This window comes from Spirochaetota bacterium (genome assembly GCA_025061835.1).
GTDB lineage: Bacteria > Spirochaetota > Brevinematia > DTOW01 > DTOW01 > SKYB106.
The window spans coordinates 1-57671 of sequence record JANXAC010000006.1; the positions used below are offsets into that span (position 1 = coordinate 1).

48 protein-coding genes and 1 tRNA gene (1 of these 49 running past the window's edge) are annotated in these 57671 nt (G+C 36.1%); 23 read left to right on the forward strand and 26 right to left on the reverse strand.

What is annotated here, in order from left to right:
- The 3 genes from NZ579_03490 to NZ579_03500 all read right to left on the reverse strand — a co-directional run.
- Positions 1 to 669, reverse strand: a 669-nt coding sequence (locus NZ579_03490) for a hypothetical protein (GenBank protein MCS7299013.1), incomplete at its 3' end; no start/stop codon positions are given.
- Positions 670 to 696: 27 nt separating this feature from the next.
- Positions 697 to 1404, reverse strand: a complete 708-nt coding sequence (locus tag NZ579_03495; GenBank protein MCS7299014.1) for a hypothetical protein — start codon at positions 1402 to 1404, stop codon at positions 697 to 699.
- A 124-nt stretch (positions 1405 to 1528) separates the two neighbouring features.
- On the reverse strand, positions 1529 to 1939 hold the full coding sequence (locus NZ579_03500; GenBank protein MCS7299015.1) for a hypothetical protein: 411 nt from the start codon (positions 1937 to 1939) through the stop codon (positions 1529 to 1531).
- Positions 1940 to 2015: 76 nt separating this feature from the next.
- Here NZ579_03500 and NZ579_03505 point away from each other — a divergent pair, with 76 nt between their 5' ends.
- Together NZ579_03505 and NZ579_03510 are read left to right on the forward strand one after the other, a co-directional pair.
- Positions 2016 to 3764 (forward strand): AMP-binding protein, encoded by a 1749-nt coding sequence (locus tag NZ579_03505; protein MCS7299016.1) that lies wholly within the window; start codon positions 2016 to 2018, stop codon positions 3762 to 3764.
- A gap of 11 nt (positions 3765 to 3775) precedes the next feature.
- The gene (locus NZ579_03510; GenBank protein ID MCS7299017.1) at positions 3776 to 5059 is read left to right on the forward strand and encodes an alpha/beta hydrolase-fold protein; all 1284 of its coding nucleotides are present in this window, start codon (positions 3776 to 3778) and stop codon (positions 5057 to 5059) included.
- 54 nt (positions 5060 to 5113) lie between these two features.
- Here NZ579_03510 and NZ579_03515 read toward each other — a convergent pair whose 3' ends face one another.
- Both NZ579_03515 and NZ579_03520 read right to left on the reverse strand, forming a co-directional pair.
- A complete protein-coding gene (locus tag NZ579_03515; GenBank protein ID MCS7299018.1) occupies positions 5114 to 6037 on the reverse strand; it encodes an AEC family transporter in 924 nt (307 codons plus the stop codon).
- 12 nt (positions 6038 to 6049) lie between these two features.
- Positions 6050 to 6940 (reverse strand): ABC transporter ATP-binding protein, encoded by an 891-nt coding sequence (locus NZ579_03520; protein MCS7299019.1) that lies wholly within the window; start codon positions 6938 to 6940, stop codon positions 6050 to 6052.
- A 117-nt stretch (positions 6941 to 7057) separates the two neighbouring features.
- On the opposite strand from NZ579_03520, the gene glyS reads away from it, so the two are divergent.
- Both glyS and NZ579_03530 read left to right on the forward strand, forming a co-directional pair.
- A complete protein-coding gene (gene glyS, locus NZ579_03525) occupies positions 7058 to 9124 on the forward strand; it encodes a glycine--tRNA ligase subunit beta (GenBank protein ID MCS7299020.1) in 2067 nt (688 codons plus the stop codon).
- A 225-nt stretch (positions 9125 to 9349) separates the two neighbouring features.
- Positions 9350 to 10543, forward strand: coding sequence for an acetate kinase (locus NZ579_03530; GenBank protein ID MCS7299021.1), 1194 nt, complete (start codon positions 9350 to 9352; stop codon positions 10541 to 10543).
- A 7-nt stretch (positions 10544 to 10550) separates the two neighbouring features.
- Here the strand turns inward: NZ579_03530 and ilvC are convergent, their stop codons facing one another.
- Entirely contained in the window at positions 10551 to 11558 is a 1008-nt protein-coding gene (ilvC, locus tag NZ579_03535) for a ketol-acid reductoisomerase (GenBank protein ID MCS7299022.1), read from the reverse strand.
- Positions 11559 to 11844: 286 nt separating this feature from the next.
- On the opposite strand from ilvC, the gene leuC reads away from it, so the two are divergent.
- Positions 11845 to 13155 (forward strand): 3-isopropylmalate dehydratase large subunit, encoded by a 1311-nt coding sequence (gene leuC / locus NZ579_03540; GenBank protein MCS7299023.1) that lies wholly within the window; start codon positions 11845 to 11847, stop codon positions 13153 to 13155.
- 441 nt (positions 13156 to 13596) lie between these two features.
- On the opposite strand, the gene NZ579_03545 is transcribed toward leuC, so the two are convergent.
- The 3 genes from NZ579_03545 to ppdK form a co-directional block, all read right to left on the reverse strand.
- Positions 13597 to 15045: an HD domain-containing protein gene (locus NZ579_03545; GenBank protein ID MCS7299024.1), complete on the reverse strand. Its 1449-nt coding sequence runs from the start codon at positions 15043 to 15045 to the stop codon at positions 13597 to 13599.
- 184 nt (positions 15046 to 15229) lie between these two features.
- A complete protein-coding gene (locus tag NZ579_03550; protein MCS7299025.1) occupies positions 15230 to 17692 on the reverse strand; it encodes a hypothetical protein in 2463 nt (820 codons plus the stop codon).
- A 355-nt stretch (positions 17693 to 18047) separates the two neighbouring features.
- The gene (ppdK, locus tag NZ579_03555; GenBank protein ID MCS7299026.1) at positions 18048 to 20714 is read right to left on the reverse strand and encodes a pyruvate, phosphate dikinase; all 2667 of its coding nucleotides are present in this window, start codon (positions 20712 to 20714) and stop codon (positions 18048 to 18050) included.
- A gap of 461 nt (positions 20715 to 21175) precedes the next feature.
- Here ppdK and NZ579_03560 point away from each other — a divergent pair, with 461 nt between their 5' ends.
- The 4 genes from NZ579_03560 (at position 21176) to NZ579_03575 (ending at position 25620) form a co-directional block, all read left to right on the forward strand.
- Entirely contained in the window at positions 21176 to 22168 is a 993-nt protein-coding gene (locus NZ579_03560; GenBank protein ID MCS7299027.1) for a sigma-54 dependent transcriptional regulator, read from the forward strand.
- Between the two features lie 32 nt (positions 22169 to 22200).
- Positions 22201 to 22890, forward strand: a complete 690-nt coding sequence (nth, locus tag NZ579_03565; protein ID MCS7299028.1) for an endonuclease III — start codon at positions 22201 to 22203, stop codon at positions 22888 to 22890.
- A 148-nt stretch (positions 22891 to 23038) separates the two neighbouring features.
- Positions 23039 to 24355, forward strand: a complete 1317-nt coding sequence (gene argH / locus NZ579_03570; GenBank protein MCS7299029.1) for an argininosuccinate lyase — start codon at positions 23039 to 23041, stop codon at positions 24353 to 24355.
- Positions 24356 to 24609: 254 nt separating this feature from the next.
- Entirely contained in the window at positions 24610 to 25620 is a 1011-nt protein-coding gene (locus NZ579_03575) for an N-acetylneuraminate synthase family protein (GenBank protein ID MCS7299030.1), read from the forward strand.
- Between the two features lie 209 nt (positions 25621 to 25829).
- On the opposite strand, the gene NZ579_03580 is transcribed toward NZ579_03575, so the two are convergent.
- Positions 25830 to 26471 carry a cob(I)yrinic acid a,c-diamide adenosyltransferase gene (locus NZ579_03580; GenBank protein MCS7299031.1) on the reverse strand — a complete coding sequence of 214 codons (642 nt, stop codon included), beginning with the start codon at positions 26469 to 26471 and terminating at the stop codon, positions 25830 to 25832.
- Between the two features lie 5 nt (positions 26472 to 26476).
- Entirely contained in the window at positions 26477 to 27538 is a 1062-nt protein-coding gene (locus tag NZ579_03585; protein ID MCS7299032.1) for a 3-isopropylmalate dehydrogenase, read from the reverse strand.
- 119 nt (positions 27539 to 27657) lie between these two features.
- Here NZ579_03585 and NZ579_03590 point away from each other — a divergent pair, with 119 nt between their 5' ends.
- On the forward strand, positions 27658 to 28215 hold the full coding sequence (locus tag NZ579_03590) for a DnaJ domain-containing protein (protein MCS7299033.1): 558 nt from the start codon (positions 27658 to 27660) through the stop codon (positions 28213 to 28215).
- Positions 28216 to 28244: 29 nt separating this feature from the next.
- On the opposite strand, the gene NZ579_03595 is transcribed toward NZ579_03590, so the two are convergent.
- Both NZ579_03595 and NZ579_03600 read right to left on the reverse strand, forming a co-directional pair.
- Positions 28245 to 29087 (reverse strand): flagellin, encoded by an 843-nt coding sequence (locus NZ579_03595; protein MCS7299034.1) that lies wholly within the window; start codon positions 29085 to 29087, stop codon positions 28245 to 28247.
- A gap of 206 nt (positions 29088 to 29293) precedes the next feature.
- The gene (locus NZ579_03600; GenBank protein ID MCS7299035.1) at positions 29294 to 30154 is read right to left on the reverse strand and encodes a flagellin; all 861 of its coding nucleotides are present in this window, start codon (positions 30152 to 30154) and stop codon (positions 29294 to 29296) included.
- 305 nt (positions 30155 to 30459) lie between these two features.
- On the opposite strand from NZ579_03600, the gene NZ579_03605 reads away from it, so the two are divergent.
- The gene (locus NZ579_03605) at positions 30460 to 31182 is read left to right on the forward strand and encodes a HEAT repeat domain-containing protein (GenBank protein MCS7299036.1); all 723 of its coding nucleotides are present in this window, start codon (positions 30460 to 30462) and stop codon (positions 31180 to 31182) included.
- 76 nt (positions 31183 to 31258) lie between these two features.
- Here NZ579_03605 and NZ579_03610 read toward each other — a convergent pair whose 3' ends face one another.
- The 4 genes from NZ579_03610 to NZ579_03625 are packed head-to-tail and all read right to left on the reverse strand — an operon-like array spanning position 31259 to position 34085.
- On the reverse strand, positions 31259 to 32422 hold the full coding sequence (locus tag NZ579_03610) for an exonuclease SbcCD subunit D (GenBank protein ID MCS7299037.1): 1164 nt from the start codon (positions 32420 to 32422) through the stop codon (positions 31259 to 31261).
- Between the two features lie 2 nt (positions 32423 to 32424).
- Positions 32425 to 33150 (reverse strand): polyprenol monophosphomannose synthase, encoded by a 726-nt coding sequence (locus NZ579_03615; protein MCS7299038.1) that lies wholly within the window; start codon positions 33148 to 33150, stop codon positions 32425 to 32427.
- A complete protein-coding gene (locus NZ579_03620; protein MCS7299039.1) occupies positions 33147 to 33746 on the reverse strand; it encodes a V-type ATP synthase subunit E in 600 nt (199 codons plus the stop codon). Before NZ579_03620 ends, NZ579_03615 begins: the two co-directional genes overlap by 4 nt.
- Positions 33747 to 33755: 9 nt before the next feature.
- Positions 33756 to 34085 (reverse strand): hypothetical protein, encoded by a 330-nt coding sequence (locus NZ579_03625; GenBank protein ID MCS7299040.1) that lies wholly within the window; start codon positions 34083 to 34085, stop codon positions 33756 to 33758.
- 107 nt (positions 34086 to 34192) lie between these two features.
- On the opposite strand from NZ579_03625, the gene NZ579_03630 reads away from it, so the two are divergent.
- Positions 34193 to 34345 (forward strand): hypothetical protein, encoded by a 153-nt coding sequence (locus NZ579_03630; GenBank protein MCS7299041.1) that lies wholly within the window; start codon positions 34193 to 34195, stop codon positions 34343 to 34345.
- Positions 34346 to 34434: 89 nt separating this feature from the next.
- Positions 34435 to 35145 carry a hypothetical protein gene (locus tag NZ579_03635; protein ID MCS7299042.1) on the forward strand — a complete coding sequence of 237 codons (711 nt, stop codon included), beginning with the start codon at positions 34435 to 34437 and terminating at the stop codon, positions 35143 to 35145.
- On the opposite strand, the gene NZ579_03640 is transcribed toward NZ579_03635, so the two are convergent.
- Positions 35128 to 36198, reverse strand: coding sequence for a hypothetical protein (locus NZ579_03640; GenBank protein MCS7299043.1), 1071 nt, complete (start codon positions 36196 to 36198; stop codon positions 35128 to 35130). The genes NZ579_03635 and NZ579_03640 overlap by 18 nt on opposite strands.
- A gap of 115 nt (positions 36199 to 36313) precedes the next feature.
- Between NZ579_03640 and NZ579_03645 the strand changes: the two genes are divergently transcribed.
- A tRNA-Asp gene (locus NZ579_03645) sits at positions 36314 to 36388 on the forward strand.
- A 42-nt stretch (positions 36389 to 36430) separates the two neighbouring features.
- A complete protein-coding gene (gene argF, locus NZ579_03650) occupies positions 36431 to 37351 on the forward strand; it encodes an ornithine carbamoyltransferase (protein MCS7299044.1) in 921 nt (306 codons plus the stop codon).
- On the opposite strand, the gene NZ579_03655 is transcribed toward argF, so the two are convergent.
- Positions 37348 to 39759, reverse strand: coding sequence for a PBP1A family penicillin-binding protein (locus tag NZ579_03655; GenBank protein MCS7299045.1), 2412 nt, complete (start codon positions 39757 to 39759; stop codon positions 37348 to 37350). The two genes, argF and NZ579_03655, sit on opposite strands and share 4 nt — an antisense overlap.
- Before the next feature lie 210 nt (positions 39760 to 39969).
- Here NZ579_03655 and clpX point away from each other — a divergent pair, with 210 nt between their 5' ends.
- Together clpX and thyX are read left to right on the forward strand one after the other, a co-directional pair.
- On the forward strand, positions 39970 to 41256 hold the full coding sequence (gene clpX / locus NZ579_03660; protein ID MCS7299046.1) for an ATP-dependent Clp protease ATP-binding subunit ClpX: 1287 nt from the start codon (positions 39970 to 39972) through the stop codon (positions 41254 to 41256).
- A 10-nt stretch (positions 41257 to 41266) separates the two neighbouring features.
- Entirely contained in the window at positions 41267 to 42115 is an 849-nt protein-coding gene (gene thyX, locus NZ579_03665) for an FAD-dependent thymidylate synthase (protein ID MCS7299047.1), read from the forward strand.
- A 316-nt stretch (positions 42116 to 42431) separates the two neighbouring features.
- Here thyX and NZ579_03670 read toward each other — a convergent pair whose 3' ends face one another.
- A complete protein-coding gene (locus NZ579_03670) occupies positions 42432 to 44924 on the reverse strand; it encodes an alpha-amylase family glycosyl hydrolase (GenBank protein ID MCS7299048.1) in 2493 nt (830 codons plus the stop codon).
- Between the two features lie 119 nt (positions 44925 to 45043).
- Complete coding sequence (gene dapA, locus NZ579_03675) at positions 45044 to 45940, reverse strand: 4-hydroxy-tetrahydrodipicolinate synthase (protein MCS7299049.1); 897 nt, start codon at positions 45938 to 45940, stop codon at positions 45044 to 45046.
- A gap of 130 nt (positions 45941 to 46070) precedes the next feature.
- Between dapA and NZ579_03680 the strand changes: the two genes are divergently transcribed.
- Together NZ579_03680 and NZ579_03685 are read left to right on the forward strand one after the other, a co-directional pair.
- The gene (locus NZ579_03680; GenBank protein ID MCS7299050.1) at positions 46071 to 47111 is read left to right on the forward strand and encodes a tetratricopeptide repeat protein; all 1041 of its coding nucleotides are present in this window, start codon (positions 46071 to 46073) and stop codon (positions 47109 to 47111) included.
- Positions 47112 to 47119: 8 nt separating this feature from the next.
- A complete protein-coding gene (locus NZ579_03685; GenBank protein ID MCS7299051.1) occupies positions 47120 to 48325 on the forward strand; it encodes a hypothetical protein in 1206 nt (401 codons plus the stop codon).
- Here NZ579_03685 and NZ579_03690 read toward each other — a convergent pair.
- The gene (locus tag NZ579_03690) at positions 48322 to 48834 is read right to left on the reverse strand and encodes a hypothetical protein (GenBank protein MCS7299052.1); all 513 of its coding nucleotides are present in this window, start codon (positions 48832 to 48834) and stop codon (positions 48322 to 48324) included. The two genes, NZ579_03685 and NZ579_03690, sit on opposite strands and share 4 nt — an antisense overlap.
- Before the next feature lie 61 nt (positions 48835 to 48895).
- On the opposite strand from NZ579_03690, the gene rplI reads away from it, so the two are divergent.
- The 3 genes from rplI to folP all read left to right on the forward strand — a co-directional run bounded on the left by rplI (position 48896) and on the right by folP (position 51707).
- Positions 48896 to 49360 carry a 50S ribosomal protein L9 gene (rplI, locus tag NZ579_03695; GenBank protein ID MCS7299053.1) on the forward strand — a complete coding sequence of 155 codons (465 nt, stop codon included), beginning with the start codon at positions 48896 to 48898 and terminating at the stop codon, positions 49358 to 49360.
- On the forward strand, positions 49341 to 50834 hold the full coding sequence (ppcA, locus tag NZ579_03700; GenBank protein ID MCS7299054.1) for a phosphoenolpyruvate carboxylase: 1494 nt from the start codon (positions 49341 to 49343) through the stop codon (positions 50832 to 50834). The genes rplI and ppcA overlap by 20 nt, the downstream gene beginning before the upstream one ends.
- 87 nt (positions 50835 to 50921) lie before the next feature.
- Positions 50922 to 51707 (forward strand): dihydropteroate synthase, encoded by a 786-nt coding sequence (folP, locus tag NZ579_03705; protein MCS7299055.1) that lies wholly within the window; start codon positions 50922 to 50924, stop codon positions 51705 to 51707.
- 100 nt (positions 51708 to 51807) lie between these two features.
- Here folP and NZ579_03710 read toward each other — a convergent pair whose 3' ends face one another.
- Genes NZ579_03710 through NZ579_03720 form a run of 3 tightly spaced genes read right to left on the reverse strand, consistent with a single transcriptional unit; the run spans position 51808 to position 54716 of the window.
- Entirely contained in the window at positions 51808 to 53253 is a 1446-nt protein-coding gene (locus NZ579_03710; GenBank protein ID MCS7299056.1) for an NAD(P)(+) transhydrogenase (Re/Si-specific) subunit beta, read from the reverse strand.
- Between the two features lie 11 nt (positions 53254 to 53264).
- Positions 53265 to 53558: an NAD(P) transhydrogenase subunit alpha gene (locus NZ579_03715; protein MCS7299057.1), complete on the reverse strand. Its 294-nt coding sequence runs from the start codon at positions 53556 to 53558 to the stop codon at positions 53265 to 53267.
- A gap of 9 nt (positions 53559 to 53567) precedes the next feature.
- Positions 53568 to 54716 (reverse strand): Re/Si-specific NAD(P)(+) transhydrogenase subunit alpha, encoded by a 1149-nt coding sequence (locus NZ579_03720; GenBank protein ID MCS7299058.1) that lies wholly within the window; start codon positions 54714 to 54716, stop codon positions 53568 to 53570.
- 187 nt (positions 54717 to 54903) lie between these two features.
- On the opposite strand from NZ579_03720, the gene NZ579_03725 reads away from it, so the two are divergent.
- The gene (locus NZ579_03725; GenBank protein ID MCS7299059.1) at positions 54904 to 56535 is read left to right on the forward strand and encodes a restriction endonuclease; all 1632 of its coding nucleotides are present in this window, start codon (positions 54904 to 54906) and stop codon (positions 56533 to 56535) included.
- On the opposite strand, the gene NZ579_03730 is transcribed toward NZ579_03725, so the two are convergent.
- On the reverse strand, positions 56497 to 57671 hold the 3' portion of the coding sequence (locus NZ579_03730; protein ID MCS7299060.1) for a sigma-54 dependent transcriptional regulator. It continues 262 nt past the right edge of the window; 1175 of the gene's 1437 nt are visible here — the last part of the coding sequence; its start codon lies beyond the right edge, outside the window — the gene reads right to left on this strand; it ends in the stop codon at positions 56497 to 56499. The genes NZ579_03725 and NZ579_03730 overlap by 39 nt on opposite strands.

Sequence of the window (57671 nt, forward strand, 5' to 3'; positions counted from 1 at the left end):
TAACTCACTATACCCTATCATACTATTAAATCCACTATCCCATCCTCCTATCAACCTTATGTTATTATTCGTTATCACCACCCCACTATCACTACCACTAGAATTCAATCCACTACCCGGTGTGTATAAACCCGTTGTTATATATATCTCATTAACATTATAACCCCTAGCCTTGCTCAAACCTACCTGAATGCTCCTTACAGGTATAGTCTTTAATATACCATCATTAGCATCATTACCACCAGTTGATACATATACTCTAAGCACAACTATGAAACTCACAGATTGTGTTGAACTCGTATTACCAGCATTATCCACTGCATACACATACACTGTGTTAGTCCCTTCACTCAACCCACTCAAATTACTACTCCAACTACTAGTCCCACTAGCCTTTCCAAATACTCCACTATTACCCAGCCTCATCCACACTTCCTTAATACTCCTCACACTACTAACCCTACCCCTAACCTCTATATCATTACTATTGTAAAACTTCCCCTCCTCCGGATGTTCTATCAAAACCCTAAAATCCTTTAACTCATCATCCCTCATCATCTTCATCATGTCATCATACTCCCCAGGTAAAAAAAACAAATAACATCCCCCAACCATCAAAACAATAACTACTACCACCAAAACCACTAAAAACAATACTAACAACCTCATACTAAACCTCCTCCAAAATAACACTCATCAAAACTTCACACCAACCCCCCAATACATACCATAAGAAAAATTACTAAAACCAATCATCCCAACACCCATCCCTATATCCAAACTAACCATCCAAACACTATAATTCAAACCCAATCCCAAACCAACATTCCTAATACCACCACCATAATAACTACCATACAACTTGTTAAACAAGCCTAACTCACCCCAATCACCATCCAAAAAAACATATCTCCCACCAAAACCTACCGAAACCTTGTTGTAAATCTTACCCGTAGCATCATTCACTAAAAAACTATCCCCCACCCCAAAATCTACACTCAACTCCCTACTCAACATATACCTAACACCAACTGCCAATAACCCCAAACTACCACCCCACACCTCAAACCTTAACCTCCTATCACCAAACTCAGCACCTACTATCCTTACCTCATACTTATCCCCCACCAACTTGCCCTCTATCACCAAATCCTTCCTCTTACCCTTATCAACTAAAATGTTACCACTCGCCAGCAATCTCCTATCAGCACTATCTACCACCTCCACCGTATACTGAATACCACTTATCACATTCAATGTAGACTTAAATCCCTCCTTCACCTTACTATATACCACTTGCTTGTTCGCAACTATATCCACCTCCTTACTTATACCACCTACCACCTCAAAACTCAAACTCCCTATCCCAGATGCCTTATCATTCAATACAAAAATACTATCCAAAAAACCTATCTACTACCAAACTATACTTTGCCACTTTAATAGTAGTTCTATATAGATGTAGTATAATTATTCCTCATTAAACTTTCAAGATCTAAAAGAGGGTGTTTGACGGGGGCGGCATACTCTAATGAGAGGAGGATGGTTCTGGACAGTAGGGATTTTGTTGAGAAGGTGTTGAAGGGGAGTGGGTGTAGGTGTATGAGGATAGTCTGTATGGTAGGAGTGTTGAGTTTTTAGAGTTTGTGAGAAGGTTTGGAAGGTGAAGCATCCTTTGAGGAAGGGGTGTGAGAGGGATTGTAGAGATTACAGGTATCAATACGATAGGAATAGATACAAGGTTTAGGAGGTGACAGGTCATTTCAAGATGAGTTAGGTGGTTGGAAGTGAAGGATATGAAGATGGGTAGGAGTTTGGTAGCGATAGGTGTATAATGTTTGATGGGGTAGGGGTAAAAATTTTTTGTTTTTGGTGTTTTTACAACACTTGCAAAGAGATATCCTTCAGAATCACAAGTATTCACAAGCATTACATACATTTTTTGAACACACTCTTCGCCTCTTGATAGTTGAAATGAAAATTTTTAGAATATCCTCCGAATAAGGAGGTAAGTTATGAGCATAGCAAGTGTTGAACCCGATATAAAATTCCTTAACGCCAGAGAATTCGTTGATTACATAGCAGAAAAATACCAAGACAAAAGAGCCCTTGGTATGCCTGTTTCGGAAGACAACCTTGAAGAATACATCTGGTATACTTACTCGGATATAAAGAAATACGCTCAGTGCATATCGTATTATCTTTCAAATGTTCTCAAACTCAAGAAAGGTGATAAAGTCGCTTTAATCTCTGAAAACAGAGCGGAGTGGGGATTATGTGCGTTAGGAACCGTCTATAATGGTTTTGTTTTAGTTCCTATGGACGTCAGAATGTCGCCGAATGAGATAAAGATGATACTTGAACATTCAGAAAGTAAGGTAGTATTCGTGTCTCAAAAGATGTATTCAACCCTAGAGGACGAGATAAACTTTGATAACTACTATGTTATAATGATTGATGAGAAACCAAAGAAAAAGAATCAAACATCTCTTAGGAAGATAATTGAAGAGTATTCTGACAAGGTAATAAAAAAATACAACGAAGTATCCCCGGATGACCTTTTTGAGATTGTATATACCTCTGGAACTACTGGTTTGTCAAAGGGTGTAATGTTAACTCATAGGAATATAATGTTTGAACTAACAGTATTACCACCTCTCGCTAGAATAAAGCCTACTGACAGATTGCTTTCAATACTTCCTCTTAACCATACTTATGAATCAACAGCAGGACTTTACACAGCACTACATGGAGGTACTTCAATACTATACTCACCTGCCCTCAACCCAAAGGTTGTTCTGGAATTGATCTCAAGAAACAAGATAAATAAGATGCTAGTCGTTCCACTCTTCCTAGAGAAGATAGCTGATGGTATAATAAGGAAGATAGAACGATCCGGAGTATTTTTAAAAGCTTTTGTCAAAACACTATTTGCTCTAGCCACAATATCACGAAGTATAACAAAGAACAACAAACTCAGTGGGAGATTTTTATCTCTGGTAAGGAAGAAAGCAGGTCTCTCAACTATAGAACTATTCATATCTGGTGCAGCACCACTGCCCGAAAGAGTTGCAAATCTTATGGAACTAATGGGTTTCACTATACTTCAAGGTTATGGACTTACAGAGTGTGCTCCAGTTGCTACACTCAATCCTTATGATAAACCGAAGAACAAGTCCGTAGGAAAGCCAATCCCGGGTGTTGAAATTACCATAGACGCTCCTAACAAAGATGGTATAGGTGAAATCCTAATAAAAGGACCCAATGTTATGGTAGGATATTATAAGAACCCAACAGCTACACAAGAAACACTTGTTAATGGATACCTCAAAACAGGAGACCTAGGATACATTGACGAAGAAGGATATGTTTATATAACTGGTAGGATAAAGAATGTTATAGTGACTCACGGCGGGAAAAATGTTTATCCTGAAGAGATAGAAGAAAAACTTAACGAATCTCCATATATCCTTGAGAGTCTAGTAATAGGTAAAAAGATAAGCAAGGACGAAGCAATAGGTGAAGAAGTATTCGCATATATAGTTCCTGACTTCAATTACATAGAGTTTGAGAAGGAAACTCCTGCTCACAAGATTTCTTACGAAGACATAGAAAAGATAATAGATGGCGTTGTGAAAGAACTCAATACGAAATTGCCAGATTACAAAAAGATAAAATCCTATAAGATACTAACAGAAGAACTTCCGAAAACCTCAACCAGAAAAATAAAGAGATATTTATTCCAACAGCAAGATAGTTTATAAGTGGTTGTACTATGAAAACAAAACTAACAATACTATTTCTTGTAGTCTGGATGAACCATATCTTTGCTAATGTGGATGAGTTTATAAGGAATTTAAGCAATATCCAAGATAGGATAGGTGCCAACACTCTTGTGAGTAATTTTCTATCAAACATTAGCCTACCAATTGTGAAAGGTGATGATATAACATTCCTTTACTTTCAATCAAGAGGTAAATCACCAGAAGGAGTTGAGATAATACTGTTTTTGGATGGGAAGTTTTCAACTAATACTATGAGCAGAGTCGGTGCAAGTGATTTATTCATGTTTAAGACTAACTTTGGTAGCATCAAGTCCTTTGAATATGTGTTTAGAGTAATATTTTCAGAGACTTCAAGAAGGATTTTTAACGATCCTTACAATAGAGTTATATCATTCAGAAGGGATCTTGTTATGAATAAGGTAAGTAAAGACACCAATGACAGTATGATAATAACTTACGACATAGAACCTAAAACACAGATATCTAAACTTGAAAAGAGGAAGTTATGGATATATCTACCACCTAACTATCACTCTTCAAAGCAGTCCTATCCAGTTTTGTATATGCAGGATGGTCAGAATGTATGGGATGGTAATTCACTACCGTTTGGGGGATGGAAGGTTAATACAATCATTGAAAAACTGGTAAATGAAGGTAAGATTGAACCAGTGATAGTGGTAGGAATAGCCAACTCTGGTGAAAGACCAAAAGAGTATGTAGGGTTCTCAACCTTGTATGGTATGCAAGTTAGTGAAACACAAAAACAACTTGTCATTGAAAATCAGAACAAATCACTTGCTTATATGGATTTCGTTGTGAATGAGGTCATGCCTTTCGTTGAGACAAACTTTAGAGTGAAGAAAGGAAGAGATAATACTGCAGTTGCAGGTTCAAGTTTTGGTGCTGGTGTCTCTCTTTACATTGCGTTCAACCATCCCGACAAATTCGGTCTTGTAGGTTCTCTATCTGGAGGACACTATCCAACAAACTCACCACAGTTCCAGCAAAAGCCATACAAGGTTTTTGACTACCTCATAGAACAAAAACTACCACAGAAACCTAACCTTAAGATATTCCTATCCTGTGGGACAACGGACATAGACGCTATGTTTGTAAAAGAAACAGAGAAGATGCATAACGCTTTAGTAAGTAGAGGTTGGAAGGAGAAGGAAAATCTTTACTATCTAATATCAACCAACAAGGGACATAACGAGGCAACCTGGGCTGAACAACTACCTGAAATGCTTACCTTCTTCTTCGGAAAGAAGAGATAAGGACTATCAGAAGACTTGACATAAATTATTCTATACGACGGGAATCTCTAATTTTTAGAATAGAGATAGTATTTCAATCAAAGCATATAGAGTAAGGAAGCCAGCTACTGTTGAAAAGAACACAGACACACCTACTGTTCTAGGTATTAGTTTGAAAAACGATGCTATTATACTAGAGTATAGTGCAGAAGGCATAGCGTACTGAAGTATAATTACTTTCAATTCCGTTCCACTTACCCCTAGTATGTATGCGATACCGAAAGCAACTATAGGAGAAACTATCAGTTTCATTAAACCCGTAATAATAACAAAATTAATAGGGATAAGTCTTATCCTAACTCTACCCAAAACAACACCTAACTGTATAAGACCTAGTATCAAAGCAGAAAAACCAACACCATAGATAGGGTCTTTCAGAAAAAAAGGTAGTTTGATATTAGCAACGGATAGTGCAATACCAACTAGGAAAACATAGATAAGCGGCAGTGAAAGAATGTTTTTTACGGATGTAAGAACATCCTTAAGGGAATTACCCCTACTATGAACACCTCTTGAAGCAAGATAAACACAGTAGGTCTGTGTCATTATTGAAGTTATCACAAGTATGAGAGTAGCATAACTACTCGCTTTAGTGCCAAGGTAGAGTTCAATAACAGGTATTCCTATATTACCCGTGTTAGGCAAGAATGACATGATTATAAACGCATACTTTGACCTTCTAGATAGTCTCATCATTCTAGAAACCAAAGAAGACAAAAGATACATAACAATTGCTTGAATAACTAGATGAATAGTTGTTATAGCAATATTACCTAGAAGCAAATCTCCATACATATCAAAAGATCTCAATATTAGGGCGGGTGTGAGTATGTATATCGCAAGCACACTCAATTCATAAGCACCTATCTTCTTGTACCTGGATACTATGTAGGATATAACTATAACTGCAAGGACTGGGAATAGAACCTTTAGAAACATCTACGACAAAGATTAAGAATACACTGACTCAACGAATATCTTCTCTATCTCTGTAGTCAGTGGTGTTATCTCAATAGGTATCATATTTTGAGATACTAGTTGTCTAACGATAGTTTCTAACTCATCCTCATTACTTACACAAACTCTTATCCCATTCGGCAGAATAGAGATGTCTTGAAAGTCTATTTCAACTCTCTCAATCGGAGACTTTAGTTTTATAATATAATATCTTTTATCTGATGGTCTTATAGGAATATCATTAACTATCCTACCACGATTTATTATTATTGCTCTCTGACATACATAATTAACTTCCTGTAAGATGTGTGTTGAGAGTATTATCGTTCTCTTTTCCAACTGTGATAACGACTTTATGAGTTCTCTCACTTCAATAATCTGTATAGGGTCAAGACCGATGGTTGGTTCGTCAAGTATGAGTAGTTTAGGATTATGTATTATTGCTTGTGCTATCCCTACTCTTTGTCTATACCCCTTTGATAGATGTGATATGAGAAAATTTCTCTTCTCTTTAAGTCCAACAAGTTCTACAACCTCATCTACTCGCTTTTTTATCCTATCTTTTGGCACGTCTTTTATCTCCGCTACAAAGTAAAGGTATTCTTCAACTGAAAGTTCTGGATACAACGGTGGTTGCTCAGGAAGGTAGCCGATTATTTTCTTTATCTCATCTTTTTGTGCGATGTTGTCAAGTCCATAAACACTCACCTTTCCAGAAGTTTGCTCCATAAAGCAGGTTATGATCCTCATAGTAGTTGTTTTACCCGCACCATTCGGCCCAAGAAATCCTATTATTTCACCTTCCTCTATCTCAAACGAAACCCCATCAAGCGCTTTAAAATCACCAAAATATTTATCAACTCCCTCAAGTTTTACCGCTACCATCTTGTCCTCTACACCGTAAGGATTATAAATAAGTTAAACTATGTTTCTAAACTTATCAAACACTTTGAAAGGATGTAAAAGAGACTTTGATAATTAAGGTCTAGTTTGGAGTTTGAGATGGCAAGAGATTTTTTACTTGAAGTAGGCGTTGAAGAAATACCCCATACTTACCTAGCATCAACCCACAAGCAATTTGAAGCATTTTTCAAGCAAATGCTATCCAATTACAACCTAAACTATTCAAGTTTAAAAACATTCTCAACACCAAGAAGGCTTGGAGTTCTGATAGAAGAACTTGATGAAAAGCAGAGTGATAGGAAGGTTATCAAAAAGGGTCCTTCAAAAAATCTGGCATACACTAATGACGGACAGCCGACTCAAGCACTCAAAGGCTTCTTATCTTCTGTCTCGTCAATGGAAGGTGAATTGAAAGTTTTGAAGGAAGGAGATAAGGAGTTTATATTCTTTGAAGGAATACAGAAAGGTATTGATACAAAGGAAATCCTGAAAAACGAGATACCGAAAGCACTGAAAACTCTTGAATTCCCAAAAACTATGCGTTGGTCAGATATAGATTATCAATTCGTAAGACCGATAAGATGGATCGTTTGTGTTTTCGGAAGTGAGGTCATTGATATTGAGATAGCGAGAGTGAAATCTTCCAATCTATCCTATGGACACAGGTTTATAGGAGAGAATGTTGCAATCAATGATCCAAAAGACTATGAAAAACTCCTAGAAACGAAGGGTAAAGTTATACCATCACCAGAGAAGAGGAAAAGAATAATACTTGAGAAAGTTGAAGAATTCAAGTCAAGACTAAAACTTGATGCCGTTTTATCTAAAGAACTACTTGAGGAGATTACAAACCTCGTTGAGTATCCTGAATGTGCAGTTGGTTCGTTCAGTGAGGATTTTTTGAGCGTTCCTAGCGAGATACTCATATCCGAGATGGTAGAAAAACAAAAGTTTATACCACTTCTCAAAGAAGGTAAACTAACAAACAAGTTTCTAATAATTACAAATACAATTCCGAATGATAACATCATAAAAGGTAATGAAAAGGTAATATCTGCAAGGCTCAACGACGGAAAGTTTCTATATGAAGAGGATACAAAGAAGTCAATTGACTTTTTCGTTAACAAGACTAAAGAACTCATTTTCTTTGAAGGACTTGGGACAGTATATGATAAACTTGGTAGAATGAGAAAATTATCAGAGATAGTCTTGGACAAACTTGGTGTAAGTGATGTTAGGGATGAGATAGTGAGAGCATCAAGTATATGTAAGTTTGATTTGACAACTGGTGTCGTCTATGAATTTCCAGAACTTCAAGGTATCATAGGCTATCATTACTCGCTTATCTTCAAAGAAAGCGATAATGTCGCAAACTACATAAAGGAACATTATAAGCCAGTCTCTGCAGATGACGAACTTCCATCAACATTTGGAGGAACGGTTGTTTCAATTGTTGATAAGCTTGATAATCTGTTTTCTCTCTACTCTGCTGGCAAGAAGGTAACAGGTTCAAGCGATCCTTACGGATTAAGAAGACAAGTGTTAGGCATTTCAAGAATGCTTATAAATAAATCACTAGACTTTGATATAGTAGAGGTGTTTGAGAGTGCAAAGAGTATCTACCAAGAGTTCTTCAATAGAGAGTATGAGATAATAGAAGATGACATAAGAACATTTGTGAGCACGAGGCTAAAGAGTTTTCTCAAGGAGATGGGCTTTAAGACTGATGAAGTTGAAGCAACCATTAAAACTACAACTAACCCTTACGATGCGTATTTAAGAGTAAAAACGGTTAGCCTGTTTAGAGATAGGGGCGAGTTCGTAAATGTAGCAGTACTGTTCAAGCGTATAAGGAACATTCTATCCGAGGCAAAATTCACATCACCTCAACCTGTGGATACATCTATACTCACAGACGAAGAGAAATTGCTTTACTCTCTTATTACTTCAAAGGAAACCATAGTAACTGGGATGATGAGAGAAAAGAACTATGAGGATGTTCTAAACACTCTTCTTGAGTTTAGAGAACCAGTCCACAGGTTTTTTGAAAAGGTTTTTGTGATGGATGAGAATACAAAGATTAGGGATAACAGGCTATCAATACTACATAGGCTATACACGATGTTTGAGCAGTTTATTGACTTCAATGCTGTTGAGTTTGCATAAAACAATCTCTTCAATCTTGTTTCAATGCCATCTGGAATAGAATTTTGATCAAATGATTTGGTGTTTTTGTTTCTGCTTTAAATCTCACACTCGTACTTAATCTAACAGGAATAACCACCTTCATTAAACCCAACAAATCGCTGACAAAAATACTAAACTCTTAACCAAACTTTAATCAAATCGTTTTGAAAGAGTTATTATAAATTTTTTAGAATTAGTATCAGTATGAAAATACTTGTTATAAACTCGGGTAGTTCTTCACTGAAGTATCAACTTATTGACACTAATAGTCAAGATGTTCTTTTGAAAGGACTCGTTGATAGGGTTGGCAACATAGGGGCTACCAATACCTATACTCTTGGCGGAGAGAAGTTTAAGGAGGATGTCCTTGCAAGAGATCATAAGGAAGCAATAGGTATTGTTGTTAAAATAATAACAACTAATAACCTATTAGTTGAAGCAATTGGACACAGAGTTGTTCACGGAGGACACAAGTTCTTTGAAAGTGTTTTGATAGACGAAGAAGTTATTGAATATATCAGGGAGTTTGGAAAACTCGCTCCTTTACATAATCCTCCAAATCTAATAGGTATTCTAGCATGTCAGGAGATACTTAAGGACATACCACAGGTAGCAGTTTTTGATACTGCATTCCATCAGACTATACCACCAGATAATTACTTCTACGCTATACCATACAAATACTATGAGAACTACAGAATAAGAAAATACGGTTTTCACGGAACATCTCATAGATATGTAACACAAAAAACTGCAGAACTTTTAGGAATAAACATTGATAATATCAACCTCATAACTTGTCATCTTGGTAATGGTGCTAGTATAACTGCTGTAAGGAATGGTAAATCTTACGACACATCAATGGGTTTTACTCCTCTAGAAGGTCTTATAATGGGAACTAGAAGTGGTGATATTGATCCTAGTATTCCACTGTTCATAATGGATAAAGAAAACATCTCAACATCTGAGATGGATAGAATCCTGAATAAAGAAAGCGGGATCTTGGGTATAACTGGTCTATCAAACGATATGCGGATTATAGAAGAGGAGTATGAGAAAGGCAACGAAAGAGCAGTTCTAGCGTTTAATATGTATTGTAATAGGATAAGGAAATACATAGGAGCTTATTTCTTCATGCTTGGCAGAGTAGATGGAATAGTATTTACTGCTGGTGTTGGTGAGAACTCTCCTCTTACTAGAAAAAAGGTTTTGAGTGGTCTTGAAAACATTGGGATAGAGATAGACGATGAAGCGAACAATAGAACCATCAGGGGTCAAAGTGGTATAATATCTACCTCTAGTTCAAAAATCAAGGTCGTAGTTATGCCAACAAACGAGGAACTTGCTATAGCTTTGGATACAGAGAGAGTAGTATTAAACACAAAATCAATAGCTTAAGTTAATGCTATGCTTTTCTTTTGGTAGGTGGAACAATCCAAGGCATCATTGCTCTTAACTTCTTACCTACTTCCTCAACAGGATGATTTGCCCATTTTTCCCTCATCTTGCTAAAGTGAGGTCTTCCTGCCTTGTTCTCTAGTATCCAGTCTTTTGCAAACCTACCTGTCTGTATATCTTCTAGAATTTTCTTCATGTTCTTCTTACTCTCCTCGGTTATAACCTTAGGTCCTGATACATATTCACCGTATTCTGCTGTGTTGCTGATAAAACTATTCATCGTTGATATTCCCCCTTGATATATCAGATCAACAATCAGTTTCATTTCATGGATACACTCAAAATAGGCCATCTCCGGCGGATATCCTGCTTCAACGAGTGTTTCAAAGCCTGCAGCCATAAGATGGACGACACCACCACACAGAACAGCCTGTTCTCCAAAGAGGTCTGTTTCAGTTTCATCTTTGAATGTTGTTTCAATTACTCCTGCTCTGGAACCACCGATTGCTTTTGCATAAGAAAGAGCAATCTCCTTTGCTTTACCTGTATAGTTTTGATGAACTGCTACCAAAGATGGAACACCTTTTCCTTCAACATACTGTTGTCTCACTAGTATTCCTGGTCCTTTCGGAGCAACCATCGCAACATCAATATTAGAAGGCGGAACAATCTGATTATAGTGTATATTGAACCCGTGAGCAAACATTAACATCTTACCTTCAGAGAGGTTATCTTTTATATACTTCTCATATATCTCTGGCTGAGTCTCATCAGGTGTAAGTATCATGATAACATCAGCCCATTTTGAAGCGCTCTCAATATCCATCGTCTTAAGACCTGCTTTCTTGACCTCCTCCTCGGTTTTAGAACCACTCCTCAATCCAACAACAACATCTACTCCACTATCTCTAAGGTTTTGTGAATGTGCAGAACCTTGACTACCATAACCTATCACTGCAACCTTTTTCTTCTTGATTATCTCTAGATCAATATCATTGTCATAATAAACTTTCATAATCACCTCCAATTGACATCAATTTTACTTAACCTCACCTTTACCTTTCTACTTACGCAACTACAAAAGCAGAACCTCTGATCTGTTCATTATTTTGACATCTTTTGTTGATATAGTCATAAATTTGGTATTGAAGTAAGTGTAGTGTTTTTCTCTACGTTGCTTAAGGGAAAGAAGAAACTTCAACCTAGTTGTAAATCTCAGATTTTATTTTAGTTGTGTTCTTGAAATTTCTAAATTACTTGCATATCTTTTATCATATACAAGTATATTTTGGAGGTAAGGTATGGGAATGACAATAGCCCAGAAAATATTAGCAGATCATGCTATAAACAAAGATGGAAGCGTTGGAAGAGAGTATGTTGAACCTGGTGAGATAATAACAGCGAAAGTTGACTTTTGTTTCAGCAATGACATTACAGGACCTCTATCAATAGAGGAGTTTGAAAAATCTGGTGCTGAAGATGTGTTTGACAAAGAAAGAGTAGCTTTAATACCAGACCACTTCTCACCTGCTAAGGACATAAAAAGTGCAGATCAGATAAACATATTAAGACAATTTGCTAGAAGGCTCAAACTACCCTACTTCTACGAGATTGGTAAGGTAGGCATAGAACACACACTACTTGTTGAAGAAGGACTAGTCTTACCAGGTGACGTTATAGTTGGAGCAGACTCTCATACCTGCACGCTAGGCGCATTAGGTGCATTCGCAACAGGCATGGGTTCAACTGATATTGCATACGCTATGATAACGGGTGAAACATGGTTTAGAGTTCCAGGAAGCATGAAGTTTATATACTATGGTAAAATGGGAAGATGGACATCATCAAAAGACCTAATTCTCTACACCATAGCAGACATAGGAGTAGATGGAGCACTGTATATGGCTATGGAATTTACGGGCGAAACAGTAAAAGAGATGTCATTTGAATCTCGTATGACAATGACGAACATGGCAATAGAAGCAGGTGCTACTACCGGAATAATAGAACCTGATGACAAGACAATAGACTATATAAAGAATCAGGCTAAGAGAGAATATAAGATCTACAAATCAGACCCTGACGCTGATTACGCAGATATAAGAGAATACGATGTTTCAAAGATAGAACCACAGGTTGCTTTTCCTCACCTACCCTCAAATTGTAGGAATGTTTCTGATGCTACTCATGTCAAGATAGATCAGGTATTCATTGGGTCCTGCACAAACGCAAAGATAGAGGATTTAAGAATAGTAGCAGAGATACTGAAGGGACGAAAGGTTCACCCTGAGATAAGGTGTATAATCACTCCTGCTACACAAGTAGTCTATTACAAGGCTTTGAAAGAAGGTTTGATTGACATATTTATGGAAGCGGGTGCTGTTGTAACAATGGCTACTTGTGGTCCTTGTCTTGGCGGACACATGGGAATACTTGGAAAAGGTGAAAAAGCAGTCTCAACAACAAATAGAAACTTCGTAGGTAGAATGGGAGATCCAACTAGTGAAGTGTATCTTGCAAGCCCCGCAGTAGCAGCAGCCTCAGCAATAATGGGTAGAATAGCACATCCTGACGAAGTTTTAGGAACACAGAAAACAGTCGTAAAAGTTTAAAGTTAAATAACTTATTAACACTCTCATAACAACATAAAGACTTTAGTATCAAAAAAACAAAACAGTCAAGGAATCTATTTGATAAATTCTAACTTCTGTTAGATAAACAGTAAGCATTCTTACTCTAACTACTCACTAACTTTGAATCCATATATCATTTCTTTGCCTCCAAATTTAACCTTATACTTATCTCAAGTGCCTTTTAAGAATTTGCCTATTCCTGAACGGAACTATAAACAAAAGACAAACTACGACTAAATTATGAACTTTAGACCTTGCTGATAACCGACGAACTTACATAACCGCATCGTATCTATATTTTATTGTAGATTATATAACACACATAGCTAGTAAAACAGAAACCCTTCTAGGACCTTCTCTATAAAAATCACATTCACAAAGATTAAAACGTAGTTAAGGAGATAACAAACCTAACAGACTTTAACTATTCGATTGGTATATTTCTTTCGCTATTTCTAGGAGTATTTCTTTTTTGTTTTTAGATGGGTCCTCAATAACAACTTGTAGAAGAGCATTTAGTATCTTACCTACAAGTGGTCCCTGGGGTATGTTCAATGTTCTCATTATGTCATATCCATCTACCTCTAAATCCTTGAGACTCAATGCATTGTCTTCTTCTATTATCTTGAGTATTCTATCTTTAAGTTTCTGTATAGACGCACTACCTGGTTTTCGCTTACCGCTCGCAATCCTATCTGCTTCCCTAAGTATGAAAAGGTCTTCCATTATATCAAATCCAACATTCCTTATGAACCTTCTAACTGCACTGTCTGTCCATTCATCTGTATAGTAGAACATGTGATTCCTTATAAGACGAGTTATATAGTCAATGTCATCATTGCTAAACCTTAACCTTCTAAGTATCCTTTTAGCGATACCTGAACCTACAACCTCGTGATTGTAGAATGTTGAGACTTCAATACCATTTTCAAAAACTTCTTGCTTTGTAACAGGTTTAGCAATGTCGTGAAGAAGACCTGCCAACTTGAGACGATATATTCTTTTCTCATCTTTCACATCCTTAAGAAAACTTGATAATGTATCGCAAGTGATAAGAGAGTGATAGTATACATCATACTTATGGTAAATATTCTGACTAACACCATAACATTCTTGAAGTTCGGGGAGCACATACTTAAGCAGTCCTGTCTCTCTCATGTATTCAATACCTATTGAAGGTTTATCAGATATCATCATCTTCACAATCTCATCTTTGATCCTTTCTGGAGAGATTTTTGTTATATTCTCTGCTTTTCTCCGTATGGAAGAAAGCGTGTTTTCTTCTATCCTAAACTCAAGTTTTGAAGCAAATCTACAAGCTCTGAGCATTCTTAATGCATCTTCTTCAAACCTCTGGTCAGGATCTCCAACAGTCCTTATAACTCTGTTCTTAATATCTTCAACTCCACCAAACAAGTCAATAAATTCTCCAGTTATGAGATTAAGAGCCATTGCGTTTATTGTGAAGTCTCTTCTGGATAAATCTTCCTTTATATCCCTCGTAAATTCAACTTCCGAAGGATGCCTAAAGTCAGTATATTCCTTATCCAACCTGTATGTTGTTATCTGATAATTTTTGCCTTCATTAATTACAGTAACAGTTCCATACTTAATACCTGTTGGAATAACCTTAAACCTCTTACTATGTAATATTTTCATAACTTCTTCAGGTGTAGCAGAAGTAGCAAGATCCCAGTCAGCATTTTCTGATATAGTTCCTTTTATTACCAGATCCCTGACTACACCACCAACCACATAGCACTCGTATCCTCTCTCCGAAAGTATCCTTGATATAGTATTAGGTGTGTCAAGTATAGATCCCTTTATTCTGTCTAGTTTAACATCAACTTTCATATCGGATACCATCATAAACCTAATTATAAATGTAAAAACAAGTTCTTATCAAAAGAATAGAAGATATTAGGTAAGGCATAAAATTCACAACTTGGTTTAGATCATTATTTCTATCATGGTCTATTTTGGAATTATGAAAACAATGCTAATCTTAATAGTTACTCAAAATTCCTAAATGCGAAGGGTAATAGAATACCTATCACTTCTTAACAAACCTTAACAGCGGTAGTGATACTAAAAACACACCTAACAACACAAATTGTATTACTGCAAATGGAGAGAAGGAATTGAACCTAAACTCAACCGTATGCTCACCAGGTGTATCTATATACACTGCTTGAACAAGATAATTTGCTTTCATAATTTCTTTCTTTTGACCATCCACATAACATTCCCATTTAGGATGGTAGTAGCTATTGAATACAAGAAAACCTTTGTCAGAGTTTGATATCCTTAATTTCGCATAGTCTGATGAAAACTCTTCAACTGTGATGTTATAAGCAAAGTTTTGCGATGGGGTAAAGTTTGTAATATCGTTGGTTATTAGAACACTACTTCTTAAAACATCAATTGGCAACATCAAAACCATCTCTATCTGTCCGTTGTACTTTATGTAGTTTGGTGTCATATAAAAACGAGGTAGGGTGTTGGTTATCTTATAAACATAAACTGAATGAGTTATGGACGGCTGTTCTTCAGAAAGATATGTTTTTGAGACAATATTCGTGTAGTAAGTAAGATTAGGAAGTTGAAGGAAAACCTGATGCGTTGGCGGTAATTCTGTTATAAAGTATCCAGTCCCATACTTGGCCATAATATCAAAGTTAAAGGATGATACTATAGGTAGAAACCTTGTGTATTCCTCTGATAACCTTGACTGTGGTATCGTTTGTATTGACTCTAGGTTATGATAAGGAAACAAGAATGTAAGATAATGGTTTGCTAACCCTGAGTAAAACACAAACCTAGTCTGCTCATCCCGTGTTTTCTCCTTCATAAACTTAACTAATTCTGTTTCTGAATATAGTTTATAAGGGTCAACCTGTTTGAAAATCGGTCTAACTATGATAAACATATTTATGAAAACTATGATTATGAAACCTACAAATACCACATCGCTAACAAGAGACTTGACTGAAAATTTCTCTTCCAGTGCAAAACCTTTGGATGATAGAACTTCTAGCAGATACAAAACCAATGTTCCAAGGAATATGAATATAAAAGCATTTCCAAAAGAATTTGCTATGTTTTCACTTATCCTCTGGGAAATTGTATAGTCATATTGTTCCACAGTCGTGAAATACAGAGATATTTCGGATTTTAGTCCTGAAAGAATTAGATATATCAGGAATAATACACCAGAGTAGATTAAGAGAGAGTATATAACAAGCCTATTTTCTTTAGTTCTCTGTCCTAGATTTCTTATAAAAGAATCAAACGAAAAAGCGGATAGTATTATTATTGATATTGTGAAGACATCTATCCACTTACCAGGAACTCTGAACCTATCCATAAAGGGTATCTGAATTAGTAGCCAAAACAGTGTTGGGAAATAGCGTGCTATAGCAAGTAAAAATGCGATTATAGCAACAATACCCCAGAATATAAACTGTTTTTTTCTATCACCATCCCAGTATTTGAAAAATAGTAAAGATAATAGTATAAAAGGAACTACGAACACTCCAACATACTGATCTATTCCTAGTCTGAAGTTTCTCATACCTTGTTTAGTTTTTTCGTAGTCAAAATCCTGTGCTGCTCGCCCCCAGTAAGGTAGATTAGCATCTCCAGAAAAGTATCCAAACATACCGGGAATTACAAAATTCAATATCTCCTCAGGGGGAGTTGAAAATTGAACTAAGAATCTCCACTTTGACTCAGGGTCATCCTTCTTAACACCCAACTGCTCTGCCTGAACCAGCCCAAAGAAGCCAGTTATAGTATTCATTGAGAATATCAGAAAAACCAAAAATATAATAATAGGAACTCCTAATATTCTAAGCCACTCAACTTTCTCTAACCTCAAGAAATTTTTTAATTTACCAACTCTTACGAACGTCAGAAATATTATGTATGCTCCAAGAACCATTCCAAAGTATATCGTCCTCTGAGTGTCAAAGAATGCTATACCTAGAGATATTCCCGATATTATCGTTAATAATAGTAGTTTGAAAAGAGGTAGTTGATTTGAATATATATACCTCACTATTCCGAGAGATAGTATTAGAAATGAGAGAGACCCATTTATATGACCACCTAGCACTGTAAGAATACCAGCAGTAGTAAGAGATATAGATGTTCCTCCAAATATAGAAGCCCAAACTGTAAGTCCTGAACTTCTCAGAAATATATACATTCCTAAAAAGGAAATAACTATGTAGAGAATAACATCAAAAACAGGAACTAACTCATAGCCTATAATCCCACCAATAAGATTACTCAACACAAGCGTTACTCCAAGAGGAAAACCAAGAAGGTAATTGTTATACCACCTTTCGTTCTGAAACTTCCACATACTCTCAGAACTGACTTTTATAATTCCTATATTCCCATCTATACCATAAAAAGTTTTACCTGAAATTATCACAGGAACTGCTACTAATCCTACAAATATTAATAATAGCAAAGAACATATAACAATTGTCTTTTTAGGGAAATTCATACTTCCTCCAATAACCTTGAGTTTAAAAAACTATCTATCTGTAATTCAATTTAAACCAAAAGACAATCTTACTTTAAGAAAACACTAACTTATATAAACAACACAAACCAATTATTCATGGAATTCATACAACATATAACCTGATGAAAGAACAAAAACGAATACATATTTACAGATAATTGCTTGTATCAATAGTATAATCTACTTTCGTCGTTACATTAGCAAGCAGCAAATCCATATTCGGTTAATCTATTAGATAAAATTAGAACAAAGTCACCACTACAAATTCTGTTATTTTTGTAAGTTTTGATCAAACTAGTATTTTATCATGACTTAAAGATTGCTAGAATAGGTACTAATCTGCTGTCAAACCTTTCTTATCTGCTACACTTGCTTGTGCTGCTGCAAGCCTTGCTATAGGAACTCTGTAAGGTGAAGCGCTAACATAATCCATACCTACTTCATAGCAGAAGTGTATAGACCTTGGGTCTCCTCCATGCTCACCACATATACCTACCTTAAGATTTGGTTTAACTTTTCTACCTTTCTGTATACCTATCTTTATGAGTTCCCCAACACCTTTCACATCAAGTGTTTTGAATGGGTCATCCTCAAGAATGTTAGTATTCTTGTATGCATCAATGAACTTACCTACATCATCTCTTGAGAATGCGAATGTCATCTGTGTTAAGTCGTTAGTTCCAAACGAGAAGAAATCAGCTTCCTTTGCTATCTCATCAGCAGTAAGCGCTGCTCTTGGTACTTCTATCATCGTTCCAAATGTGTATTCAACATTAACACCTTGCTTCTCCATAGTCTCCTTAGCAACCTTCTCAAGTCTCCTCTTAACCCATACAAACTCCTTAACCTCACTTATTATAGGTAGCATTATCTCAAGTATTATGTTCTTTCCTTTCTTCTTAAGATTTGAAGCGGCTTCAAATATCGCTCTTATCTGCATCTCATATATCTCTGGATACACAACTGCAAGCCTACTTCCTCTAAAGCCAAGCATTGGGTTAAATTCCTTGAGTTGTTCATACCTTGTTTTTATCTTCTCAACCGAGACACCTAACTCTTTCGCCACCTCTTTCATCTGTTCTTCCTCGTGCGGTAGAAACTCGTGGAGTGGTGGATCAAGTAGCCTTATCGTTACAGGTAGTCCCTCCATAATCTCAAGTAGTTCCTCAAAATCCCTTCTCTGGAATTCCTTTAGTTTCTCAAGTGCTTTTACTCTATCCTCATAAGTATCAGATATTATCATGCTCCTAAAGTAGAGTATTCTTTCCTTTTCAGGTCCAAAGAACATATGTTCAGTTCTAGCAAGTCCTATACCTTCTGCACCAAATTCTCTTGCTTTTCTGGCATCTTCAGGTGTTTCCGCATTTGCTCTCACCTTTATCTTCCTATGCTTATCAACCCAGCTCATAAATTTAGCAAAGTATCCCGTTATCTCACCTTTTATAAGCTTTAGTTTCCCGAGTATCACCTCACCAGTCTTACCGTCAATTGTAATCCAGTCTCCTTCCTTTATGGTATACTTTCCGTCCTTCGTTTTAGCGACCCTTTGTTTTTCATCAACTATTAGATCTTCGCATCCTACGATACATGGTTTACCCATACCTCTTGCCACAACTGCTGCGTGAGATGTAAGACCACCTCTCGCTGTAAGTATTCCTTTTGATGCATGCATTCCCCCAACATCTTCTGGTGAAGTCTCAGGTCTTAGAAGTATAACATCTTTACCTTCCTTACCTAGTTTTTCGGCATCCTTTGCGAAGAAAACAACCTGTCCTGTAGCAGCACCTGGCGAAGCGGGCAATCCTTTTACTATAACTTTATCACTATACTTCTCAGATGGGTCTATCATCGGATGTAAGAGTTGGTCAATATGGCTCGGCTGAACTCTACTTATTGCTTCTTCTTCAGTTATTATACCTTCTTCTACAAGATCAACCGCTATTCTAACAGCAGCAAGACCTGTTCTTTTAGCAGATCTTGTCTGTAGTAGGTATAACTTGCCTCTCTCAACAGTGAATTCAATGTCCTGAACATCCTTGTAGTGCTTCTCAAGAAGTTCCGCAACTTTTAGTAGTTGATCATACACTTCGGGTAGCCTTCTTTTTAACTCATCTATCTTCATAGGTGTCCTGATACCTGCTACAACATCCTCACCCTGAGCATTCGGTAGAAACTCGGCGTAGAATTCTTTATCACCATTATTTGGGTTTCTCGTAAATCCAACACCAGTTCCTGAGTCCTCTCCCATATTACCAAAGACCATCTCAACAACATTAACAGCAGTTCCAAGAAGCCCTCGTATCTCATTTATCTCCCTATACTTTATTGCTCTCTCATTCATCCAAGACTTGAAGACTGCTTCAATAGCCATATCAAGTTGCTTTCTAGGATCCTGTGGAAACTCTAGATTATGCTTTTTGTAGATTTCTTTGTACTCCTTAACAACTTCCTTAAGGTCATCAGCCGTCAGTTCGCTATCGTAATTAACACCTCTCTGCTTCTTTTTATTCTCAAGCACGTGTTCAAACTCACTTTTACTTATTCCCATAACAACATCACCAAACATCTGGATAAACCTTCTATACGCATCGTAAGCAAACCTTGGATTTTTTGTTAATTCAGAAAGTCCAACAACACTCTCATCGTTAAGCCCAAGGTTTAGTATCGTATCCATCATTCCAGGCATAGATACCGCAGCACCTGACCTTACCGACACAAGAAGCGGATTTTTTGTATCTCCAAACTTCTTACCAGTAACACTTTCAAGTCTCTTGAGATGTTCCTCTATCTCTTCAACTAACCCCTCTGGATATTTCCTATCGTTCTTGTAATAGTAGTCACAAACCTCAGCAGATATAGTAAAACCAGCAGGAACTGGCAATCCTATGTTAGTCATTTCAGCGAGACCAGCACCCTTACCTCCAAGAATATCTTTCATCTTACCAGTTCCTTCAGCCTTACCCTCACCAAAAAAATATACATACTTTTTATCTTTAGCCATAAACCCCTCCTTTTAATCTAATAAACCTATTTTAAATCCTAAAAATTAATCTCTAAAACTTTCAAAATATCTTGACAACAAATTACAATTTCCTCTAAACTAGCAAGTAAGGTTCCATACTTTTCATTTATTCGCCCTTTCAGTTTTAGATAGCATTTGTTAGCCGCAAGATTTGACCATATACCAGCTCTTTTAGGTTCTTCTCAAGAAGAACATTTATCCATTTCCAACATATGGACTACAATACAGATAGAAGAAACTACTCTTGACTGTGAATTTTAGGTTAATTAATCTGGAGATTGTATCTTGAAAGCATCTGACTTCCTACTTGAAAGCATTTGACTTCTTATATACTGCTAACCTACAATAACTACACTCTGAAAAACTCGTTAATAACTATTAACACTTCATGAACTTTAAAATACAACTCTTGTAAGTGTAAGTATAGCATCTTTATATTTATGGTTATCGGAGTTGAACCTGCGATGGTAATACATAGGAAGGATAACAAAGAAGATATTAAAAAAATTATGTTGTCTTTCGGTATAGTTGGTGAATCGGAAAAAATAATTGATATATTTAAAAAAACTACTAGCATTGCAAAAAGCGACTCTCTAGTTTTGATAACTGGCGAGACTGGTGTTGGTAAAGAACTATTCGCTGAAGTAATACACAAATTAAGCAACCGAAAAGATAACCCTTTTATCCGTATAAACTGTGCTGCTATACCTGAAACATTATTAGAAAGTGAATTATTTGGATATGAAAAAGGGGCATTCACTGGTGCTAACAAGCGCAAATTGGGTCTCTTTGAGATTGCTGACGGTGGGACTCTGTTCCTTGATGAGATAGGAGAAATATCTATATCAGTTCAAACAAAACTACTAAGGGCTATTGAAGAGAAGAAAATAATAAGAGTAGGTGGACTAGACTATATTCCTATAAACGCAAGACTCATAGTAGCCACTAACAGAGAACTCCTTGAAGAAGTTAGAAAAAGAAACTTTAGAGAGGACCTATTCTTCAGGATAAATGTTGTATCAATACATATACCTCCCCTCAGGGAAAGAAAAGAGGATATTTTACCTTTGTTTTACTATTTTTTAGATATGTTTTCAAAGAGAAATGGTAAAGTCATTAAAAGAGTAGATGAAGATTATCTAGAATTTTTAATGAACTACCCATTCCCGGGCAATGTGAGAGAACTGTCAAACTTTGTGGAACGTGCAGTCGTGCTATCAGAAGATGGAGTAATATCTCTTGACTTGATACACGATTACGTTATGAGTTACATTCCAAAGCAAGAAATACATAGAAGTGAAAGAGAAATAATAGTATCATCACTGATAAAATATGATTTCAATATCTCAAAAACTGCAAAGTTTCTAGGTATGCATCGTAATACACTCTCAAGAAAGATAAAAAAGTATGGCATAACATTAAAACACACATAGAATCTGGCTTTTCTAGATAGTAAGCGGAATATATGAATGAAAGTAAGAATGTTATCATATCTTCTAAATACAGTGTAGAAGACAAAGTTGGTAGAATATTAGCCTTCCTTGAGGAAGTTTGGGAGAAGGAGGATGCGCCGTTAAAAAAGTATGTTAATTCAAAAGGAGAAACACCGTTTCAGGTTTTAATTTCAACAATACTGAGTTTGAGAACAAAAGATGATATAACCTATCCAACTTCAAAGAAACTATTTGAAATCCTTAAGACACCAGAAGACTTTGTTAAAATAGACACCAAGAAACTTGAAAAGTTAATCTACCCCGTTGGTTTTTTCAGAAATAAAGCAAAAACAATCAAAGAAGTATCCAGAATTATTCTTGACAAATACAATGGAATAGTTCCTTCCGAATTGGAAGAATTACTCAAACTACCAGGAGTAGGTAGAAAAACAGCAAATCTAGTGCTGTCTGTTGCATTCGGAAAGGATGCTATCTGTGTAGATACACATGTCCATAGGATATCTAATAGGATTGGTCTTGTCAAAACTAAAAATCCAACGGAAACGGAATTTGAACTTATGAAAATCCTGCCAAAAGAGCATTGGGGAAAAATAAATCACCTTATGGTCGCTTTCGGACAAACCATCTGTAAGCCAGTAAAACCTAGATGCAAAGAATGTAAGTTAAAAGACGTTTGCAACTACTATTTCGGAAAAGTGTAAAAGAATTGGAAAAGGAAGAGTTTAGAATTACAGAATTAGTTTTATAACAAGAATATCTGCTACAGTCTCCAAATAGATAAATTCTAGCATAAACACATTCAAAATATACATTACTAGTCGTTTTATAATTTGCGCTAGGAGGTAGAATGTGAAACTCTGGGAGAAAGATGAAAGTAGAATACTCAAGATTGTTGAGGAGTTTGAAGTAGGAAAGGACTATATATACGACAGAGAAATTGCAACTTATGATGTCATTGGAACAATAGCACATGTGAAGATGTTGAATAAAATAGGCATACTTTCGGATGAAGAGAGAGATAAAGTAGTGGTAGAGTTAGAAAAATTACTACAATCTTTCAGAGAAAACCTGCCATCTTTGAAAGTTGAGGATGAGGATATTCACACCTATATTGAGAATCATATTGTATCAAAACTAGGAGATTTAGGGAAAAAGATACACACAGGAAGAAGTAGAAATGATCAAGTTCTGACAGCACTTAGGCTTTACGAGAAGGATAAGATAAATCAGATTATTCAAAAACTCACATCCCTTATTCAGAAATTGAAACATCTATCTGACACCTACTTGGATAAGCCCCTTATAGGATACACTCACTTAAAACAAGCAATGCCGACAACCGTAGATACATGGATTAATTCGTTTGCTGAAGCATTAGATGATGATAGAAAACTATTAGGTACGTTGCTTGAGTTTATAGACAGAAACCCTTTAGGAAGCTCCGCTGGTTATGGATTCCCAATCAAACTTGATAGAGATTTCACAACAAAGGCTCTCGGATTTTCAGACTTTATACGAAACCATATCTATGCTCAAAATACTCGTGGAAAGTATGAAAGTTTTGTCATATTCGCACTGACAACAACTGTCAGTGATATTTCAAGATTTGCGAATGATGTAATACTCTTTTCGTCAGATGAATTTGGTTTCATTAAATTAGGGAAAGAGATAACAACTGGTAGTAGTATAATGCCTCATAAGAAAAACCCTGATGTCTTTGAACTTATGAGAGCCAAGTCAAAGAAACTCTTAGGATACTTGGTTTCAACGATTAGTATCACTTCATCGCTTCCTAGTGGCTACAGTAAGGATTTACAGGAGACAAAAGAAACCATTATTGAAGCAATAAACGAAACAACTAAAATACTTGATGTGTTAGAAGAGATTGTTGAATATATTCATTTTGACGAAGATGCGGTATTTTCAAAGATGAAAAAGGATATATTCTCCGTTGACATAGCAGTTTCAGTAATGGAGAAGTTCAACATTCCGTTTAGAGACGCCTACCGTAAAGTTGGTTCTACGATTGAAAAATACCAAAAAACGAATGGCAAAGACATACAAGATTACGATGAAATTGAAAGAGAAATAGTAAGATACCTTGAGATGGATGTAAAAGAACTATACAACACTATGATCAACAAGAGAAAACAAAGAGGTGTTTAAAAACTACTCTGTGAAAACCTATACATATTTTTTAGACAAGATTCCAGACCTTTTGCTCATCCTGGTTCTAGACAATATTCGCTAGTTATGAAACTTTGCTTCATACTAAACCTTCTAGACACTTGTTAAGAAGGGTATTTTAACGGTTCTAATTAAGATAGTGAGGTAAATATTAACATTACCAATCTAGAATTTGCTAACTACCATCTTAAAAAGTTTGATAGACTTCAATTTCGTTATTAACAATACTTGCTATGTTTGAATTAGACGATCTTTTTAAACTAAACAAAGTAATGGTTGTTGCGGAAATTGGGATAAATCATAATGGTTCTATTGACAAACTTTACAGGTTGGTAGATACGGCAAAAGATGTAGGAGCAGATGCTGTTAAATTTCAGATATTCTCCAAAGATGGGTTCTACATAAAAGGAGATTATCTACCTAAGGAAGTATCATCTAGACTCCCTGTTGAAATTTTTAAGAAGGTTTATATACCTTTTGGGGAGTATGATAAAATTTTCAAGTATGCTAAAAGTCTAGGTATCCTTCCATTTGCGACACCGCTTGACATTGAAAGTTTTGAGTTTCTTCAGAGTTTGAACGTTAGTGTATTCAAAGTTGCGAGTTCTGATATAAACTACATACCTCTGCTTATGAAGATTTCAAAAACAAACAAACCAGTTATACTTTCAACAGGTTTCAGTGAAATAAGAGAAGTGAAAAGGTATGCTAAAATTCTTGCTAACAATCCACTCGTTATAATGTTTTGTGTTTCAAGGTATCCTTCACAGCCCAGTGACTACTCTATCAAGGAGTTTATGCTATTTAGAAAAGAATTTGAAAACAGCAGTAAACATAAACTTGTAGGTTTTTCAGACCATACCAAAACCCTATCTCTTCCAGTTGCTTTTGTTAGTCTAGGTGCTAGAGTAGTAGAAAAGCATCTCACACTCAGTGAAGACGATGACTCCTATGACAATCTCGTTTCTATCTCTTCAGAAAAGTTCAGAGTTATGGTTGAAATGATAAGAGAGGTTGAAGAGGCTATGAAAACCACTTCTAGAAACCTACCCAACGAGTTTGTAAGGAAGATGTCAATGAGGAGTTTCGTAGCGAGAAGAGAGTTAAAAATTGGTCAAAGAATACTTGAAGATGATATAGAAGCACTGAGACCTTCTATCTTCACTCCTTCATCCCTTGAAAACTGGAAAAAATTTGTTAATAACTTTGCTACAAAAGACTATCACCATAGAGAACCCCTGTAGAGATAACACGAAATTACAAAGTCTAAAATAACTATGGTAAAGTTTTTCTCTACTCTCGTGTATCTTCATAACTAGGTAGGTATTCATCACAACAAACAATTAAAACTGGTATAAAGTTAAATTTTGAGACTAGCGAATACTGTCTCAAGGAAGTAACTTAAAAATCCAGAGTTTTGATGAAAAACAGAATTTATTGACACTTAAATAGTTTAGACTTCATTTTGCTGGTTACTAATATTCTGATCGGTTGATTTGTCTTTGATAGGCTTTATTCTGATCTTCTTTTTCAAATATATTGAGGTATCTCTTTTTACATCCTCAACACCAAGCAAGAAATTGAAATACCTAGCAAGTATGAATAAGTAATCTGACAACCTGTTTATGTATCTTATTGCATTTTCATCAAACTCTTGCCTACCAGCGAGACTTACTATCTTTCTTTCTACTCTTCTACACACACATCTTGCTACGTGTGTCAGTGAAGACAACTTACTCCCACCAGGAAGTACGAAACTTTTAATGTGAGGAAGATTTTCATCCATCCTATCTATCTCTTCCTCTAGGTCTTTTGTCCATTCTTCTAGTTCTTCAATCTTACCACCTATCACAAGTGTTCCTGTGTCAAAAAGTCTATTTTGTATCAGCCTTAAGTCTTGAATTATCTTCTCTTTCTCTTCTCCTTCCGGTAGTTCATCCATGTGAGATAGGATAATTCCTATCCAAGACATAAGTTCATCAATTTCTCCATAAACTTCTATCCTTAAGTCATCCTTGCTTACTCTCAGACCACCGAGAGTGTATGTCTGCCCTTTATCACCCGTCTTTGTGTAGATTTTGAACTTCTTGTCCATATCTATTATTCCAGAATATGCTTCACTACAAGGTCACCGACTTCAGTAGTTGAGTATCCCATCTGTCCTGCATTCATACTTTTCATCATCTTGACTGTTTTCTTTACTGCTTCTTGTATTGCCTTACCAGCTTCTTCCTCACCTAGAAATTGTAGCATAAGTCTTCCTGCTTCAATCGCAGCAATTGGGTTTATAACATTCTTTCCTGCATACTTTGGTGCTGATCCTCCCATAGGTTCAAACATAGAAACACCATTTGGATTTATGTTCCCACCAGCGGCAACACCAAGCCCACCTTGTATGATAGCAGCAAGGTCTGTAATTATATCACCAAACATGTTATCAGTAACAATAATATCAAACCATTCAGGGTTCTTGACCATCCACATACAAGTAGCATCAACATGCGAATAATCTGTCTTGACGTCAGGATATTCTTTGGCTACCTCCTCAAACACCCTATTCCAAAGGTCATGAGCATAGGTCAATACATTCGTTTTACCAACCATTGTCAGTTTTTTCTCTCTACCATATTTTCTAGTATATTCAAACGCAAATCTAATTATTCTCTCTGTTCCATACCTTGTGCATATCATTTCCTGTGTCGCAACTTCGTTTTTTGTTCCCTTGAATAAAAACCCTCCTGCGCCGGCGTAGAGACCTTCTGTGTTTTCTCTTATAACTGTAAATGATATGTGTTCTGGTCCTTTGTCTTTTAGGGGTGTCCATACTCCTTCATAGAGATGCGCTGGTCTAAGGTTTACATACAGGTCAAGATCAAATCTCAATTTTAGTAAAAGTCCTCTTTCAAGTATCCCCGGCTTTACTCTTGGATCTCCTATCGCACCCAGATATATAGCATCAAAATCCTTAAGCTCTTTTATTGCGCTATCTGGTAAGATTTCTCCCGTTTTGAGATAGTGGTCAGCACCATAAGGATACTGGACAAAGTTGAAACCTATACCATATTTGCTTTGAATAGCTTTAAGAACCTTTATCCCCTCGTTTATAACTTCAGGTCCAGTCCCATCTCCAGAAATTACTGCTATATCATAGACTCTAGACATAATACTTAACCTCCAAACTGTTGGAAGAATAGTATAACTGACACCAAAAAACAGTTTCAAAAAGCCTCTCTATACTCATATCTTCTAACACAATTGGAGCTTTTTACGATAATCAAGTTATGGAGAAAATGTTTGACAAAGATTATTACAAAATTCTAGGTGTGTCCAGAAATGCTACTACAAAGGATATAAAATCAATCTATAGAAAACTAGTTATGAAGTATCACCCTGATGTTTCAAGAACCAAAGATACTGAAGACATGTTTAAACTAATAAACGAAGCATATACTGTTCTTTCAAATCCTACACTAAGAGAAAAGTATGACAAGAAGCTAGAGGAAACACAACTATTCAATTATGACTTGTCGCCAGTTGTTAAGGCTGTAGATAACATAAAAAAAAGTATAAAGGTATTTGTAGACAGTATCCAAAGAGTTTTTGAGGAGATTTCAAAGGATAAAAATCTAAATAAACTAACAAACGAGGAAATACTTCAAAGATTATTTTTCTCCGAAAATGAATATGTAAAGATGGCTGCTTTAAATATTATAAAGCAAAGGAAAAAGCGCTCTTTTATACCATACCTTCTTGAGATCAAGAACAAACCTGACATACCTAATAACATAAAAAAACAGATAATTCAAACTTTAAGAGACCTTGGATATAAAATAAGTTAGAAAAATACTTGCGGTAGGGGAGTGAAAGTCTAGACTAATAGTCTCAATATTGATTGAGGTCTTAGGTTTGCTTGAGCAATCATTGAGATGGACGCTTGAGCAAGTATCTGATTCTTAACGAAATCACTCATCTCATAAGCCATGTCTGTATCTCTAATCCTTGACTCTGCTGCTTGTAAGTTCTCATATCCTATAAGCAAGGTTCTAGCAATCTTGTCAAGCCTATTCTGATAAGCGCCTAGATCTGCTCTCTGCTTGTTTAATGTCCTCAAAGCTGTATCTATGACACCTATCGCTTGATTCGCCCCTTCTTGTGTAGTGAGATTGATCTTATTCGTTCCATCTTCTTGTATCAAGCCTAAACCTTTGGCTGTCATATCACCAACATTTATCAGTATTCTCTGATCCATATTAGCGCCTATATGGAATGAAATGTTTGATACATTTGGAGCAAATCTACCTGTTAGCATATTCAATCCGTTAAACTGCGCATGTGATGCGATTCTATTGACCTCGGCTACAAGTTGTGATACTTCAACTTGCATATATGTTCTATCCTCATCCGAGTATATACCATTTCCTGCCTGTATTGAGAGTTCCCTTAGTCTTTGTAAAACTTCTGTTGTCTGGTTTAAGTACCCTTCAGTAGTTTGAATGAAGGATATAGCATCCTCAGCGTTCATCTCAGCACGCCTAAGTCCTCTTATCTGGGCTCGCATTTTCTCTGATACTGCTAACCCTGACGCGTCATCACCTGCTTTGTTGATTTTAGTTCCAGATGATAGTTTTTCAAGGTTAGCGTCAAGAGCCCAGTTGTTTACCTTGAACTGCCTGTTGGCAAAGATTGAAGAGATATTGTGATTGATGATCATAGGTATCGCACCTCCTACTTTTTTAGGGATACTTCCTTGATATCCCTTTCTCCCCTACCGCACATAATGACATAAGAAATTATATTAATTAAAACTCTTCACCAAAGGCAGAAAAATATTTTTTAGAGCAAAAACCGAAAGGGAGGGCAACCCCTCCCTATCATAATACATCAAGTAGGATATGTATTTTATTTAGAGCAAGGCTACTATCTTAAAAGCGTTAGTATTGCCTGTGGTCTAAGGTTTGCCTGGGATATCATAGATATTGAAGATTGAGCAAGTATCTGGTTCTTCACGAAGTCACTTATCTCATAAGCCATATCCGTATCTCTAATTCTTGACTCTGCTGCCTGTAGGTTCTCGTATCCAATTAACAGTGCCTTTGCAGTATACATAAACCTGTTCTGGTAAGCACCTAGGTCTGCTCTCTGCTTATTGACTTTCTGTAGTGCCTGGTCAAGAACTCCGATAGCCCTATTAGCCTTTTCTGGTGAAGACAAGCTTAGTATCTCACCGGTAGCACCATCCTTTATTCCAAGAGCAACCGCAGTCATAGCCTCAATATTTATGTTAAGCCTTTGATCCATGTTAGCACCAACATGTATCCACATACTAGCAGTTGGAGTAACAGTTTCAGTCCTTTTAGCAAACCTACCTGTTAGCATCGTAAGTCCATTGAACTGTGCATGCGAAGCAATCCTATCAACCTCAGCAACTAACTGAGATACTTCAACTTGAATGTAGAGTCTATCCTCATCAGTGTAGATACCGTTTGAGGCTTGTACTGCTAGCTCTCTAAGTCTCTGTAGAACTTGAGTCGTCTGTTCCAGATATCCTTCAGTAGTTTGGATGAAGGATATACCATCCTCAACATTCTTCTCAGCTCTCCACAAGCCTCTTATCTGAGCTCGCATCTTCTCAGAAACAGCCAAACCTGAAGCATCGTCACCAGCCTTGTTAATCTTGAGACCTGATGACAACTTTTCAAGGTTTGCGTCCATGTTCCAGTTGTTGATCTTATACTGCCTGTTGGCAAAAATTGAAGATATATTGTGATTGATTATCATAAACCCCTCCTTGGTTTATAGTTTTCCTCCCCTCATGGGAGGATTATTTCATAACCTAAACCTCAGAGGGAGATAGCCGATACTTCTCTTGAAACCCTTTAAATCCGCACCAGCTATCCACCTCTGGCTTCAGGATTAATATCGGATAGCTGGTGTCCTTTACTTTAGTCTAGATCTGTGTTATTTGGACCAATACACTACTCATCATATATCAAGACCTCCATAAAATTTTCACTAAACTCTAGGTAAAGATTCTTGACATTAAAGATCCAGTTATAAATAATTTTATATATGAGAGGATAGTTATGAAACAGATTGCTGGTTTAGTTATCAGATACTTTGTATTAGTCGGATTAGCTTTCTATTCAGACTACGCATATTCAGTTCATAATTACCCAGAAAAGAAGGATTTAGAAAAATATTTTAATAGCCTACCAATTAACGAAAGTTCAGTTGATGAACTATGTAATGCTGCTATGAACAGTGATGATGAGACTGTAAAGATTCTAGCAATAAGAAGACTAGGTGATATGTTTGAGAAAGGTGCAAAAAACTCGTTGTCTGAAAAAACTTATAAAAAGGCTGTTAATACACTAATAGCCGGTCTTGAGGAAGGAAACGACAGAATAGTTAGGATAGGAGGTAGGCAAGTTAATCCATTCTGGGAGGTTAGATCTGCCTCTGCTGATGCTATCGCTAAACTCAAAGACCCTTCAACAATTCCCAATATGATAAAAGCGCTGAGATACGACACAGATCCTGTAGTCAGAAGAAGTGTTGCACTAGGGCTTGGAAAGATGAAGGCTAAGGAAGCAGTCCCGGCATTAATAGACGTATTGGAAACAACTCCAGATCAGGGTTTGGCAGGTGATATAGTTAAGGCATTAGGAGAAATAGGCGATAGAAAAGCATTCGGAGCACTCATAAAGGTCATTCGTGGAAACTTTATGCCAAAGGTTAAAGAGATGGCCCAAGAGTCTCTAGAAAAGATCCAATGGGCTGAAGAACCTGAAGAAATCATAAGATAAAACAATACATATTTCTACAGTCAGCAAAAACTAAAGTCTTAGAACTATCTGATTCTTCGTTTTTGGATACAGACTTTTAAATACTAGGGTTGGTACTGTAAAACCCCCTGCTTTTTATCTCATCGTATATCTTTCTTAGTTCTTCTATTTCATCCTCTTTAAGATCCTTTTTATTGTCCTTACAGTACGCTTTGAAGGTTTCTATGGGATCACCAATCATATCCTCATATTGTTTAACATTAGTATGACTATGGATCGTATGAGTTTCTTTGACTAATACTAGGTTAGTTATCCTATTCTTGAGTTCCTCAACTAGACTTGTACCTACTTCATTCTTAAGAACAATTTTTACAAAGTCTTGAGTTCCCTCTTTGTATTTTTCTAACAATTCCTCAACACAGTTTCTATCACAAGCATCAAACTTTCTAAACTCTCTCACCTGATCTATCTTAAGAAACTTAGTTTTCACACCTTCACTTTCCAAACTTACTATTACAACTCCTTTCTCTTGTCCTGCTTCACCGAAATCTATCTGAACTATACCACCAGAGTAGCATATTTTATCTTTAACTATCTCTTGATACTTGTGTATGTGTCCTAGCGCCCAGTATCTAACTTTGTTAAAGTAAGCCAGCTTTTGTATTGAGAATAGTTTCAAAACCTTATCATCGTATTTTATCTCCGTTTCAGAATATTTTACGCCTTCTAGTGTATCGTGTGAGAATAAAATCACTTCAGAACCTGTTCTCTCCAAAAGTTGTCCTAGTATATTTTCAAAAATCTCTTGGTATCTTTTTGAATACCTATACCTAGGCACAAAAGGTATCCCTATAAACGAAATTCCGTCAACATCACATACGAGGTTTGACAAACCATTCTCTATTTGAATACCTAAGTAGAAATGTTTGAACCTTTGAGAACCTCTGACACTAAAGAACCTTGAAAAGACACTTACTGTATCAACCTTCTCCATACTATCGTGATTCCCAGATATTACGAAAAGATACTTCCCTAAATCACCACATATACTAGCGATAAAATTGTAGAATATCTTTTCAGCCTGATACGATGGTGTTGGATTATCAAATATATCTCCTGCTATTATGACAACATCTATATTCTCTTTTTCAACTATTTCTATAATCTTCTTAACTACCTTATCCTGTTCTTCACTTCTATCAAGCCCTATATGCGGAACTCTTGTTCCTAAATGCCAATCTGCAGTATGTAATATCCTCACAGTTATATCCTCCCAAGCATCTTATCTATCCGCAGTTTGATGCACATAAATATTGCCTCAAAAATTATATTTTTGTTCATTTTACTTACACCCTTCTCACGCTCTCTAAATATAATAGGTATCTCGGTTATTCTAAAACCTTTGACATAAGACCTAAACTTTAGTTCTATTTGGAATGCATATCCATTTGACTGAATTTTGTCTAGATCTATGGTTTTCAAAACTTCTGCTCTGTAGCCGTTGAAACCACCTGTCATATCCGTAAGTTTGAGGCCCGTTACTAACCTCGCATAGAGAGTGCCTATTTGACTTATTACAAGCCTTTTAAGATCCCAATTTAAAACTCTTATACCGTTCAAATACCTAGAACCTACTACTACATCATATTCCTGTAAATATTTGTAGAAATTTGGTATCTCACTTGGATCGTGCGATAAATCCGCATCCATTTCAAGTAAGAAACCATATCCTCTATTTAATCCCCACTTGAAACCCTCAACATAAGCACTACCTAACCCCTTTTTCCTCTCCCTAACAATTATATTAACACGGCCATTCTCCTTAAAATTCTCCTTCACAACTTCAGCAGTCCTATCAGGTGAATTGTCATCAACTATCAGTATATCTGCTTTGTCAAAAGAGTCAAGTGTCAAGTTTATCAATTTTACAACGTTTTCTGCTTCGTTATAGGTAGGTGTAACAACAAGTATCCTGTCATGATTACTCATACCCTGACCTTCGGTAAAGCCTTGTAGATGTTGTTAAGTATTTCCGAATTAAACATCTTAATTATTCTATCTAACGAGGAGTCAATGCTTATCTTACCTTGCTTGACGATAACCCCACCATCAATGATGCCTTCGTAAAGTTCTAAATTGAACCCCAATTCTTTGAGTTTTTTCTTAACATCCTCTCCATAGATTTGAATGTCTCTTTTGGATAGAACTACAACTGTTCCATCCACAGATGATAGCATAGACAATGACTTTGTAATTACGCTAATAATAATGTCTATGTAATTGCTCATTGATAATATTCTCTCCTTTACTAACTTAACAACCTCATCATAAAGTTCATCAACGACCTTACTTATGGTTTCATTCAAGTGCTTATTCGCTTCTGAATCTATTGATAACTTTTCAAGAGTTAGTCTTCTGTTGTATTCATCCGTCAGAGATTTCATCTTTATTTCAAATTCATCATCTATTCTAGACTTGGCATCTTTAAGAATGCTTTCTCTTTCGGATTTTGCATTCTGAATTATTTGTGAAATCTCCTTTTCAACTTCGTTTTTAACAACATCCACTATCTTATCAATGGACATATATACCTCCTACAATCTTATGCCTATAGTCTCTCTAATTATTCTCTTTATCATAGACTCATAGTCTTCATAACTGTCTATATTATATATAGGATCCACCTCAACGATAGAAGGTCTGCTGTTTGTAAGTATAAAGTCTTCAAGGTCTCTCTTGATCTTTGAGGATATGTTCTTTGAAATAAGAACCGAGAAAATGTTTTTATTCTTCTTGATTTCATAGATCTCTGACATAACTCTATCAGAAAGATTTGAGTCATTAGGATTAACTTGTATGGTCAAAACACCTAGAAACTTAAACACCTCTGAAGTATGTTTATCAAATATCCCTACTATCTTCATAACTAGGATTATTTTCAATGAAATTTCCATTTGTTTTCAATTGAAATTGAGCCTTTTCAAAAAATTTAGGTGCTCCTATTACATTAGGAATACTTTCGTATAGAAAAGTGAGAGAAGTTGTAAAGAGAAAACTGATAGCAGATACCCAAACCACAAACATACACCACTTTTTGAAGGATTTTGTGATGTTTGAAGAGAACAAGAATAAAGATTTTGTATTTTTGGTTTTTTACTACACTTGCCGAGAGGTATTTATTTAGGATCACAAGTACTCATAAGCGTTATATACATCTTTTGAACATATTTGAAAAAAGTTGATAGAAATCAAAACTTTTCTTAAACTATTGATATGATTGATTTTAAGAAAATTGACCTTAACAACATACAAATTCCACCATCAATTCTTGTAGGTTCTGTTACAGGTTTGTTAATAGGTTTAACAGTTGGTATAGTGAACGGAGGAGCATTAATTGAAGTAATATTCAGGTCTCTCTTGAGTGCAATCATACTTGGTGGTGTATTATTTGGAATAGAGCAATTATTAAGAAGATTTGCATCGGAGATTTTTGAACAACCTAGCAGGAGTAATAGTGTGAATATTAGGGAAGAAGACGATGATATTTCTATATCCGATATATATTCAGATAAATCTAATGAAGTTGAGGCTAATGAGGATATGAATTACGGTATTACCGAGCCAGAATACCAAGAAAACGATAATAGCATAAGTTCATCTATGGACTTTTCTGAAAGTAATGTATTCGGTGAGTTTTCTAGCACAGACGAAGATGTTAATATAGGTAAGATTACAGATGATACTTCAAACTATAGAGATGAAATTATTGAAGGAGGATTTTCCAGTTTCAATTACGAGGGTGAGGATAAAGGATATTACAAACCAAATTACCAAGACTTGTCATCGGCGGAGCTAGGTGTAACAAAGCAATCTAAAGTAGGTGTAACAGAGGACTTCATAATCCTATCTAAGGGTAAGCCAATACCTAGAGATCCCAAGAAGATGGCTGAAGCTATAAGAACCAAACTAAAGGAAGAGAAGTAAAATCAGAACTGTAGCTACGCCTACACCTATCAATAGTATGTTTACAATCCAAAATACCATAGATACATCCTTCTCTCTTTCCACAGTATCTTCTTCAAACTGACTTCGGTCAGAGTAATCTTGGGGTGGAGTTTTTTGGATATCAAGGCTAACATAAGTTGTATCAACCTTTTCAGGAAGTATAACACTTTTAGTCCTTATCTTAACATCTTTTTTTATTATAAAACTACCCAAAAATCCTGGTCCAATCTCAACATCAAATAGCAGTCTATCATTTTCTAACTCTTGAACCGCAACCACTCTGCCAAGTGTTATACCATCACCTTTGACAAAAGATCTTGATACCTCATCAGTATCATTAATTTTCACATATATTTCATTTCCAGCTCTGATTGAACCAGCAGTGATACCATCAATCGGAGACAAGATTGGTTGTATTGAAATGTCAGATATTGAGATAGTTGTTAATGCTTTCTCATCATCCAAAAATCTCAGACTTTCTGGCATTTCAATTTTCGCATCCTTAAGAAACTTATAAAAATTAAAAACATCAGTTCTATCGATTGAGAACCTAACAATTGTGTTAGGGTCTCCAAAAACTAGAGGGACATAAGTATATAAAAACCTTTTTATATCTAGTTGCGTCTTGTCTTCAGACAGAACTTTTATCAATGTCTGAACAAACTTTGCGTCAGATAACAATAACTTTTCCGCCTTTGCTGATAAGTCTGGATCTATCTGTAAGGTTCTATACTCACTAGAAACCTTTGATATTATATCAAACCAGTTCATTTCTATGTTGATCTTGGTTATTTCAGGAGAGACTGATATGTAAGCCCTTACTAGATCTACCTTTTTCGCTTTCAAATTAACGAACACAAGAGCAATACCAGAGTAAAGAGAAAAAGAAAATTTTAATTTCACTACTGGGATGTCCTTTTTCAGTGAATTCAAAACCATGTAAATTCTTTCAACATCGCCCTGAAAGTGCGATAATAAGAAGTTAGCTATCTTTTCAGGGATACCTCTACTAACAAGGTCTTCAGTTCTCATATCATAAATTTTATGTGACTAAATGGAAGTTTTCAATAATCTTGGAAGATGTTCCCTAACCTTCATGTTTTATTGAAAGTTCAAAAGCAAGTTCTATAAAATAATTCAACATACTGGGGTTGTAGCTCAGCCTGGTCAGAGCGCCGGTCTGTCACACCGGAGGCCGCGGGTTCAAGTCCCGTCAACCCCGATCCATTTTACTTTACTTCTGTTGCTAACGAAAATTCACTGTATGAACAAAGATTTCGTTTCTTCCAATGACATATCCCCTGACGAAATACAAAAAGTATTTTCACTTTCAGCAAGGTTAAAAAAAAATCGCCTACTCTACAAAAACTTAATTTCAAACAAAACGATAATAATGATATTTGACAAACCATCAACCAGGACAAAAATATCTTTTTTCGTCGGGATAAAGGAACTTGGTGGTGAAGTTGTATCTCTAAACTCCTCTGAACTTCAGATAGGAAGAGGAGAAACGATAGAAGATACTGCCAGAACATTGTCAAGGTATGCTCACGGTATCATAATAAGAACATTTGAACAAAAAACTGTTGAATTGCTGGCAAAAAACTTTAGATACCCTGTTATAAACGCTCTGACAAACCATGAACACCCGTGTCAGGCTATATCTGATGCCTTCACAATATATGAGAAGTTTGGGAATTTTAACCTTAAATTATCCTTTTTAGGGGACTTTAATAATGTTGCATACTCACTATTCATAATCCTAGCAAAACTCAAAATAAAAGAATTATGTTTCTCAGGACCTGAGAAGATGTTTGACAAGGATTTTGAGAACAAAATAAAGACTATCTCTGAAGGTAAAACAAACTTCTACTACGAAAATGACCCAAAGAAGGCAGTAAAATCTGCAGATATAATATACACCGATGTGTGGGTTAGTATGGGTTTTGAAGATAAGGAGAAAGACAAGGAAAGTAAGATGTATCCATACCAAGTTAATTCTGAACTTATATCTTTAACTGGTAAGAACACACTCTTCATGCACTGTCTCCCAGCTAAAAGAGGAAAGGAAGTTAGCGACGATGTTATAGACTCCAGTGCTTCAATAGTTTTTGATCAAGCGGAGAACAGGTTACACACTCAAAAGGCACTTATGGTTTTACTATACAAAGACAAAGATTTCTAAAACTTAAGATAGTCATCCCTAAAATCGCTAAAATCATCGCTTTTAAGAAAATCTTTGTCCTTCTTTTCCTCAAACTTTAGAATATCCTCATCTTTGGTTTTTGCATAATCTTTGAGGTGTATATCACACTTATCGGTAGGTTCCGTCCCTGTAAGGAAGTATTCAACTCTTACCTTATTACACAAAGGTGTTGCTAGCTTGCCTGACTCTTCACAGATTTCAGCTGAAGATATACCTGATTGATAAGGTATATCAATACTTGGAACAGTCCTGTTTCTGTATATATCTCTCATATACTCCCCAAAAGCCGGAGCGGCAATCCTACCTCCTACCATACCTCGCCCCATTGATATAGTAGATTTATCAAAACCATACCATATTGCCGTTACAAGTCCATCACCTGTAAAACCTATGAACCATGCATCTCTCCAATAAGAAGTTGTCCCCGTTTTCCCTGCAACATCACCGTAGAAGCCAACAGACCTTACCATAGCACCTGTCCCCCTATTTACAGCATCTCTCATCATTGACGTTACTATGAAAGCGGTTTGAGGAGATATTACCTGAACAGGCGATCTATCAATCTCCTTTGTCAAATCTCTCACGACTCTACCATACTTATCTTCTATTCTTAGTATCATCACTGGTTGAACCCTCGTTCCACCTCTCGGGAATACTGTTGTTGCAACAGCGAGTTCAAGTGGAGACACTTCAACTATACCCAACGCTGATGCCATGCTACTTACAAATTTAACAGTATCTTCATCAGACAGGTCAAAAAACTTTTTTGTATAATTTCTCAAAATTCCAAGTCCTATCCTATCTAGAACTTTGACACTTACAATGTTGAGAGAGAGTCTCAAAGCATCGCGTAGTGTAACTTGTCCAACATAATCTCCTTCATAGTTCTTAGGCGACCATACTCTACCCGCAAACCTATACTCAATAGGTTCATCAACAAATGCAGTTGCCGATGTTATCAACTTTGCATCAATACCGGCAGAGTAAAGAAATGGCTTGAATGTTGAACCAAGCTGTCTCTTTGCTTGAATGGCTCTGTTAAACCTATTTAGCGGTGAAAACTCGCTACCACCTACCATAGCTTCAACATATCCGTTCTTTGAGTCTATGCTAACAAGAGCACACTCAATCCTATTCTCTTTTACCTTTGTCTCTGATATACTCAAAAATAGACTCTGCGAATTAGCTCTTATCTTCTCTGAACCATACATCTCTGAGATTAAAAAAGTTATATAATAGAGATCCTTCAAACTCTTCTTCGTTTCCATAATCCTACTTGATGTTTTTACTTTGAGTATAGGGATCAATTCACTGATACTCCATATCAGGTCAACATAGTGTTGGTTTGCCCTTATTGCTTGTGAAGTTATTTCTTCATAACCTCTCTGAGCTATGTCTCTGTATTTGAGGACATATTTTTCTGCCGCTATCTGTTTATCAAGGTCAATTGTGGTATATACTCTATAGCCAGATTTATACACCGCTTCATCTCCAAACATTTTTGCAATAACCTGCCTCACATACTCAACAAAGAACGGTGCTACCTGCTGGTTATTAACCACATTTAGTTTAAGAGTATCAACCCTTGGTAGATATTTACTCCAGAATTCTGAATACAACCTATCAACTTCACTTTCTGATACAAACCCCAAAGATGCCATTCTTTTCAAGACTAGGTATTGACGCTTCTGAGCATTCGGAACATTGACAAAAGGCGAATACAAATGTGGTCCTTTAGGTATTGCAGCAAGTAACGCAGCCTCTGCTACATCAAGACTACTAACACTCTTACCAAAGTATATTCTAGACGCTGTTTCTACACCATATGCCCCATATCCAAAATATATCTGATTAAGATATATCTCCATTATCTCCTGTTTTGAATATTCCTTCTCTATCTGGAGTGCATACCACATTTCAACGATCTTTCTGAATATATTTCTATCACCCGATGTATATATTCTTTTCGCCAACTGTTGTGTTATCGTGCTAGCACCCTCTCTTATCCTTCCCGAAAGTATATTCTTTATCATAGCCTTTACAATTCTTGGAATACTTATACCTCTATGGTAAAAGAAATCCTCATCTTCTACTGCTATGAATGCGTTTATAACATTTCTTGATATCTGATTGAATGATACAGGAATCCTTCTCTCAACAAACAATTCGGATATTAGCCTTCCATTACGATCATATACTCTTGTTGGTTCAGGTATAGCAAGGTATCTTAGATTCTTAACATCATCAGGATTGTAGAGAGAAATTATAAGAATACCAAAAAATACACCCGAGAATATAGAGAATATAACAAATGATATAACAATAAATACCACGAGTTTCTTAAGTGTTATATTAGGTAGGAAGAGCGAAACGATTCTCCTTATCATAAAGGACCCCAACGCTAAAAATAGTATAAATCAGATCTAATCTCGGAATAAAGAAAACAATAAATTTCAGAATAGTCAAAATCAATAAGTTCGCAAAACAAACAGATTTAGATAGAAGTTTACAAATGCTAAATCTTATATTTGTGCTGTCTAACCGAAATTGAATTACAGGTGTTATATAGTTATAATTTATTAAACAGGAGACATAGTATGCCAAAAGATAAGAAGAAAGAGGAAAGCAATCTTACTTGTTCATTCTGTGGCAAAACATCAGATACGATAAGGATAATAAAAGGCGAGAATGCTAACATATGCGAGGAATGTATAAAAGTATGTAATTTCATACTTGAAAATGAAAGCAAAACCGTTACACCAACCAAGATAATAAAAAGATTATATAAACCAGTTGAGATAAAGAAGATCTTGGACCAATACATCGTAGGACAGGATCATGCGAAGAAAATTCTATCCGTTGCGGTTTATAATCACTACAAAAGGCTTATATCCGAGGAGATAGGCTTCAGTGGTGATGTTGAGATTGAGAAGAGTAATATAATGATGATAGGACCTACCGGTAGTGGCAAAACTTATATGGCTAGGATACTAGCAAAGATTCTTGATGTCCCCTTTGCGATAGCAGATGCAACTACACTGACCGAGGCAGGATATGTCGGAGATGATGTTGAGAATGTTCTTTTAAGACTCATCCTGAATGCCGGTAACGGTGAGATAACAGATGAAGCGATAGAAAAAGCACAAATGGGGATAGTGTATATAGACGAGATTGATAAAATCTCAAGGAAGAGTGAAAGTCCTTCAATCACAAGAGATGTATCAGGTGAAGGCGTCCAGCAAGCACTACTCAAACTTATGGAAGGAACGATAGCATCCGTTCCTCCACAAGGAGGAAGAAAACATCCTAACCAAAAACCGATATATGTTGATACAAAGAATATTCTCTTCATTGTCGGAGGGGCATTCGTAGGTCTTGAAGATATAATAATGAAAAGGCTTGGTAAGAATAAGATAGGTTTTGTGAATGAGGGCAGGAAGGAGAAAGTTCAAACAGAAAATATTTTCACACAAGTTTTACCAGAGGATTTAATAAAGTATGGAATGATACCAGAATTCGTGGGAAGAACACCAGTGATTGCAGTATTCAACGAACTCACAGAAGAAGAACTTAAAAAGATACTTATAGAACCTAAAAATGCAATCGTAAAACAGTATCAGAAGATGTTTGAGTATGAGGGCGTTGACCTGACTTTTACTGAAGATGCACTTGATGAAATTGTTAAACTTGCGAAAGAAAGGAAAACAGGTGCTAGAGCCCTAAGAAGCATAATAGAAGACATAATGTTAAACATCATGTTTGAGGTGCCATCAATAGAAGGTATTAAGGAATGTATAGTTGATAAAGAAGTCGTAGCAGAAAAGAAATATCCGAAACTCATTTACTACAAGGATGAGCCAAAATCCAAAGCAAAGTCTGCATAGGAGATGTTAGATGGAAGTAAAACTTATTGACTACTCCGCAGGACCTATAGAAAAACTCTACGCAGCATTTAGAACTTGTTATTCACAGAAGACACCTATTGAGATTTGGAATGAGATAAACTCAGGTGCTATACCGAAGGATAAGATAAAAACCTTCATTGAGGAGAGGCTTAAAACCGGTCATGCTTCACCGCTTGAGCAAGTTGTATTTTGGTTCGCAGTGGCAGGAATATCAAGGAGTTGCTCTCATCAACTCGTAAGACACCACATAGGGATAAGTTTTGAACAGCAATCCCAAAGGTATGTCAAATACAAAGAGGATACACTAGAATACGTTACTCCTAACACAATAAAGTCAAACAAAGAAGTTTATGAGAGATACCAAAAAGTGCTTAAGGATATAAGCGACTTTTACAGATTTGCTCTTGATAGCGGAATACCGGCAGAAGATGCAAGGTTCATACTTCCTAACGCAACTCCGACAAATTTTCACATACTCGTGAATTTCAGAGAATTACAACATATAGCCGATTTGAGACTTTGTACAAGAGCACAGTGGGAGATACGACAACTTGTCGCAAAAATGCGCAGTGAAATAATGAAAGTTATCCCAGAATTAGGAAAGTATCTCCAGCCAAAGTGTGGAGAATACAGACTGGGCTATTGCGATGAAGAATACAAAGAGTATGTGAAATGTCCTATTTCAAAGGTAAGACCTCACAAGGATGACCTCTTTAGGATTTACAACGACTATGTAAAATCAAAACAAACTGAAAAGTCTGAAGCGAAGCCTTTATCTGAAGAACACTTTAATATAATTGAGGAGCGAGCATACCCAAATGAGAATGAGTTGTATTAGGTAGATCATCAAAATTCCAAAATTTAGCATCAGTTTCTAGAGGTCTAGGAAAGGTATAATCCTACAGATTTTAATGTTATCTCCTAGAAGTGTCTAAGACCGCTTTCTGTATCCTTGCTTTTTTAAAATTCTATGAGCGATTTACTAGATATTCTATGAGAGATTATCTGAAGCCTTAATTTTCACTTATATGATGACATGTTAGTATCTGAGAAGTTTCGCGAGGAGTCTAATTCTTACTTACTACTATGACTAAAACAAGGATTAAGATTCTCTCTAATCTATAACCCAGTCGCTTAAAAAATTTATCCAATCTTCACTTTATTGTGTAGGTAGCGTAGTCGTCAAGTATTGTGAGTGAATTATAGTTTGGATTAGGTAGAGGACCTGATGTTCCACCTGTTGTTGAGTTGTTAGCATTATTAAACGGTATAGCACAGTAAGCAGTCGCGGGGTAATTGTCTCCCGAAAAGAAAGCAAATATCTTTATCTGATCGTTCAAATTTAGACTTAAATAACTTAGAGGTAGAGATATCTCCACGAACTTGGTTGAAGAATTAGCAGACAGTAATCCACCTACCGCTGAGTTTGTTATGTAGTAGTATGAACCATTAGCCCATACCACATATGCGTTAGTAAAGTGAAAATAACCGTTTGGGGGTGCATACATGTGTATGAATAAATCGTAAAAAAGATTATTTGTCAGTACTACATTCTTCGCTAACCACGTAGTTAATACATTCGTATTTGTGAAAGATCTTGAGTTTAGATTAGTAGTTGGTGAGTCTATTGCTATATATAATGTATTTCCATAACCTCCTGCTACATTCACAGTTTCAAACGCTATGTAGATATTCGTTTGGTCGTTAGTGACATAAAGTCCCAGAAACCCTCCGAAGTCCCAACCTTTCGTTTCCGTTGTCGTGTTTGTCACAGAACCTGCTATTTTACAGTTGTTCCATATTGATTCCTTGTATCCATCCATCTGTATCCAACTAGATGAATTATTTGTGTCAGTATTACCTAATAAGAATACATAAGCGTTGTAAGTTGACGATATAGTGAGACCACTACCAGATAGGTTAACATTAATACTTTTCGGAGAGGATGAAAAGTTTGCTACTACAAGTATTGACTCATTCGTTCCTATCCTCATATATGCCATAACTTGAGAGTCTGAAGTTGATAGTAGTTTGAAATCACCTCTTCTTAGAGATGGGAAGAATCTTCTTATATTGATGAGCTTCTTGTAATGGTTAAGCAGGGAATTTGGATCATTCAATTGATACGCAACATTGTATGGGTTAATATTATTTGCTAACTGTGTCCAAGGTGTTCCTGTTGTGAATCCTCCTTTTGATGTAGCATCCCAGTGCATAGGTGTTCTTTTGTCTATGTCTTCGCTATGTGTTCCTCTCCTTTTCATTCCTATTTCAGAACCATAATATACATATGGTGTTCCTGGGAATGTAAGAAGTAGAACAGCGGATAGGTACTGTTCATTCCAACCACCACCAAACTGGTCTGCCCATCGCCCGTGATTGAAGAATACATCATCGTGATTATCCAAAAATGGAGCAAAGAATTTCCAAGGAACGGAAGAAGGTTTAGTATTTATCATATTAACAAGACTAGATGGTTCTTGATTTATTATTGACTGTCTTACCGAATAAGCAAAATCAAAACTGAAGCAAGTGTCAAGTCTATTGTGATAACCAGATACAATTGAGTTATTCTCCCAAACTTCACCAACAGTATAGAAGTTACTTTTAAGAGTTTTCATATAGTTATTGTATGCTTGTAGGAATTGCTTTGTTGGTAGTGTATCTCTTTGTCCTGGTCCAGGTCCTGTTTCAATTAGATACCTTACCGCATCAAGCCTATATCCGTCAACTCCTTTTGCCAACCAGTTTGAGCCAATCTTCAGTAGTTCATTGGAAACAGCAGGATTGAGTATGTTAAGGTCTGGCATACCATCCCAGAACGCTCCGTAATATCTCATTCCTCTTGTTGGGTTCCAGTGCCAGACATTACTAGCAGAACCACCACCCCAAGCATACCCCCATCCACTCAAAGATGACAACGAAACATTAGTCCAGACATACCAATTTGCCTTATCACCGTTATTGGCAGAGTTTATAAACCAAGGGTGAGAGGAACTTGTATGATTTAGAACCATATCAAGTATTATTCTAACTCCTTTTTGATGTGCTTGTTGTAGGAGATTGTTGAATGATGTCAAGTTTCCATAGTCTGACTCTATTGAATAATAGTCAGTAGCATCATACCCATGGTATGATGGAGACTCAAATATAGGCAGGAACCATATAGCGTTAAAACCAATATTTGTTATATAATCCAATTTACTTATTACACCGTTAAGGTCTCCATTCCCATCTCCATTAGAATCATAAAAACTTCTTACGAATATCTGATAAACTACAGCATCAAGATACCAAGAAGGATCAGTATCAACAGAACCCGGTGAACCTAGATTGGATATGAGTATAACTTTAGCTTCATAAGGCGCTAAACTCACAGGGTAGCTTGAAAAGTTTGCAGTGGTCACAGTTGTATATTCAATAGTAGGCACAGATAAAACCACTGGTATGTTGTTTACATCATGATGCCCACTAGACCCCTGATTATTGTTGTTATTGTTTGTATTGGTGATATTGTTTGTTTGTCCTGTTTGTTGTTGACTACTATTATTTTGCTGACTAACTTGAGCAGTATTACAAGAGACTACTGATAGTATTAGAATTAAGATAGTTGATAAAGTTAATACCATTAAGTTAAACGACCTCATATGATACCTCCTAAATAATGTAATATATTACAATATAATTCTATAACGAAAATCAAGAATTCAACAAAAAATATTAATTAAGTTATCCAAGAAATCCAGAAAAATTATCAGCAGATAACCTAAACATTTATCTTAAAACCGTATTTGACTAACGCATCTTTGAGTTTTTGTGTGTTTTGTTCTGAAAGTTCTGTTAGAGGTAATCTTAGACTCCCGTCTTTTATGATGCCTACTAGTTCTAGAGCTTTCTTTATTGGTATAGGGTTAGTTTCTAGGAATAAGACTCTGTTTAGTATCTGAAGTTTTTTGTCAATCTCTTCGGCTTTCTTCACATCTCCCGATAGGTAAGAGTTTATCATATCTGACATATCTTTTGGAACAATGTTTGCGGTGACCGATATAGCACCAACCCCTCCGATTTTCAGTATAGCAAGGTTTATACCATCATCTCCAGATATAAGGGCAAAATCAGGTTTGTCAACATACTCAAGTATATCCATACACTGCTTTATGTTTCCTGAAGCTTCCTTTATTCCTATAACATTCGGATTTCTTTTCACAATCTCTGCTAGAGTCTGTGGTTCAATGTTTATTACCGTTCTACTCGGGACATTATATGCAACTATTGGAAATCCTCCCGTCTCTTTTGAAACTGCGGTAAAGTGTTCTATTAACCCTCTTTGAGTAGGTTTGTTATAGTATGGTGCTATAACGAGTGCTGCGTCAGCACCTACTCTCTTTGCTTCGTTAGTGAAATAGATTGTTTCATAGGTAGAGTTTGTTCCAGTTCCTGCTAGAACAGGAACTCGCTTGTTAACTTTTTTGACAACGAATTCAATTACTTTGATGTGCTCTTCATAATTTAGAGTAGGAGACTCCCCAGTAGTACCGCAAGGAACTATAACATCCGTCTTGTTGTTAAGGTGGAAATCAACCAAATACTCAAGTGTCTCCCAATCAATATCTCCCCCCCTCTTAAAAGGAGTAACCAGAGCAACCATTGACCCTTTTAACATAAAACGACCTCCAATACGAAAAGAATATAAAGTAGTCATTCGTATTAAATCAAGAAAAATCCGATGAATATCAATGAATTTTGAAAATCCGACAAAAAGTCATCATAATATTGTATGAAATGAAGATTTTATGAAGATACTGAATGTAAAGTTTTTTGTAATACTAACATTAATACTCCTAGGTGGTTGTTACAATATCTTTTCCCCCCTTTTTCAAGATCCGGCAAATCAAGATCTGAATACTATAAGTGATATAAACTTCTTGAACGATATGGGAGACTACTACTCCGACCTTGGTGATTACATAACTGCTAAAAAGTTCTACCAAAGAGCATTAGCGATAAATCCCAACAGTTCAAGAGCACTAATAGGTGTAGCAAACTGTGAGATCTTCTTAGTAATATCTAGAACGAATATTCTAGGCTTCTATAATGAAATAGCATCTAGCGACTTTCCAGAATCAAACTACTCTGATTTCATTGATAAGTTTGTAACGAATAGTAAATATTACTCTGCTATTAGGGTTGTAAGTGCTAACCTAGGTAAAATCATATCAGGTAATTCTGATAACCCGAATTTAACAAATGATATAAACCTTCATTTTAATTTCAGTGTTTTCAACAAGTTAAATGGTTTCTTGCTTGCCCTTGACTCAGACAACAGCGGAGAGATAACATCTAACGATACAATTTATAACTTCCTCAAGAGAATGACAATCTCTTTTGATGATCCAATGATAATCAACGATTATATCTTCTTTGGAGATGCTATAGATAGTGCTATGAAGACATTTTTCCGCGAAGGTAACAAAAGCATAAAATCTCTAGTCTTCATAACCAACACTTTGAAATCAGGTGAGAATGCCATAGAGACACAACTTTTAAATACCTTTATATCAATAGATATTCAAATAACGAATGTCTATACTAACTTTCTGAGATATCACAACTTTCACAAGCAAATGTTTAATAGAATAGTGTTTCTTCTAACTAATAACGGGATCCCTCTAGTGTATGCTACTAACATAGAAAGACTTACTAATGCTCTCTCCATAAGCAACTATGCCGTATTTGATAATGAAACTATAACCAATATACTCACAACAAATAATAGTGATGCTTGGAGTATTTTAACAAACTATCTGAATCTAAACGCTCTCACTAATCCTTAGGAGGCATTATGAAAAATGGATTACTAGGTTTAGCAACGGTAATATTTTTCGCAATAGTATGTCAACACGCATTTTCTCAAGATGTAAGGTATGATATTGACTCTCCTCTTCCAACTACAAGGCAACTAGCATATGGTAATGCCAGGCTACTTTATCCTTTTGATGCACTTTCATTTCTGGAAAATCCTTCTATTCTTTCCTACACCAAGAAGAATAATTTTTTTCTAACCAAAATTTCGTTTTATAGTGGAGCAAGAGGTGGATATCTCTATGAAGCTCTCAATCTATCTTCATATAACCTAAACCCTACTCAATGGTCTGGATTTGATTGGACATCACTTTACAACTATTTTTTGAAAGACCCTTATGGTATCCTTCTTAATGCTGACCCTCAAGCAGGGATATTCGGTCCCCTAACCATAGGATACGTAGGTAATGGTATAGGAATAGTGTTGTATAATGATTTTTACTCAAGTTTAGATCTAAAACAATCCCCAGGACTACCATACCTTGAAGTAAAGTCCTTCGCTGAAATAGGTGCTTCATTTGGGTTCAGCACATTTTTTGAGATAGAAAAATTTTACACACTCCACACAGGTATATCTCTATCTTACTCCAAACGATACAAATCACCGTTCTTCTATGGTGCAAGTGTGCTAGAGGTTATGAATTACTACCAATCCATCTTGAATAAAACATACGAATACGATTCTGGTGACTCCATTTGGGGTGATATAGGCATAATTCTTGATGATGGTCAATATCTAAAGTATGCTCTTACTCTCAACAATTTCTTTGGTAGAACTTTCTTCTGGAATAGAATAGCGTTTGATAATGGAAACGAAACCGCAAAAGGCTTGAAATACATAAGCTACATACCACCATCATTATCCTTTGGATTCATGTTCCATCTTGAGAAAATACCTTATATACCTACATTCCTGTTTGATAACTTCATGATTGAGATAAATGTAAATGATATATTCAACTTTGGAGAGTTTTGGTTTAAGAAGTTCAATCTGGGGTCGGAGATATCTGTTCTAAAGATATTCAGAATACGAGGAGGGCTCAACCAAGGTTATTTAACTTTCGGATTAGGGATTGATATAAACTATCTGGTTATAGATTTGTCGTTCAATCAATACGAGAAAGGAGTATTACCAGGACAACAACCTATTCAAGTTTTGTCAGCATCTGTGGAAATAAAAATCTAGTGTTTCTTACATACATAATCAGCAACACAATAAGCAGCAAATGACTGAGGCTTAAATACAGGCTTAAACCCTTGTGCTGACACATAACCAAAAGCTTCCTTTATCAATGAACTTGATATATGTGATGATGAAGTGTTTATATCAAGATGGACTTCTATAACCCTATCAGGAATGAGAGAATATATCATAATAGCAACCTCAACTGCTTTATAGACTTCCATCATTATCCTCTGTCTCAGAGAACTTATTCTAGGTGTTTTATCAACCTTCACAAAAACATTAGCACCTCTTGACCTGTCGTGATGAATAACAACTACAGTAGCAAATACACAGTGATCTTTTCTCTGAGAGGAGTCACAACCAATATATATACCCGTATGCAACGAGGTTTGACTTATCATATCAACTATTTCTTCTATATCCAAGTTACGAAACATCTGGAATGTATTATCAAAAAACACCAGACCTGTTTCAACAAAAAATACCAAACTCTTGACAAACTTCAGCATTTATAAATTGCAAAAGGTTTGTAAAGACTTCTAAAATTTTTGACATTCTTCTGGAGGTTCTATGAAAGTTATATTACTAAAGGATGTGAAAGGGCTTGGGAAACTAGGCGAGATAAAGGAAGTTTCAGATGGATACGCTAGGAACTACCTAATGAGGAATAAATTCGCTCTTGAAGCCACTGATAGTAATATTAGGTTTGTCAAGTCTCAGATAAAAGCGCTAGAAAAGAAGAATGAGAGAAAGTTAGAAGATGCAAAAGAGATCAAGGAAGCAGTTGAGAGTATAAGAGTGATAATCAAAGCAAAGGCTGGCGAAAGTGGAAGACTGTTTGGGTCTATCACTTCGGATAATATTGCAACAGCCTTGAAGGAACAACACAACATTGAACTAGATAAAAAGAACATAGAGATAGAAGAACCTATAAAACTTGTTGGAGATTATGTTGTGAATGTAAAACTTGGAATGAATATAACGGCAAAGTTAAGAATATCTGTGGAGGGAACTGATGAACAGAAAGATACCTAGAACGATGTCAACTCAACACCCCGACAACGCCAATGTTCCATTCTTTTCAAACAGTCCTATTCTTCAAGGAGAGGATGAGATCAAAGAAGCATACTACGCATTTTCATACCTAGGTGTGCATGAGGTGATGTGGGATGTTGAAGGGAAAGAAACGGACGAGTTTGTAATTAGAAAGTTGGTTTCGGACTATTCTGATTTCTTTAAGACCAACATAATAGGTAGAGATGTGTTCATAACGCTGAGAGTTCCTAATCCAGATTACGAAAAAGGAGAAGGAAAACTTCTCATAGAGACACTTGAAAGCATTCCAAGATCCTACGATACATCTCAGGTATTCTACAAAGATCCTAGCATCGTTCCTATATTTGAAGTAATTGTCCCAATGGCTGATATAGAAACTATAAACAAGGTTTATTACTATTACAAAAATATCGTTGTTGGAAAGGAAGATAAAATCTTTTCTGATACTAACCCCGATCTCAAGCTAAAGGACTGGATAGGAGAATTCAATCCTAAAAGGATAAATGTTATACCACTATTTGAGGATATCAACCAGATTATCTCCTGCGATCAAGCAGTAAAGAAATTTCTAGAAAACAAACTGGATGAGATAGAATACCAGAGAGTTTTTATAGCAAGGTCAGATCCTGCAATGAATGATTCTTCCTTGAGTGTTGTAATAGCAATAAAACTAGCACTAGAAAAACTCTATGAACTACAGAAAAATATTGGAGTAGAAATTTATCCAATACTTGGTTGCGGAGCAGCACCATTCAGAGGCAACTTTTCACCAAGAACATACAGATTTGTTTTAGACAACTATCCAAGCGTTGCTACCTTCACCATACAATCGGCGTTCAAATACGACTATCCTATAAGGGATGTTCAAAGAGCAGTAGAAAATATCAATCTAACCCCTATTAAAACACCTGACTACCTGAGTAGTAAAGACAGACTTATAAGTATAATGAAAAAAAGTTCCGAAACATATCGTAGGCAATTACTGGAAATAGCCCCGATAGTTAACAATCTTGCTGTTTTCGTTCCTAGAAGAAGAGCAAGAAAGATGCATGTAGGATTGTTTGGATACTCAAGACAGATAGATGAAGGTGTAACTCTACCTAGAGTAATATCCTTCTGCGCTGTCTTATACTCTCTAGGACTTCCACCAGATATTCTCGGACTGAGTTCTCTAACAGAGGAGGATATGAAGTATGTTGAGATAGTCTTCCCTAGATTCAAAGAAAAGATATCTGAAACTCTTTCAATGTGGAACGAGGATGTATTGGACCTTCTTCCAGCTTCTATCAGAACTGAAATTAAGGATACCGTTAAAAGGTTCAATTTCACTCCTAACAAGGATCACCTTGAATTCTCAAAGGATCTAGTTAAAAGAATAAAAGATAATAAACTGGATACTAAGATTACCGACTTGATAGTAAGTGCTGCTAAAATCAGAAACTTCTTAGGCTAGAAGACTGTTGTAAAATTTGTTTTCAAGCGTTTTATGAAACTCACAATAAGAGGCAGGGAATTCGATTTCAAGCATCACAAATATTGTATGGGGATTGTGAATATAACACCTGACTCGTTCTATCAAGGTAGTAGAGTAGATTTGAATAACTTGCTTGAGGTTGTGAGCAGAATGGTAGATGACGGAGTTGATATTCTGGATATAGGTGGTGAATCTACACGACCGGGTTCTGAACCTGTATCAGTTGAAGAAGAAATGGATAGAGTCATACCTGCAATAATTGAAGTGAGAAGAAATTTCCAAAATCTACCTATTTCCATTGATACATACAAATCAAAGGTTGCAGAAGTTGCCTTACATAACGGCGCAGATATTGTAAATGACATATCTTCTGGAACTTTTGATGATAATATGATTGAGGTTGTATCAAAGTATAACTGTCCTGTAATACTTATGCACATAAAGGGAACACCAAAAAACATGCAGGAAAACCCCGAATACAAGGATACTGTGAGAGAAATAAAAGATTTTCTAAACCATCGCATAGATGCTTACGAAAGTAAAGGCATAAGACCAGAAAATATAATAATTGACCCCGGAATAGGCTTTGGCAAAAAACTGGAACACAACCTAACAATAATAAGAAGACTAGCAGAGTTTAAACAACTTAAGAAACCTATACTCGTCGGATTATCAAGAAAGTCTATGATAGGTATGATACTCGGTGGAATACCACCAGAAGAGAGACTAACTGGAACTATAGCATTCAACACAATAGCACTCCTTAACGGAGCTTCTATTATCCGAGTGCACGATGTTAAAGAAGGAAAGCAAGTATGTAGAATAGTAGAAGAATACATAGGTAGAGTATAAAAACCTAACACTATAGGTTTGGATTAAACTACTTAAAATAATAGGTTTTTATGTTTTTCCTAAAAGATGTTGAATTGATGAAACAAATTTTAGTCCCAAACTAGGATTTTAACTCTTTATACTCTCTAACAATCTCGGAAAGACCAGGTTTTGCGTCAGCGAATAACATAAGTGTGTTGTCGTTTATGAATAGAGGGTTTGGTATTCCAGCAAAACCAGGAGCTAAACTTCGTTTTATCACTATTACAGTTTTTGCTTTATCAACATCAAGTATTGGCATACCATATATAGGAGTATCCTTTGCATCTCTTGCCATAGGATTGACAACATCATTAGCACCAACAACTATCGCAACATCAGTATCAGGTAGTAACTCATTTGACTCCTCCATAGTCTTTAGTTTGTCGTATGGTATATCAACTTCAGCGAGAAGAACATTCATATGTCCGGGCATTCTACCTGCAACTGGGTGGATAGCAAAATAAACTTCTTTACCATCCTTTGTAAGTTCGTTATACAAATCTCTCACAACTCCTTGCGCTTGGGCAACCGCAAGTCCGTATCCTGGAACAACAGCAACACTACTAGCATTATCAAGTATCATAGCAACTTCCTCTGGAGTAGTTGATTTAATTCTACCTTGGTAGAACGACTTATCATCCTTTACACTTGCCATTTCTGGTGGTGTTATGTTCCCAAGAAGTATTCCGTAGAAGTCTCTGTTCATTGACTTCGCCATAATCCTTGTGAGTATTAGTCCTGAAGCACCAACCAAAGCACCAACCATTATAAGTCCATGATTCAGGAATACAAAACCAAGCGTTCCAGCAGACAGTCCAGCATAAGATATGAAAAGAGATATAACAACTGGCATGTCCGCACCACCTACTGCAAGTGTTAGAGAAAGACCAAGAAGTGATGAAAGGATCAGTATTCCAAACATATAACTCAAATTGCTAGGGTCAAGCGTTAGAAGAACTCCGAAAACTATTATGCCAATTAGAAGCAAAAGATTTATAAAATTCTTTCCAGGTAATACGATCGGTCTTTCTGTTATGAGTTTCTGGAGTTTTGCAAATGCAACCATACTACCCCAGAATGTTATTGTTCCAACGAACATATCTAAAGCAACCGCACCGTGAAAATACATTGACTTCGTAGTTGCATCAAAAGGTAATTTCTCAACATTCGGTGGTAGTTTTCCTTTCAGAAACTCAACAATCGCAACCAAAGCGGATACTCCCCCACCAAAGCCATTCAGTATCGCAACGAACTGCGGTATCGCTCGCATATCAACAAGGTAAGCAGATAAAACACCTGCTACAGACGCTAAAATACCTGCAATTATTATAAGTTCGTAGGATATAATACCTTTGTATAGAAGAGTAGCAACAACCGCAACAGTCATTCCAAAAGCACTCAACCAATTACCTTTCCTTGCAGTCCTAGCAGATGTTAGAAGTTTCAGACCGAATATAAAAAATAAAACTGTGAAAAGATAAAAAACAGTTTGGTATTCAGTTGCTATATTTCTCAAAAAATCCATAACTTACCTCCCTACTGTTTTTTCTTTTTGTCGCTTTTAAACATAGCAAGCATTCTATCTGCGATGAAATATCCACCAACAACATTAACAGTCCCCATCACAAGGGCTATAACTGCTAGAACGGTCGTTAGTATTGTAGTTGCTGTTCCCGTAACTTCAATAGCACTAACAACCATAATTGAAGCCATAGCATGTGATGCAACAACAAGAGGAGTATGCAAAATAGGCGGAACTTTCGTTATTACTTCAAACCCTATTACCAGTGCCAAAACAAATAGAATTATCGCTGCAATTATAGGATCCATAAAAACCTCCTATGATTGACCTAATGCCTTTTTAACAAGTGGATGAACAACCTCTCCATCTTTCGTAACCAAAGTCCCAGATATTATTTCATCACTTAAGTCTATGTTAAGTTTTCCATCCTTCACAATTATAGACAGGAAGTTCTTTACATTATTTGAATACATCTGACTTGCGTGAACTGGAACTGTACTTGGTAAATTAACAAGACCTGCTATCTTTACGCCGTTATAGTCATATACCTCACCAGGTTTTGTTAATTCACAATTTCCTCCTTTCTCCGCTGCTAGATCTATTATCACACTACCCTTTTTCATTCTCTCAACCATTTCTTTCGTGATGAGTATAGGTGCTTTTTTACCTGGGACAGAAGCGGTTGAGATAACAACATCACTATACTCTAAAACTTTCATCATCATCTCTCTCTGTTTTTGGTAAAATTCTTCTGACATTGCTTTAGCATACCCAGATTTATCACTAGCATTCTGTGTCTCAAGCCCAAGTTCAATAAATTTACCACCTACACTTTGGACTTGCTCCTTAACCTCAGGTCTAACATCATACGCTTCAACAACTGCTCCGAGTCTCTTTGCTGTAGCAATCGCTTGAAGCCCCGCAACTCCAGCACCTATTACAAAAACCTTTGCGGACATGAGATTACCAGCAGCAGTCATAAACATAGGAAAAACCTTTGGCAGGAGTTCTCCTGCTATCAAAACTGCTTTGTATCCAGCTATTGTAGCCATTGAACTTAAAACATCCATACTCTGCGCTCTTGTTATTCTAGGAATAAGTTCTAAAGAGAAAGAGATAACACCCCTTTCAGCAAACATTTTAGCAATTTCGGGATTAGCAAGAGGTTCCGTCATACCAATTACAACCGTATCTTTCTTCATCTTCTGAATATCGGAAATATTGTTGGTATCAGCCCCTGGAGCTCTCACATAGGTTATGATACTAGAAGAATCAAGTATTTCGCTTCTACTGACTACTCTAGCACCAGCAGTTTCGTATTCTTGGTCTGAGTAATACGCGCCCTCACCAGCACCTTTTTCAACATAAACTTCTAAACCTAATTTTTTTATTGAGGATACAACTTGAGGTATTAGCGATACTCGCTTTTCATTAGGGAAAGTCTCTTTCATTACTCCTAGAATCATACAACTTACTCCTAACCACCGAAGTAATCGTAAGTTTAAATGAAGATGTTTGAGTATGTAAAATTTTACAATTGAGTCAACTGCAAAAAACTAACCTGGAATTCCAACTATCCGATTTTTACATTACAAAAGAATAGCAATCATAATTTATGATGTTATTTGAACAATACGAAAATTATTATAACTTATGGAACTCCTCATAGCATTACAGATAGCATTAATAATAGCAACGATAGGTTATTTCATTCTTAACTCTCTATCAAAGGACCAGCATAAGATAATCAATGAACTGAAGGACAAAGGTAATTACGAGGAAGCTCTAAAGAGACTTTTAAAGATGTTTCAGAGGAATAAGGATGATGTAAGGGTGATATATGAACTTGGTGAAGTCAATAGACTCCTAAAGAACAACCTTGAAGCAATCGGATATTACTTACAGCTTATAGAAAAGGATGCTTTCCCACCAATAACCACCAAAGGAGAAGTTTTGAAACAAGTAGGTCTCCTCTTCCTACAAGAAAAAAAAGTTCAAGAAGCATTTTACTATCTATACTATGCATCCTATTTTCTGCCAGCAGATAAGGATATCAATTACTCACTTTTTAGAATACTATTTGAAGAGGAAAACTTTCAATTAGCAGACACTTTCGGGCAGCGTGCTTTGCCATTCTACAATAAAGACCCTATATTCCTAACAGACTTTGGTGTAACAAAAATAGACCTAGGTAAGTATGGTGAAGCAATTGAGATCCTTGAGAAAGCACTAAGTTCTAAAAATGTCAAAACAAGAATTGCTCTAGGCTTTACATTAATCAAACTAGGTGGTTATAGAAGAGCGATAGACATACTAGCACCCATGCTTACCGAAGATAATATTCCTAGTTCTGCAGTCTATCTAATCTATAAGATGCTTGTTTATGCAAACATATATCTGAAAAACTTTAACGACACTATGAGATACTGGGATCAATTCCTCAGTTTTGCTACATCAAAAAATTTAGCGAGTGTGATAAGGGAAATTGGATTTGGAATATTTATGACATACCTCTATTTCTCAAAATATGAGAGTGCTAAGTCAACACTGGAAACACTCAAGGAATATGATATAAGTGATGCAGTTGTCAATGCTGTCTCAACATTCATAGACGAAGCAATAAAAAATATTAACCTTAAGAAGGAGATGAAACCCTACGACTTGAAAGCAATAAAGGAAATTGATAACTATGTAAATTCTTGGTTAAACTCCTCATTGAGAGCAAGGGAGATAGTAGATGCTCTATATCCCCGAAAGGAACAAAAAGAAAAGATTAATGTTGTTGAGATTATTAAAAAAGTTCAAGAAGAGATGAACTTACATAATCAGAAAATTAAGGATCTCATCAGTTCCTCTGCTGGCAGTGGGCTTTCACCCGAGGACGAAGCAGATGTATGCGATATGTTCACAAACCGGCTAGATGAAAAAACTTTCGCTTCAATATCTGAAGAGTTGGTCAAGGCTTTAGGGTTCAATATATTAAAAAAGATAGAAACTGAATCATTCCTTGAATCTGAAGGTGTAGATTATATATGCTCAAGATCCAAAGAAAAAGATAGATACTACGTAGCCGTAAGAAGATGGGGTTCCAACGAAATAGGCAAAATAGCGATAGTTGATATAAACCAGAAGTCAATTGAGAATAATTGTGAGAAGGTTATGATAATTTCATCATCACCTCTCACTAACGAAGCACAAGATTATGTAGAAAAAAACAGTAGAATAGAATTCAAGACCTGCAAGGAGCTAGCCGGAATAATCAAGGCTGTTATCTCTTCTGTTTAATCCGTATTTTTCCATTTTTGATATTAATGTTTTTCTAGTAATTCCTAGTATTCTAGACGCTCTTGATTTGTTGCCGTTAACAAACTTTAAAGTTTCCTCAATAACATTCTTTTCAATCTCATCAAGACTTTTACCTATCTCTATAACTAGTATATGCTTTTGGGGATCAAGGAAGTTCTGTTTCCTATCATAATGTTGAACAGTAAATACCTTTGGTGCCATGAGTTTGGTTCTGTAATGTGGAGGAATACATTCAGATTGTAAATACTCCTTATTGCATATTATAACTGAACTCTCTATAAAGTTTTGTAATTCTCTTACATTTCCAGGCCATGAGTAGTTCATAATTATATCCATAAGTTCATTAGATATACCATTTATTTTCTTGTTATAAGTTTCCGAATATAGTGATAGAAAATAGTTTGCTAAAACTGGAATATCAACTTTTCTTTGCCTCAAAGGTGGTATATGTATAGTTATTATGTTTATTCTATAGAACAAATCCTCTCTGAAACTACCTTTTCTCACATCTTCCTCTAGGTTTCTGTTGGTTGCAGCAATAATCCTAACATTTACCTTTATATCCTCCTCACCACCAACTCTTTGAAACTCCTTCTCTTGTAGGACTCTAAGTAAAGCCACCTGTAATTTAGGAGATACTTCTCCTATCTCATCAAGGAATATTGTTCCACCATCTGCCAGTTCAAACCTACCCTTTCTCCTATTCACTGCACCTGTGAATGCACCTTTTTCATGCCCAAATAACTCAGCTTCTAGTAGTGTTTCCGGAATGCTACCACAGTTTACCTTAATGAAAGGCCCCTCTCTTCTAGGACTTAAAGCATGAATAGCGTTCGCTATCAACTCCTTACCAGTCCCAGACTCTCCTGTAATCAAAACAGTAGCATCAGTTCCAGCAACTCTCCTTATCAAGTCTTTTATCTGCTTAATCTCCTCACTTTCGCCTATTATAGCGTCTAGATAATCTTTAGGCAACAAAGATTTTTGCTTGTTCTTCTCTATGAGACTTTTCCTTATATCTAATGCTTTCTCTACTGATGTAATGAGTTTATCAACATCAGGCGGCTTAAGAAAGTAATCAAAAGCACCCTGTTTCGTTAAATTGACTGCTTCTT

Coding starts and splice junctions, on each gene's coding strand:
- NZ579_03500 (MCS7299015.1), bottom strand. CDS start 1,939: ATGTATGTAATGCTTGTGAATACTTGTGATTCTGAAGGATATCTCTTT.
- NZ579_03505 (MCS7299016.1), top strand. CDS start 2,016: ATGAGCATAGCAAGTGTTGAACCCGATATAAAATTCCTTAACGCCAGA.
- NZ579_03510 (MCS7299017.1), top strand. CDS start 3,776: ATGAAAACAAAACTAACAATACTATTTCTTGTAGTCTGGATGAACCAT.
- NZ579_03515 (MCS7299018.1), bottom strand. CDS start 6,037: ATGTTTCTAAAGGTTCTATTCCCAGTCCTTGCAGTTATAGTTATATCC.
- NZ579_03520 (MCS7299019.1), bottom strand. CDS start 6,940: ATGGTAGCGGTAAAACTTGAGGGAGTTGATAAATATTTTGGTGATTTT.
- glyS (MCS7299020.1), top strand. CDS start 7,058: ATGGCAAGAGATTTTTTACTTGAAGTAGGCGTTGAAGAAATACCCCAT.
- NZ579_03530 (MCS7299021.1), top strand. CDS start 9,350: ATGAAAATACTTGTTATAAACTCGGGTAGTTCTTCACTGAAGTATCAA.
- ilvC (MCS7299022.1), bottom strand. CDS start 11,558: ATGAAAGTTTATTATGACAATGATATTGATCTAGAGATAATCAAGAAG.
- leuC (MCS7299023.1), top strand. CDS start 11,845: ATGGGAATGACAATAGCCCAGAAAATATTAGCAGATCATGCTATAAAC.
- NZ579_03545 (MCS7299024.1), bottom strand. CDS start 15,045: ATGATGGTATCCGATATGAAAGTTGATGTTAAACTAGACAGAATAAAG.
- NZ579_03550 (MCS7299025.1), bottom strand. CDS start 17,692: ATGAATTTCCCTAAAAAGACAATTGTTATATGTTCTTTGCTATTATTA.
- ppdK (MCS7299026.1), bottom strand. CDS start 20,714: ATGGCTAAAGATAAAAAGTATGTATATTTTTTTGGTGAGGGTAAGGCT.
- NZ579_03560 (MCS7299027.1), top strand. CDS start 21,176: ATGGTTATCGGAGTTGAACCTGCGATGGTAATACATAGGAAGGATAAC.
- nth (MCS7299028.1), top strand. CDS start 22,201: ATGAATGAAAGTAAGAATGTTATCATATCTTCTAAATACAGTGTAGAA.
- NZ579_03575 (MCS7299030.1), top strand. CDS start 24,610: ATGTTTGAATTAGACGATCTTTTTAAACTAAACAAAGTAATGGTTGTT.
- NZ579_03580 (MCS7299031.1), bottom strand. CDS start 26,471: ATGGACAAGAAGTTCAAAATCTACACAAAGACGGGTGATAAAGGGCAG.
- NZ579_03585 (MCS7299032.1), bottom strand. CDS start 27,538: ATGTCTAGAGTCTATGATATAGCAGTAATTTCTGGAGATGGGACTGGA.
- NZ579_03590 (MCS7299033.1), top strand. CDS start 27,658: ATGGAGAAAATGTTTGACAAAGATTATTACAAAATTCTAGGTGTGTCC.
- NZ579_03595 (MCS7299034.1), bottom strand. CDS start 29,087: ATGATCATCAATCACAATATCTCTTCAATCTTTGCCAACAGGCAGTTC.
- NZ579_03600 (MCS7299035.1), bottom strand. CDS start 30,154: ATGATAATCAATCACAATATATCTTCAATTTTTGCCAACAGGCAGTAT.
- NZ579_03605 (MCS7299036.1), top strand. CDS start 30,460: ATGAAACAGATTGCTGGTTTAGTTATCAGATACTTTGTATTAGTCGGA.
- NZ579_03615 (MCS7299038.1), bottom strand. CDS start 33,150: ATGAGTAATCATGACAGGATACTTGTTGTTACACCTACCTATAACGAA.
- NZ579_03620 (MCS7299039.1), bottom strand. CDS start 33,746: ATGTCCATTGATAAGATAGTGGATGTTGTTAAAAACGAAGTTGAAAAG.
- NZ579_03625 (MCS7299040.1), bottom strand. CDS start 34,085: ATGAAGATAGTAGGGATATTTGATAAACATACTTCAGAGGTGTTTAAG.
- NZ579_03635 (MCS7299042.1), top strand. CDS start 34,435: ATGATTGATTTTAAGAAAATTGACCTTAACAACATACAAATTCCACCA.
- NZ579_03640 (MCS7299043.1), bottom strand. CDS start 36,198: ATGAGAACTGAAGACCTTGTTAGTAGAGGTATCCCTGAAAAGATAGCT.
- argF (MCS7299044.1), top strand. CDS start 36,431: ATGAACAAAGATTTCGTTTCTTCCAATGACATATCCCCTGACGAAATA.
- NZ579_03655 (MCS7299045.1), bottom strand. CDS start 39,759: ATGATAAGGAGAATCGTTTCGCTCTTCCTACCTAATATAACACTTAAG.
- clpX (MCS7299046.1), top strand. CDS start 39,970: ATGCCAAAAGATAAGAAGAAAGAGGAAAGCAATCTTACTTGTTCATTC.
- thyX (MCS7299047.1), top strand. CDS start 41,267: ATGGAAGTAAAACTTATTGACTACTCCGCAGGACCTATAGAAAAACTC.
- NZ579_03670 (MCS7299048.1), bottom strand. CDS start 44,924: ATGAGGTCGTTTAACTTAATGGTATTAACTTTATCAACTATCTTAATT.
- dapA (MCS7299049.1), bottom strand. CDS start 45,940: ATGTTAAAAGGGTCAATGGTTGCTCTGGTTACTCCTTTTAAGAGGGGG.
- NZ579_03680 (MCS7299050.1), top strand. CDS start 46,071: ATGAAGATACTGAATGTAAAGTTTTTTGTAATACTAACATTAATACTC.
- NZ579_03685 (MCS7299051.1), top strand. CDS start 47,120: ATGAAAAATGGATTACTAGGTTTAGCAACGGTAATATTTTTCGCAATA.
- NZ579_03690 (MCS7299052.1), bottom strand. CDS start 48,834: ATGCTGAAGTTTGTCAAGAGTTTGGTATTTTTTGTTGAAACAGGTCTG.
- rplI (MCS7299053.1), top strand. CDS start 48,896: ATGAAAGTTATATTACTAAAGGATGTGAAAGGGCTTGGGAAACTAGGC.
- ppcA (MCS7299054.1), top strand. CDS start 49,341: ATGAACAGAAAGATACCTAGAACGATGTCAACTCAACACCCCGACAAC.
- folP (MCS7299055.1), top strand. CDS start 50,922: ATGGGGATTGTGAATATAACACCTGACTCGTTCTATCAAGGTAGTAGA.
- NZ579_03710 (MCS7299056.1), bottom strand. CDS start 53,253: ATGGATTTTTTGAGAAATATAGCAACTGAATACCAAACTGTTTTTTAT.
- NZ579_03715 (MCS7299057.1), bottom strand. CDS start 53,558: ATGGATCCTATAATTGCAGCGATAATTCTATTTGTTTTGGCACTGGTA.
- NZ579_03720 (MCS7299058.1), bottom strand. CDS start 54,716: ATGATTCTAGGAGTAATGAAAGAGACTTTCCCTAATGAAAAGCGAGTA.
- NZ579_03725 (MCS7299059.1), top strand. CDS start 54,904: ATGGAACTCCTCATAGCATTACAGATAGCATTAATAATAGCAACGATA.